Source organism: Arthrobacter sp. C2 (assembly GCA_024207135.1).
Lineage (GTDB): Bacteria > Actinomycetota > Actinomycetes > Actinomycetales > Micrococcaceae > Paeniglutamicibacter.
The window spans coordinates 1,426,581-1,484,251 of record CP042428.1 but is presented as its reverse complement, the minus strand read 5'-3'; the positions used below and the strand labels follow the sequence as shown (position 1 = coordinate 1,484,251).

47 protein-coding genes and 2 tRNA genes (2 of these 49 cut by a window edge) are annotated in these 57,671 nt (G+C 68.4%); 26 read left to right on the top strand and 23 right to left on the bottom strand.

Features of this window, described 5'->3' with window-relative positions; all coding sequences use genetic code 11:
• Positions 1-928, top strand: partial view of a sodium:solute symporter family protein gene (locus FPY90_RS06875; RefSeq protein WP_498684668.1) — the 3' portion only. Its footprint begins 755 nt before the window's first position; the window shows 928 of its 1,683 coding nt (coding positions 756-1,683); its start codon lies beyond the left edge, outside the window; the stop codon is at positions 926-928.
• Positions 929-951: 23 nt separating this feature from the next.
• A complete protein-coding gene (locus FPY90_RS06870) occupies positions 952-1,083 on the top strand; it encodes a putative transporter small subunit (RefSeq protein WP_220093978.1) in 132 nt (43 codons plus the stop codon).
• Positions 1,084-1,233: 150 nt separating this feature from the next.
• On the opposite strand, the gene FPY90_RS06865 is transcribed toward FPY90_RS06870, so the two are convergent.
• The 6 genes from FPY90_RS06865 to FPY90_RS06840 form a co-directional block, all read right to left on the bottom strand.
• Positions 1,234-2,205, bottom strand: coding sequence for a hypothetical protein (locus FPY90_RS06865; protein ID WP_498684664.1), 972 nt, complete (start codon positions 2,203-2,205; stop codon positions 1,234-1,236).
• A gap of 40 nt (positions 2,206-2,245) precedes the next feature.
• On the bottom strand, positions 2,246-2,632 hold the full coding sequence (locus FPY90_RS06860) for a DUF6318 family protein (RefSeq protein ID WP_498684663.1): 387 nt from the start codon (positions 2,630-2,632) through the stop codon (positions 2,246-2,248).
• 332 nt (positions 2,633-2,964) lie between these two features.
• Positions 2,965-3,132, bottom strand: coding sequence for a hypothetical protein (locus tag FPY90_RS06855; RefSeq protein WP_175475365.1), 168 nt, complete (start codon positions 3,130-3,132; stop codon positions 2,965-2,967).
• 139 nt (positions 3,133-3,271) lie between these two features.
• A complete protein-coding gene (locus tag FPY90_RS06850; protein ID WP_498685528.1) occupies positions 3,272-4,129 on the bottom strand; it encodes a DNA-methyltransferase in 858 nt (285 codons plus the stop codon).
• 103 nt (positions 4,130-4,232) lie between these two features.
• Positions 4,233-5,927 (bottom strand): DEAD/DEAH box helicase, encoded by a 1,695-nt coding sequence (locus FPY90_RS06845; RefSeq protein ID WP_071213084.1) that lies wholly within the window; start codon positions 5,925-5,927, stop codon positions 4,233-4,235.
• Positions 5,928-6,218: 291 nt separating this feature from the next.
• Complete coding sequence (locus tag FPY90_RS06840; RefSeq protein ID WP_498684660.1) at positions 6,219-7,670, bottom strand: RNB domain-containing ribonuclease; 1,452 nt, start codon at positions 7,668-7,670, stop codon at positions 6,219-6,221.
• Between the two features lie 76 nt (positions 7,671-7,746).
• Here FPY90_RS06840 and FPY90_RS06835 point away from each other — a divergent pair, with 76 nt between their 5' ends.
• Both FPY90_RS06835 and FPY90_RS06830 read left to right on the top strand, forming a co-directional pair.
• Positions 7,747-8,427: a ferritin-like fold-containing protein gene (locus FPY90_RS06835; protein WP_498684657.1), complete on the top strand. Its 681-nt coding sequence runs from the start codon at positions 7,747-7,749 to the stop codon at positions 8,425-8,427.
• A 58-nt stretch (positions 8,428-8,485) separates the two neighbouring features.
• Complete coding sequence (locus FPY90_RS06830; RefSeq protein ID WP_498684656.1) at positions 8,486-9,202, top strand: 4a-hydroxytetrahydrobiopterin dehydratase; 717 nt, start codon at positions 8,486-8,488, stop codon at positions 9,200-9,202.
• A gap of 72 nt (positions 9,203-9,274) precedes the next feature.
• On the opposite strand, the gene FPY90_RS06825 is transcribed toward FPY90_RS06830, so the two are convergent.
• Both FPY90_RS06825 and FPY90_RS06820 read right to left on the bottom strand, forming a co-directional pair.
• Positions 9,275-9,496, bottom strand: a complete 222-nt coding sequence (locus tag FPY90_RS06825) for a DUF3107 domain-containing protein (protein WP_071213255.1) — start codon at positions 9,494-9,496, stop codon at positions 9,275-9,277.
• 71 nt (positions 9,497-9,567) lie between these two features.
• A complete protein-coding gene (locus FPY90_RS06820; RefSeq protein WP_498684654.1) occupies positions 9,568-10,221 on the bottom strand; it encodes a TetR/AcrR family transcriptional regulator in 654 nt (217 codons plus the stop codon).
• A 93-nt stretch (positions 10,222-10,314) separates the two neighbouring features.
• Here FPY90_RS06820 and moeB point away from each other — a divergent pair, with 93 nt between their 5' ends.
• Together moeB and FPY90_RS06810 are read left to right on the top strand one after the other, a co-directional pair.
• A complete protein-coding gene (moeB, locus tag FPY90_RS06815) occupies positions 10,315-11,538 on the top strand; it encodes a molybdopterin-synthase adenylyltransferase MoeB (RefSeq protein WP_498684652.1) in 1,224 nt (407 codons plus the stop codon).
• 156 nt (positions 11,539-11,694) lie between these two features.
• On the top strand, positions 11,695-12,765 hold the full coding sequence (locus FPY90_RS06810; RefSeq protein WP_498684650.1) for an SH3 domain-containing protein: 1,071 nt from the start codon (positions 11,695-11,697) through the stop codon (positions 12,763-12,765).
• A 133-nt stretch (positions 12,766-12,898) separates the two neighbouring features.
• Here the strand turns inward: FPY90_RS06810 and FPY90_RS06805 are convergent, their stop codons facing one another.
• The gene (locus tag FPY90_RS06805) at positions 12,899-14,257 is read right to left on the bottom strand and encodes a glutamyl-tRNA reductase (RefSeq protein WP_071213256.1); all 1,359 of its coding nucleotides are present in this window, start codon (positions 14,255-14,257) and stop codon (positions 12,899-12,901) included.
• A 134-nt stretch (positions 14,258-14,391) separates the two neighbouring features.
• On the opposite strand from FPY90_RS06805, the gene hemE reads away from it, so the two are divergent.
• The 9 genes from hemE to FPY90_RS06760 all read left to right on the top strand — a co-directional run bounded on the left by hemE (position 14,392) and on the right by FPY90_RS06760 (position 25,653).
• Positions 14,392-15,462 (top strand): uroporphyrinogen decarboxylase, encoded by a 1,071-nt coding sequence (gene hemE / locus FPY90_RS06800; protein WP_071213091.1) that lies wholly within the window; start codon positions 14,392-14,394, stop codon positions 15,460-15,462.
• Between the two features lie 127 nt (positions 15,463-15,589).
• Entirely contained in the window at positions 15,590-17,452 is a 1,863-nt protein-coding gene (locus tag FPY90_RS06795) for a protoporphyrinogen/coproporphyrinogen oxidase (protein ID WP_498684646.1), read from the top strand.
• Positions 17,453-17,581: 129 nt separating this feature from the next.
• Entirely contained in the window at positions 17,582-18,295 is a 714-nt protein-coding gene (gene hemQ, locus FPY90_RS06790) for a hydrogen peroxide-dependent heme synthase (RefSeq protein WP_498684644.1), read from the top strand.
• Positions 18,292-19,497, top strand: coding sequence for a ferrochelatase (locus FPY90_RS06785; RefSeq protein WP_071213093.1), 1,206 nt, complete (start codon positions 18,292-18,294; stop codon positions 19,495-19,497). Before hemQ ends, FPY90_RS06785 begins: the two co-directional genes overlap by 4 nt.
• Entirely contained in the window at positions 19,494-20,468 is a 975-nt protein-coding gene (hemC, locus tag FPY90_RS06780) for a hydroxymethylbilane synthase (RefSeq protein WP_071213094.1), read from the top strand. The genes FPY90_RS06785 and hemC overlap by 4 nt, the downstream gene beginning before the upstream one ends.
• A gap of 5 nt (positions 20,469-20,473) precedes the next feature.
• Positions 20,474-21,409, top strand: a complete 936-nt coding sequence (locus tag FPY90_RS06775) for a uroporphyrinogen-III synthase (RefSeq protein WP_071213095.1) — start codon at positions 20,474-20,476, stop codon at positions 21,407-21,409.
• Between the two features lie 40 nt (positions 21,410-21,449).
• Positions 21,450-22,433 (top strand): porphobilinogen synthase, encoded by a 984-nt coding sequence (gene hemB / locus FPY90_RS06770; protein WP_498684642.1) that lies wholly within the window; start codon positions 21,450-21,452, stop codon positions 22,431-22,433.
• A complete protein-coding gene (hemL, locus tag FPY90_RS06765) occupies positions 22,433-23,746 on the top strand; it encodes a glutamate-1-semialdehyde 2,1-aminomutase (protein WP_071213097.1) in 1,314 nt (437 codons plus the stop codon). Before hemB ends, hemL begins: the two co-directional genes overlap by 1 nt.
• A gap of 380 nt (positions 23,747-24,126) precedes the next feature.
• On the top strand, positions 24,127-25,653 hold the full coding sequence (locus FPY90_RS06760) for an amino acid permease (RefSeq protein WP_071213098.1): 1,527 nt from the start codon (positions 24,127-24,129) through the stop codon (positions 25,651-25,653).
• Between the two features lie 453 nt (positions 25,654-26,106).
• Here FPY90_RS06760 and FPY90_RS06755 read toward each other — a convergent pair whose 3' ends face one another.
• From FPY90_RS06755 to FPY90_RS06730, 6 genes are all read right to left on the bottom strand, one after another.
• Entirely contained in the window at positions 26,107-27,924 is a 1,818-nt protein-coding gene (locus FPY90_RS06755; protein WP_071213099.1) for an HNH endonuclease signature motif containing protein, read from the bottom strand.
• Positions 27,925-28,098: 174 nt separating this feature from the next.
• Positions 28,099-28,950 (bottom strand): MetQ/NlpA family ABC transporter substrate-binding protein, encoded by an 852-nt coding sequence (locus tag FPY90_RS06750; RefSeq protein ID WP_071213100.1) that lies wholly within the window; start codon positions 28,948-28,950, stop codon positions 28,099-28,101.
• Between the two features lie 181 nt (positions 28,951-29,131).
• Positions 29,132-29,986 carry a MetQ/NlpA family ABC transporter substrate-binding protein gene (locus FPY90_RS06745; protein ID WP_071213101.1) on the bottom strand — a complete coding sequence of 285 codons (855 nt, stop codon included), beginning with the start codon at positions 29,984-29,986 and terminating at the stop codon, positions 29,132-29,134.
• Positions 29,987-30,108: 122 nt separating this feature from the next.
• Positions 30,109-30,789 (bottom strand): methionine ABC transporter permease, encoded by a 681-nt coding sequence (locus FPY90_RS06740; RefSeq protein ID WP_071213102.1) that lies wholly within the window; start codon positions 30,787-30,789, stop codon positions 30,109-30,111.
• Between the two features lie 3 nt (positions 30,790-30,792).
• Complete coding sequence (locus FPY90_RS06735; RefSeq protein ID WP_071213103.1) at positions 30,793-31,785, bottom strand: methionine ABC transporter ATP-binding protein; 993 nt, start codon at positions 31,783-31,785, stop codon at positions 30,793-30,795.
• A 413-nt stretch (positions 31,786-32,198) separates the two neighbouring features.
• A complete protein-coding gene (locus FPY90_RS06730) occupies positions 32,199-32,879 on the bottom strand; it encodes a 3'-5' exonuclease (RefSeq protein ID WP_498684637.1) in 681 nt (226 codons plus the stop codon).
• A gap of 119 nt (positions 32,880-32,998) precedes the next feature.
• Between FPY90_RS06730 and FPY90_RS06725 the strand changes: the two genes are divergently transcribed.
• Genes FPY90_RS06725 through FPY90_RS06715 form a run of 3 tightly spaced genes read left to right on the top strand, consistent with a single transcriptional unit; the run spans position 32,999 to position 40,373 of the window.
• Positions 32,999-33,442: an MGMT family protein gene (locus FPY90_RS06725; protein ID WP_286135238.1), complete on the top strand. Its 444-nt coding sequence runs from the start codon at positions 32,999-33,001 to the stop codon at positions 33,440-33,442.
• 8 nt (positions 33,443-33,450) lie between these two features.
• The gene (locus FPY90_RS06720; RefSeq protein WP_498684636.1) at positions 33,451-36,828 is read left to right on the top strand and encodes an ATP-dependent helicase; all 3,378 of its coding nucleotides are present in this window, start codon (positions 33,451-33,453) and stop codon (positions 36,826-36,828) included.
• Positions 36,825-40,373, top strand: coding sequence for an ATP-dependent helicase (locus FPY90_RS06715; RefSeq protein WP_498684634.1), 3,549 nt, complete (start codon positions 36,825-36,827; stop codon positions 40,371-40,373). The genes FPY90_RS06720 and FPY90_RS06715 overlap by 4 nt, the downstream gene beginning before the upstream one ends.
• A gap of 110 nt (positions 40,374-40,483) precedes the next feature.
• Here the strand turns inward: FPY90_RS06715 and FPY90_RS06710 are convergent, their stop codons facing one another.
• A complete protein-coding gene (locus FPY90_RS06710; RefSeq protein WP_071213108.1) occupies positions 40,484-41,956 on the bottom strand; it encodes a macrolide 2'-phosphotransferase in 1,473 nt (490 codons plus the stop codon).
• 237 nt (positions 41,957-42,193) lie between these two features.
• Between FPY90_RS06710 and nudC the strand changes: the two genes are divergently transcribed.
• The gene (gene nudC / locus FPY90_RS06705; RefSeq protein ID WP_498684633.1) at positions 42,194-43,159 is read left to right on the top strand and encodes an NAD(+) diphosphatase; all 966 of its coding nucleotides are present in this window, start codon (positions 42,194-42,196) and stop codon (positions 43,157-43,159) included.
• 3 nt (positions 43,160-43,162) lie between these two features.
• Positions 43,163-45,310: an ATP-dependent DNA helicase UvrD2 gene (locus FPY90_RS06700; protein WP_498684631.1), complete on the top strand. Its 2,148-nt coding sequence runs from the start codon at positions 43,163-43,165 to the stop codon at positions 45,308-45,310.
• Between the two features lie 98 nt (positions 45,311-45,408).
• On the opposite strand, the gene FPY90_RS06695 is transcribed toward FPY90_RS06700, so the two are convergent.
• On the bottom strand, positions 45,409-46,458 hold the full coding sequence (locus FPY90_RS06695) for a ThiF family adenylyltransferase (protein ID WP_498684629.1): 1,050 nt from the start codon (positions 46,456-46,458) through the stop codon (positions 45,409-45,411).
• 201 nt (positions 46,459-46,659) lie between these two features.
• Between FPY90_RS06695 and FPY90_RS06690 the strand changes: the two genes are divergently transcribed.
• A complete protein-coding gene (locus FPY90_RS06690; RefSeq protein ID WP_498684627.1) occupies positions 46,660-47,367 on the top strand; it encodes a M48 metallopeptidase family protein in 708 nt (235 codons plus the stop codon).
• A 109-nt stretch (positions 47,368-47,476) separates the two neighbouring features.
• Here FPY90_RS06690 and FPY90_RS06685 read toward each other — a convergent pair whose 3' ends face one another.
• On the bottom strand, positions 47,477-48,973 hold the full coding sequence (locus FPY90_RS06685; RefSeq protein WP_498684626.1) for a zinc-dependent metalloprotease: 1,497 nt from the start codon (positions 48,971-48,973) through the stop codon (positions 47,477-47,479).
• A 210-nt stretch (positions 48,974-49,183) separates the two neighbouring features.
• Here FPY90_RS06685 and FPY90_RS06680 point away from each other — a divergent pair, with 210 nt between their 5' ends.
• The 3 genes from FPY90_RS06680 (at position 49,184) to FPY90_RS06670 (ending at position 53,738) form a co-directional block, all read left to right on the top strand.
• Complete coding sequence (locus tag FPY90_RS06680; RefSeq protein WP_498684624.1) at positions 49,184-50,353, top strand: YlbL family protein; 1,170 nt, start codon at positions 49,184-49,186, stop codon at positions 50,351-50,353.
• A 281-nt stretch (positions 50,354-50,634) separates the two neighbouring features.
• Positions 50,635-53,556 (top strand): UPF0182 family membrane protein, encoded by a 2,922-nt coding sequence (locus FPY90_RS06675; protein WP_498684622.1) that lies wholly within the window; start codon positions 50,635-50,637, stop codon positions 53,554-53,556.
• Between the two features lie 108 nt (positions 53,557-53,664).
• A tRNA-Met gene (locus tag FPY90_RS06670) sits at positions 53,665-53,738 on the top strand.
• On the opposite strand, the gene FPY90_RS06665 is transcribed toward FPY90_RS06670, so the two are convergent.
• Positions 53,712-53,939 (bottom strand): hypothetical protein, encoded by a 228-nt coding sequence (locus FPY90_RS06665; protein ID WP_498684619.1) that lies wholly within the window; start codon positions 53,937-53,939, stop codon positions 53,712-53,714. The two genes, FPY90_RS06670 and FPY90_RS06665, sit on opposite strands and share 27 nt — an antisense overlap.
• Before the next feature lie 49 nt (positions 53,940-53,988).
• Here FPY90_RS06665 and FPY90_RS06660 point away from each other — a divergent pair.
• Positions 53,989-54,062, top strand: a tRNA-Met gene (locus tag FPY90_RS06660).
• A gap of 467 nt (positions 54,063-54,529) precedes the next feature.
• Complete coding sequence (locus FPY90_RS06655; protein ID WP_498684618.1) at positions 54,530-55,864, top strand: YrdB family protein; 1,335 nt, start codon at positions 54,530-54,532, stop codon at positions 55,862-55,864.
• A 73-nt stretch (positions 55,865-55,937) separates the two neighbouring features.
• Here the strand turns inward: FPY90_RS06655 and FPY90_RS06650 are convergent, their stop codons facing one another.
• The 4 genes in view from FPY90_RS06650 to hisN are tightly spaced (at most 22 nt apart) and all read right to left on the bottom strand, a layout consistent with a single transcriptional unit that may run on beyond the window.
• Positions 55,938-56,378, bottom strand: coding sequence for a fluoride efflux transporter FluC (locus tag FPY90_RS06650; protein ID WP_498684616.1), 441 nt, complete (start codon positions 56,376-56,378; stop codon positions 55,938-55,940).
• Entirely contained in the window at positions 56,375-56,935 is a 561-nt protein-coding gene (locus FPY90_RS06645; RefSeq protein WP_498684615.1) for a fluoride efflux transporter FluC, read from the bottom strand. Before FPY90_RS06645 ends, FPY90_RS06650 begins: the two co-directional genes overlap by 4 nt.
• Before the next feature lie 22 nt (positions 56,936-56,957).
• Entirely contained in the window at positions 56,958-57,599 is a 642-nt protein-coding gene (locus FPY90_RS06640; protein ID WP_071213117.1) for a metal-dependent transcriptional regulator, read from the bottom strand.
• On the bottom strand, positions 57,599-57,671 hold the 3' portion of the coding sequence (gene hisN / locus FPY90_RS06635) for a histidinol-phosphatase (protein WP_071213118.1). The gene runs 728 nt beyond the window's last position; the window shows 73 of its 801 coding nt (coding positions 729-801); the start codon falls outside the window, past its right edge; its stop codon occupies positions 57,599-57,601. Before hisN ends, FPY90_RS06640 begins: the two co-directional genes overlap by 1 nt.

Here is a 57,671-nt window from a genome sequence, read left to right as displayed (position 1 = left end):
CGCCATCGGCAACCAGACGATTGCCCAGCGGCTCTTTGCCGTGCGTGAGGACCTCATCAAGCCGACCTTCATTACGGCGACCATTGGCTATGGCGCCACGGTGATCGGATTCGGCATGCTCGGCGTCATCGCCCTGTATGCGGGTATCACCCCGATGGACGGCGACACGAACAACCTGATTCCGCAGTTGGCTGTCACTTACCTCGGCCCGGTCCTGCTCTGCGTCTTCTTCATCATGATTCTTGGGTCGTTGTCGTCCACGGCGGACTCGGACCTGGCAGCGCTCTCTTCCATCGCCATGACGGACCTCTACGGCCAGACAGTTGGCAAGAAGAACGTCAAGCCGAAAACCATGTTGCTGGTTGGGCGCATCACCATGATCCTTGCCACCGCTGCGGGTCTCTTCTTCGCCAGCGGCCAGATGAACATCCTGGACCTGTTGGTATTCGTAGGTGCACTCTGGGGAGCGTTGGTTTTCCCGGTCATCGCAAGCTTTTACTGGAAGAAGGTCACCAACAAGGCCTTCACCATCTCAACCCTGGCGGCGCTGGCGTTGTTCGTGCCGGTGCGCTTTGAATGGATCTCGATGTCGGGATTCACCGGATATGCCGTGGACGTTCTCGGAATCGTCGGTGTCGGCGTCGTCCTTGGTCTGATGACCTTTGGCTTCTTCGGATTGAAGGTAGCCCGCATCGTGGGCGTCGTGGCCATTGCCGTCGCTGCTCCGTTCGCAATGGGTGCACTGCATGAGTATGCAGTGCTCAGCGGATCGCTGGTGGCCTATTCAGTCTCGACGATCATCTGTTACGCGATGTCGGTGCGTTCGAAGCAGAACTTCGACTTCAGCACGATCAAGGATCACGTTGGTGACTTCGACCCCATCGAGACGATCAAGCGCGACACCGACCCCGTAGCCAACCGCAAGTAGAGAAAAGGAAGCAGGAGACAACAATGGAAATCTTTTGGTTGACCGTATACGTCCTGATCTGGCCAGTCGTCGTTGCCGGAACCCTCTTCGTGATCACTCGGGCGTTCTTCCGTGAATGGAAGCAGGCCCGCGCCGAGGGCCGCAGCTTGGTCTAGGCGCTCGTCAGTTGGTCCGTAGAGACCACACCTCGACGAGGATTGCTGAAGCCCCGGTATTCTGCCTGTATTGGTAGAACACCGGGGCTTCTTCAATATCGTTTTCGCTTTGTGCGGGCGCCGTGGAATCGGAGGACCGTGTTCATCGGACTACTCCTGGAAGATCGATTTGCAGCCTGGAGCATCATTGTTTTGGTTGCAGTTCTCGGCCACCAAGATCTTTTTGGTCCTCCACACACTCATGGTGATCGGATCACTCGGCACGTTGGCCACACCCGGGATCGGGATCCAGGGCCCATTCTCTGTCGAATATTCTCCCCGGAACCGGGTGCTCAGCCCTACCTTGAAATCACCAGTTTCCTGGTAGACATGGCTCGTGGTGGTTGCTTCGTCAAAGCCACGGTTGATCACACTCTGACCCGGGAAACTCAGACGCTGTGCTGTTCCATCGCCGTAGTTCCAACCGTATGACGTCGGTATTGCCCGAATCCGCACGTGTTGGTCGAAGAGGGTCACTTCGAAGTTCTGTCTTCTCGACTCCGCATACATATGGGCATGCCCGTTACGAAGAGAAAAACCCTCTGGCTGACTGATGATGGCCGATGCGAGGATGGGCAAGCGACGGAATCGTTCGGGAGTTATCTTTGCGATGTCTTGCTCGGCTCCAGGGACTTCCAATTTTGGTTCAACACTGCAGTACGAGCTCGTTCCAACCAGTTGTCCCTTACGTGGTCCGTTTATTGCATAAATCAATCGAACGACGGGATAACTTCCATCTGAACATGGGGGATCAGGATTGGCATCGCATCCAAGCTTCTCCATCAAAGCTGGCTCACATTGACGTAAGTATTCGACCTGGTACTTTAATTTCGGTCCGTACCGGACCTGCTTTGACTTTGAATTGTCTTTGTAAAAAGTTCCGCGTGGCTTATGTACCTTGCCGTCACAGCCTTCCTCATGTGTGTGTCCGCTGTCTCCGCCGAAGGACAGTGAAGAATCACAGGCCGGCCTTGCAACCGAATCCTGAGTAAGGGCCGTTGCGGGTGCTTGCACTGTAAGCGGGGTGGAAAATATCAGGATCATTGCTGAAATGAGGATCAACGCCGAATATAGCCTTTTCATTGAGACTATCTTCCATCTGGATCAACGAACTGGACGTCCACTACCGACCATCCTTGTTGAACGCCAAGTTAAACATTCCGGCTTTAGGCTTGGTTATGGGATCGATCGTACTTTGCAATTTCCCATCAGGAAGATAGACCCGCGTTTCTTCGCGAACGAAGCTGAATGTAGAAACGGCGTTCCCTTTCGCGTTCTTGGCAAGAGTTACAGTCAAGTCGGTCTTGCCTCCAACGTGCCAACCCCCATGTCCTCTATTTCCGTCTGCAGGATCGATGATTTGCGTGGCACATAAATAGCAAGAGCGTTGCGTGACAGCCTTGAGTGGCTTCGTGTCGTACGTCAGGACCGTATAGTCGACAAGCTCGAAGTAGTACTTGGTAAAGGCAGCTATGCCTTCTTCTGAGTTTTTCTTCGCGGCTTCCGGCATCTGGGGGACCGGCCAATTCTTGGCTGGCCCCTTGGAACTGGCAGGTACCGGTGTGGGCGTGGGCTTCGCGGTGGGGCTGGGTGACGATGTCGGGGGCGAACTGCTTGCAGTTGCGGTTGGTGTCGGTGACGTGCCAGTGGACTCGACTGGGGCGGCGTTACCGCCGCATCCTGCCGTTGCCAGGAGGAGCGCACCCGAACTCAAGACAACGATGACTTTTCTGGTTTTCGCAAACATGCCAACGGCCTACGATTCGGTTGGAGTCAATTAGCAGACATCCTAACCCCGTTGCCAAATGATTGGGAGGGGTTGTCCACAGGCCCGGCCGGCCGTCAGGGCTCCTGCTGTTGCTGGTTCATGGTCAGCAGGCTCTGTGCGATGGACAACGTGGACAACGCCTGCACGGACTCCCAGGAGCCGGGCTTGAGCTTGGTCGCCACCTGGAGAGCTTGTTCGGCAAGCATTGCCGCAAGCTGGGCACGCGAATCAATCTCGGTCATGGTGATCACTCCTGAAACGACTGAACCCCAAGTCGCCTCGGGGAATCGAGACAACTTGGGGTTCAGTGTAGCGGCAGATCCAGTGGGTGGACATGGCGTTCACCCGACCGCCGACCAGATGCAGCTTGCGCGCAGGTGCTCAGTCTTCAAACATGCTCAGGACCGTGGCCTTCGGGATGCGCTTGGTCATCACGGCAATCGACTGCGGGTTCTCGTCCACGCAGACAAACCGGCGGCCCAGCGCCTGGGATACGGCCCCGGTGGTGCCGGAGCCGGCGAAGAAGTCAAGGACCCAGTCGCCCTCTCGCGAGCTGGCGTTGATGATCCGGCGCAGGATGCCCTCGGGCTTCTGCGTCGGGTACCCGGTCTTTTCCTTGCCCGTGGGAGAGACGATGGTGTGCCACCAGACATCGGTGGGCAATTTACCGCGCTCGCGCTTTTCGGCGGTGACCAAACCGGGGGCCATGTACGGCTCGCGGTCCACCTCGGCATTGTCGAAGTGGTAGGTCTTCGCGTTCTTCACGTACACCAGGATGTTGTCGTGCTTGGCCGGCCAGCGGGACTTGGCGCGCGCCCCGTAGTCGTAGGCCCAGATGATCTCGTTGAGGAACGATTCTCGGCCGAAGATCGCATCGAGCATCACCTTGGCATAGTGCACCTCGCGGTAGTCGAGGTGCACGTACAAGGTGCCGTCGTCGGCCAACAGCCGCCAGGCCTCGCGCAGGCGCGGTTCCAGGAACGACCAGTAGTCGTCGAAGGCGTCGTCGTAGCTGTGCAGGTCCCCGCGCAGGGTGGAGTAGCTCCGGCCCTGGAAGCCGACCCGGTCGCCCTCGCCGGCGGCCGCGCGGACCGCGGTGGTGACCTGGCGCTTTTGCGTCCGCCCGGTGTTGAACGGGGGGTCGACGTAGATCAGGGTGAATGTTTCGTCCGGAAGAGTCGGCAGGAACGCCGCATTTTCCGCATGGACGATCAGGTTGGGCCCGGTGGGGTCCCACATGCGGGCCGCCATGGCCTCGGCGGGCCCATCGGTTTCCGGCAAGGGATCGGCGATGGGCCCGTCAGGAATGCTGGTCAACGTCATCTAGTGGCTGGGCGTCAATCTACTCGGCGTCGTTGTTGGTCACGACTTCGCCGTCGCGGCGGCGGGTGCGGCTGCGGGTGCGGTTGCGGGCCGGGCGATCGGCGGCGGCAGCGGACTGCTCACCGGCATCGGCGGCATCGGCGGCGACGGCCGTTTCGCGGTGGCGTTCGCCCTCGCGTGCCGGACGGTCCGAACGGCCGCGCGAATGGCCGTGGCGTCCGCCGCGCTCACCGCTGTTGCTGCGTTCCGAACGGTCAGAGCGCTCCGTGCGTTCGCCGCGTCGCCCGCCCTCGGAGGAACGGCCGCCGGAACGCGGGGCGTTCTTCTTGCCGGTCTCGCCCAGGTCCTCGAGCTTCTCTCCGGCTAGGCCCTCGAGCTTGCGCGCGTGGCGCGGCAGGCGGCCCTTGGTGCCGGCGGGGATGTTCAGGTCCGCATAGAGGTGCGGGGAGGAGGAGTAGGTTTCCACCGGGTCGGTGACGTTCAGGCCCAGGGCCTTGTTGATCAAACCCCAGCGCGGAACGTCTTCCCAGTCCACGAAGGTCACGGCGGTGCCCTTGTTGCCGGCGCGGCCGGTGCGGCCCACGCGGTGCAAGTAGGTCTTCTCGTCTTCAGGGCACTGCAGGTTGATCACGTGGGTGACGTCGTCAACGTCGATGCCGCGGGCAGCGACGTCGGTGGCGACCAACACGTCGACCTTGTTGTTGCGGAAGGCGCGCAAGGCCTGCTCGCGGGCGCCCTGGCCCAGGTCGCCGTGCATGGCGCCGGCGGCGAAACCGCGATCGATCAGCTCGTCGGTCAGCTTGGCTGCCGAGCGCTTGGTCTTGGTGAAGATGATGGTCCGGCCGCGGCCTTCGGCCTGCAGGATGCGGGCGACGACCTCGTCCTTGTCCAGCTGGTGGGCGCGGTAGACGACCTGGCGGATGTCCTTCTTGGTGATGGAGTCGTCGTCCGGGTCCGCGGCGCGGATGTGCGTCGGCTTGGTCATGTAGCGGCGGGCCATCGCGATGACCGGGCCGGGCATGGTGGCCGAGAAGAGCATGGTCTGGCGGATCGCGGGGGTCGCGGCCAGCAGGGTCTCGACGTCGGGCAGGAAGCCCAGGTCAAGCATCTCGTCGGCCTCGTCGAGGATCACGATGCGCACGTTCTTGAGGTTCAGGTGGCGCTGGCGGTGCAGGTCGATCAGGCGCCCGGGGGTGCCGACCACGATCTCGACGCCGTTGTTCAGCTGCTCGATCTGCGGTTCGTAGGCACGTCCGCCGTAGATCGTGGCGATGCGGGCGTTGCGCTTGGTGGCTGCCTTGGCGATGTCGGTGGCGACCTGGACCGCGAGTTCGCGGGTCGGGGCGACGATCAGGGCCTGCGGGGCGCCGGGGACCGGGAGCTTGTCGTAGCCCTCGTCGTCCGGGCCGATCACGCGCTGCAGCGCGGGGATGCCGAAGCCGAAGGTCTTGCCGGTGCCGGTCTTGGCCTGGCCGATGATGTCGTGCCCGCCCAGCGCGACCGGGAGGGTCATCGACTGGATCGGGAAGGGGTGGATGATCCCGGCGTCCGTCAGGGACTCGACGATGTCGGCGCGCACGCCGAAGTCGGCGAAGGTCAGCTGCGGGATTTCGTGCGGGGTTTCATCGGTGGACAGGGTTTCTTCGATGTCCACTGCCTCAGACGCCGAATCGGCGGTGAGCTGGTGTTCTGTATTCAACACAGGGGGTCTCATTCGTTTAGGCACCTTGGGAAAGGGGTGCTCGACGACCGTTCCCGTGACTTCCGGGAAGGAGGGGTCGGAGGTCCACCACAATCGAGGTGCTTCCAGCGGAGCCGATCGCAGGCTTAGCTAGCGGTCAAGTGGATCTGACCACGTGGGGCGCGGAAGTCGCTGGGTAATCCCGCATGAATTCTTTTCAAGGTACGCGACCGGGCATCCTTGTATACCGTTCAAGCATATCGTGCACCGGGTCAAATCGCGGTATTTGCCGACCGGGCCTCGCCGCCGGGCCCGGAGCAGACGCTAGGCGCCCACGATGCGGAAGAGCACCTTGCGGCTGGCCGGGTCCGCATGCACCAGTTCCACCTCAACCTGCACCCCGGCCTGCGAGCTGCCCTCGAACGGAGCCATGACGGCGGGGGATTCCAGCTGGAGGGTCCCCAGCGAGCGGTGGTTGCCGTTGGAGGATTCCCCGGAAGCGGTCAGGGTCACCGCACGGAAGCGTTCGCCCACGCGGTGGGCCAGCGAGGCGGCCTCCACGGTGTCGATGGCCGCGCGTTCGATCTTGTTCACGACGCGGTTGGAGTCGTTCATCAATTCCGGCAGCGTCGGCAGCGCCTCGCGCAGTCCCCGGGGAACTTCCTGGCCGGTGACCGCGTAGGAGCAGACCAGCAGCGCGAAGCGGTCCACCAGCCGGCGCAACGGGGCCGTGGTGTGTGCGTAGGGCGCGGCGATGGCGGCCTGGACGGTGTCCCGGGGCAGTTCGCCGTCGATCGCGGTGTAGGTGGCGCCGCGAAACAGGCTGGTGGCCTGGTGCATCAGGGCAAGCTGCCGCGGGTCGGCCAGGTCCAGCGAGCGCAGGAACTCGCCATAGGGCTGGGTCGGCTCCCACACGGCGCCCAGCGCCTTGGCCTGGAGCCGGAAGATGTCGATGTCCTTCTGGGCCGGGGCGGGCATGGTGCGCAGCAGCCCGACCCTCGCCTCGAGCATGATGCGGGCCGCCTCCATCCCGGTCATGAGGGAGACCTGCGCGTTCCAGTCCTCCACCGGCAGCGGGGCGTCGGAGACGATCTTGTAGGTGCCGTCGATGCATTCGACCTCCTGGGAGGGGATGCGCAGCGAGGCCCCGCCGCGGGCCCGTTCCAGTTCGATGCGCTTGAGCCCGACCTCGCGCAGCAATTGCAGCATTTCGCTGGCCGTGCCCGCGTCGAGGGACTCCTGGACGCCGACGTAGCTGAGCTTCTCCCGGCTGCGGACGATGGCCCGCTGCAGGCCGGTGCCGGTGACCGCGCCTTGGCCATCGAGGGTGAAGGTCCACAGGTAGGCGCTGCGGTCCCGGTTCGGCAACAGCGAACCGGCGTCCTCGCTGATGGATTCGGGGTGCAGCGAGATCCGCCGGTGCGGCAGGTACACGGTCTGCCCGCGCAGCCTGGTCTCCGCGTCGAGGGTGCCGCCGAGGGCCACGAAGCCGGGCACGTCGGCGATCGCATAGTGCACCAGGTAGCCGTCGTCGCTGCGCGACAGGTGCAGGGCCTGGTCCAGGTCGGTGGAGCTGGCCGGGTCGATGGTGACCAGCTCGATGTCTCGCTTGTCGATGGCCGGCAGCTCGAAGTCCGCGATCGCGCGCTCGGCCTCCTCCAGCACCTCGGCCGGGAATTCGGAACGAACCTCGAACTCCGTTTCCAGGGCCTTGAGGGCCTGGGCCAGTGCGGTGCTCCGGGCCTCGGGGGTCAATGCGATGTATTGGTGGCTCACAACGCCAGCATAACCACCCGGCCGCCGCCATGGCATCGACGTGCCGAGCGTGTTGGGCCCCGAGTACGCTGAACCCATGACCAAAACACCCTTGACCTATGGCTCGGCGGCCGCAGCCGACGACGCGGAGCTGGCCCTGATGGGGCTGATCGCCTACCAGGAACTGACGGCCTTCGAGCACCTGTCCTCCGACGCGCGGCTGTCGCCGACCCTGGTGGACCGCGAAACCCTGGGCCGCTTCGCCGTGAAGGAGTTCGGGCACTTCGAGATGGTGCGCGAGCGCATTGCCGAGCGAGGACTGGACCCGCAGGAGGTCATCGAGCCGTTCATGGCCTCGCTGGACGAGATGCATCGGCGGACCAAGCCGGGGGACTGGTACGAGTCGCTGACCAAGGCGTATGTGATCGACGGGGTCGCCGCCGACTTCTACGCGCTGATTGCCTCCGGGCTGGAAGCGGAGGTGCGGACCCTGGTGCACGAGGTCAAGACGTCCGAGGCGAACACCGAGTGGTTGCGCGAGCGGCTGCAACTGGCCATCACCGACCATCCCGAGCGGGCCTCGCGCCTGGCGCTCTGGGGCCGGCGGCTGCTGGGCGAGGCGCTGACCCAGGCCAGGGAGATCGGCGAGAAGTACGACTACTGGGGTGCCCTGCAGCTTCAGGGCCCCGATGGCCGCGGCCAGGAAATGACGCGGCTCTTTGCCCGGCTGGTGGAGAACCACTCGCGGCGCATGCGCCAGCTGGGGATGACCGCCTGAGCCTGCCCGCTTGGGCCTGCCCCGTGCCGCCCGCCCGCGCCGGGGCACACACCGACCAATGACAGCACCACAAGAAACGAGAACCACCACCATGGGCCTTGACAAGGACTCACCCACCCGCCTCCTGACCGACTACGAGATCGCCAGGGCGCTGAAGGAACTGCCGTCGTGGAGGAAGCGGGAAGGAGCGCTGGTCTGCGCCTGGGCGTTCCCGGACACCCGGGAAGCCGTCGACTTCCTCGCACTGGTGGCGGAGGCCGCCGAGCACCAGGGCCACCACCCGGATGTCGATTGGCGGGCGAGCACCATCTTCCTGCGGACCACCTCCCACGACGTGGGCGACGAAGTCACCCTGCGCGACGTGGCCCTGGCGTCGCTGCTTGAATTCGCCGCCTCCGACTCGGGCGCCGTCGCGGTGCCCGACCGCCACCAGGACGTCGCCCTGGGCATCGAGACGCAGGATCCGGCCAGGTTGGAGGACTTCTGGACCGGTGCCATGGGCTACCGCAGGGGACGCGACGGGTTCCTGGTGGATCCCGAGGGCCGCAACCCGCGGATCCGCTTCGAGGACACCGCAACGCCACGTGCCAACCGCATCCACGTCGAGAAGTTCATTTCCCATTCCGGGCTGGAAGCGCTCCAGGAAGCACTTCAGCCGCACGCAGGCGCCGGGGACCGGACCCACGCGCCGGCCCTGAGCATCTACACGGACGCCGACGGCAACCGCGTGGGCCTGAACACCGAGCTGAGCGACGAACCGCCGGCGTTCCAGTAGCCCCGGCGGAGGCTTAAACAGGTGGGGAGGAACGGTTTACCGTTCCTCCCCACCTGCCTGGCGACCCGGTGCCTAGTGGGCGAAGCCCACGCGGCGTGCTTCCTCGACACCGATTTCGACATACGCGATGCCCGCGACGGGCACCAGCATGAGGCGGCCCTTGGAGTCGGTGAGGCGGAGTTCCCCGCCTGCTGCCAGCGCGTCGGAAACGCGCTTGGCCAACTCCTCGGCGTCCTCGGCGGACTCGATCACGATCTCGCGGGCAACATTCTGAATTCCAATGCGAACGTCCATGGTGGCCTTCCTGGTTTGTTGCATGTGCCGGAGCCCGGTGGCGCCGACCAACATCTAGTGTCGAATTTACGTCAGGATTCCTTGGGGAAACGACCGATTCCGCGCCAAGCTAAACGCGAGACCAGCTCGCTGGCCTCTTCCATGGGCACCTCGTCGGCCATATCCACCCAGTAGCGGGCCGAGACCTGGGCCATCCCGGCCATGGCCCGGCCCATCAGCAGGGCCTGGGCCGGGGGAAGCCTGGTGTCCTCGGCAACCACGTCGGCGATGCGCCCGGCGAACTTCGCGTTGAACGCCTCGATGCGCCCGCCGATCAACTCGTCGTTGAGGAGGTCGGATTCGAAGATCAGCCGAAACGCCTGCGAATCCCGCGAGATGTACTCGTAGTAGGCGCGAATCGTGGCACCCACCCGCAACTTGTTGTCGGTGGTGGAATTGATGGCCTGCTGCAGCAGCGCGCTGAACTCGTCCATGTGCGCATCGAGCAGCGCCACATACAGCTCCCGCTTGCCCGGGAAGTGCTGGTACAGCACCGGCTTGGACACCTCGGCAACCTCGGCGATCTCATCCATCGAGGCCCCGTGGTACCCGTGGGCCACAAAGACCTGATGGGCCGCGTTGAGCAGCTGGCGGCGACGGGCCTCGCGCGGCATCCGTTGGGTCCGTCCGCCGCGGCTTGGGGGAGTGGTCACATCGGCCCTTTCGCGAAAGCTCGCCGCCCGCATCGAATACGGGCGACATTCCGCACAAGTCTACTCTTGGGTAACGACGGATGCCGGACCGGCGCCAACGCGCCGCGCAAGCATTATGGTGAATACATGAACCATCGCAACGACCCCACCACCCGGTTCGAGAACGCCACCGCCGGCCGGCTCCCGGCCCTCGTGCCGCCCGGGGACGAACTGCTGCCGGAGGAATTGCTGCGCTACTCGCGCCAGATCATCATCCCGGAGATCGGGATGACGGGGCAGCGCCGGCTGAAGAATGCCCGGGTGCTGGTCATCGGCGCCGGCGGGCTCGGCGCCCCCGCGCTGCTCTATCTGGCCGCGGCCGGGGTGGGAACCCTGGGCATCATCGACGACGACGAGGTTGACCTGGGCAACCTGCAGCGCCAGGTCATCCACTCCACCCTCACCGTGGGGATGCCGAAGACCGAATCCGCCGCCGCGCGCATCAAGGAACTGAACCCGCTGGTCACCGTGCGGGTGCACAACCACCGGCTGGATGCCTCCAACGCCGTGGAGCTCTTCGGCCAGTACGACCTGGTCCTGGACGGGACCGACAACTTCGCCACCCGCTACCTGGTCAACGATGCGGCCGCGCTCGCCGGCATCCCGTACGTCTGGGGCTCGATCCTGCGCTTCGACGGCCAGGTGTCGGTGTTCTGGGACGCCCACGGCCCGAACTACCGCGACCTGTATCCGACCCCGCCGCCGGCGGGCACGGTTCCCTCCTGCGCCGAGGGCGGGGTCTTCGGGGTGCTGTGCTCGCAGATCGGCTCGGTGATGGTGGCCGAGGCCATCAAGCTGGTCACCGGGGTCGGCCGCTCGCTGTTGGGGCGCCTGTTGATCCTGGACTCGCTGGACATGACCTGGCGGGAGGTGTCGCTGCTGCCGGATCCCGATGTCCCGCCGATCACCGGTCTGCTGGAAAGCTACGACGACTTCTGCTCGGCCCCCGTGCTGGATGCCCAGGGGCTGGCGCAGATGGCCGCGCACAGCATCGACGCCAGGGAGCTGGCGCGCCTGCTCGAGCTGCGCACCGAGGGGAAGAAAGACTTCCTGCTGGTCGATGTCAGGGAGCCGGGCGAGGCCGAAATCGCCTCGATCCCCGGGGCGATCCTCGCCCCGCGCGGGGCGATCCTGGGCGGGGAAATCGAGCTGCCCCGGGACCGGGAGATCATCCTGCACTGCAAGTCGGGGGGCCGTTCCGGGGAGGTGCTGCGCTACCTGCTGGAACGGGACTATGCGCAGGTGCGTCATGTCGCGGGCGGAATCCTGGACTGGATCAGCGATGTGGATCCGCGCATGCCCGCCTACTGACGCCTGGGACCAGCTTGTCAGCGGTGGATTCTCCGGTTTCCGGGGCGATGCGGCCGTGGCGCGGCGGCCCCGGTGCGCCCGGGGGTTCCACTACCCTGTGAGTGTTCACACTGAAGTGTTGCTCGCTGGGGAGGGCACTGATGTTTAAGGCACCGCATGAAAGCATTCCTGTTTGCGCTCGTTGGCGCACTGGCCCTCACCCAGGGCCTGCTGTCCGCACCGTCGGCAGGCGAGGGGCCGGGTTCGGCCGCCATCCTCGCGATGCCCCTGGCGGATCCTGCCGCCGCTTTGTCGAAGGCGCCGGCGATGCAGGCCGAATCATCCGCCCGGCCGATCGTGTTGGCCGGGTCCGGCACCGTCGGCGCGTCAAGGCCGCACTACGTCGCCACCGCCACCATCAAGCCGCGCAGCGGCAAGGGCGCAGGGGCCCGGTTGGGGTCGGCCAGCAAGGGATACACGGTGTGGGGCACCGGCAAGACCTCGAAGGGCTACACCCAGATCACGTTCCTGGGCCGCACCGGCTGGGTCAGGTCCAACCAGCTCAAGCGCCTGGTCGTGGCCAAGTACACCGCCAGGCAGTCGACCGTCCTGCGTTCGAAGGCCAACGGTGGCAAGAAGCTGGCGACCATCGGGCGGGACTACACCCTCGGCACCGTGGACAACGCCCGGAACAAGCCGCGTTCCTGGGTCCGGGTCCAGTACAAGGGAAAGACCGGCTGGGTTGCGCTGAAGCACGTGAAGAAGGTTTCACTGGGCACGGCCGTGGGCCCGGGCGCCCGGACGTACTCGGACGCGGCATGGGGCGCTGCGGTGTCCAAGCACATCGCCAGGCACTGCCCGCGGATCACCGTGCGGGTGAGCCACCGCAAGGACGAGTACTACGCGCAGTCCAGTCCACTGCGCATCACGCTGAGCCGGGTGGGCCACCCGGACCCGGGCGCGGCACCGCTCAAGGCCGTGGCCCTGCACGAATGCGCGCACATCATGCAGTTCAAGGCGTATCCCCGGGGTTTCTCGACGCTGGTGCGCCATGCGGAGAAGATCAATCCGCGCCGCGACGGATACGGGATCGAGCACCTGGCCGATTGCATGTCCGATTCCATGGGCGCCAAGCGCAGCGGACGCCTGGCCGACGGGAGCACCTACTACACCGGGTACCACGGCAAGTGCAGCAGCGAGCAGAAGCGGGCGGCTGCCCAGCTGGTCGCCGGCAAGCGTCCGGCCTGACCGGCACCGGCACGCCGTGGACGCCAGGCCGTGGACGGCAAGGGGCACCGCGGGAAGAAGTTTCCCGCGGTGCCCTTTGCGTGGTGGCTCGTGCCCGGCCCGACCGGTGTGGCGGGCATGGTGGGGGAGGTGGCTATCCGGCCTGCTGGACGGGGGCGGACTCGGCGAGGTTCCCGGCGTCGGAGCCCTGGACGCCGGTCACCGGGCAGGTGCCCGGTTTCTTCATCGAGGGCGCCATGGGCACCTCGACCTCAAGCCCGTACAGCGTCTCCAGGGCGTCGATGTAGTCCCCGGCGCGCCCGGCCGCGGCCAGCTCGCGGGCACGGACCGTGGGCACGTGCAGCAGCTGGCGCATCATCCGGCGCATCGCGAATTCGACTTCCTCGGCCGCGGCGGTGCAGCCGTGCTGGGCGCGGACCTTTTCGACCTCGGCCTCCAGGACCTTTTGGGTGTGCCGGCGCAGGGCCACGATGGCGGCATCGGCGGCACGTTCGCGCTGTTCGGCGGCAAAGGCCTCGGCCGCGTCGACCACGATCCCGCGGGCCTGGCGCAGCGACTGCGCCTGCTCCTCGGGGGCGGCCATGCGCACCGATTCCAGGTTGATCAGCTCCACGTTTTCCAGCGAGCCGAGCTCCGGGTCGAAGTCGTGGGTCAGGGCCAGGTCGATGGCGATCAGCGGGCGCGAGCCGCGGTCGAGGGTCGCGATGTCGGAGGCCATCAGGCGGTGGTCGGAACCGCTGCACCCGATGATGACATCGGCGGCCTCGAGGGCGGCCTCGAGCGTGGACTCGTCCAGCGCGGTGCCGCCGCGGGTGGCGACGAACGCCTCGGACCGTCCCGAGGCGGAGAACACCGACACGTTGTGGGCGGCGCGCTCGCGCAAAAGCGACATGGTGGCCCCGGCGTAGGCGCCGGTGCCGAAGATGACGATGTTCTTGGAGCCCCAGTCGGGCTCGCGGCTCAGGTCGGTGGCCAAATCCAGCGCCACGGAGACGACCGAGAGGCCGCGCGATCCCAGCGAGGTCCGCGAACCGACGTCCTTGGCGGTGCGCGAGGCTGCCTGGAAGAGCCGGACCAGGGAACCGGTGGCGGTTCCGGCGGCCTGCGCCTCGTTCAGGGCGCGGCGCACCTGGCCGGCGATCTCGCGCTCCCCGATGACGGCGGAATCCAGTCCGGCGCCGACGGAAAAGAGGTGCTCGATGACTTCGGTCTCGGTCTTGGAGACCAGCGCGGTGGAGATGGTGGCCTCGGAAAGCCCGGTGCTGGCGGCGATCTGGGTGATCACCTCCGAGCGCGCGGCAGGTACGTCCTCGGATTGCGGCACTTCGCAATAGATTTCGTAGCGGTTGCAGGTGGCCAGGGTGATGGCGCCGGCAACAGGGCTGGCCGAAGCGAGCACGACGGAAGCGACCTGGGAGGCGTCGGCACTGATCTTTGCCACGGTCTCGAGGTCGATGTCTGAATGAGAGGCAACGAGAGATAGTAAAACCACAGTGCCTCCCATGATAGCGCTTCTACTGGTTGTAGAGCATCGGGTGTGACCAGGTCGCCAAATACCAGGCAGCGTACGTTCGCTGGGGGCGTGTGGATTACGGTTCGGGCGGATATGTTGGCAGAATCAATAACATGACGTTGAGCCAGAACCACCCGCTGATGGACGGTCGTACCGCCAATTCCCCGTTGATTACCGCTTACCGCGGCCAGAAGCCAAGCCGCAGACCCGTGTGGTTCATGCGCCAGGCAGGCCGTTCGCTGCCCGAATACCGCAAGCTGCGCGAGGGCACCGAGATGCTCGAATCCTGCCTGCGCCCGGAGATGGCCTCGGAAATCACCTTGCAGCCGGTGCGCCGGCACGACGTGGATGCCGGGATCTTCTTCTCCGACATCGTGATCCCGCTGAAGCTCGCGGGCATCGAGGTCGACATCGTCCCGGGCGTCGGCCCGGTGCTGGGCACCCCGGTGCGCACCGCCGCCGACGTGCGGGCGCTGCCGAAGATGACCGACGCCTCGCTGGACCCGATCCGCGAGGCGGTCGCGATGACCGTCGAGCAGCTGGGCAACACCCCGCTGATCGGATTCGCCGGTGCCCCGTTCACCGTCGCCGCCTACATGGTCGAGGGGCGCCCGTCCCGCGACCACATGGGCCCGCGCACCATGATGCATGCCGAGCCGGGTGTCTGGGAGGAACTGGCCAACTGGGCCGCCGACGCCTCCGGTGCGTTCCTGCGCGCCCAGATCGAGGCCGGCGCCTCCGCCGGACAGCTCTTCGACTCCTGGGCCGGATCGCTGTCGCTGGCCGACTACACCAACCATGTCGCCCCGGCCTCGGCCCGCGCCCTGGATGTCGTGCGCGACACCGGCGTCCCGCTGGTCCACTTCGGCACCGGCACCGGCGAACTGCTCGGCGCCATGCGCAATGTCGGCGTCGATGTCATGGGCGTGGACTACCGCCTGCCGCTGGACGAGGCCAACCGCCGCCTCGGCGGGGACATCCCGTTGCAGGGCAACATCGACCCGGCGCTGCTGTCGGCCCCGTGGGAGGTCCTCGAGGCCCACGTGCGCGAGGTGCTTGCCGCGGGCGACACCGCCGTCTCGCACGTGGCGAACCTGGGCCACGGCGTGCCGCCGGAAACCAACCCGGAAACCCTCACGCGTGTGGTCGAACTCATTCACTCGATCCCCGTGGCCGGGCGTTAAGCTAGAAGAAGCAACACCGGGTGCAGGACACGGTGCGCCGGCCGCACGGCCCAGCGCCGCGCGGCCGCCGCGCATCGTGTCCGGCGCCTTCGAAGATACACATTCGTTTCCCTGAAAAGAGTTGATGGTGCCAAACGTCGAAGAGCAGCCACGCCGCGGCTCGGCCAATGAAGCCGGAACGGCCCGGCGCGCTGCGGGCGCCGCGGCGGACCTCGACGACGGGACATCGGCCGGCGCACCGGGCACCGGGAACGCGCCGGTGGCCGACACGCCCCCGGCCGCCGACGCCGACGGCACCGCGGAGGCGGCAACGCCCGGCACGGCAACACCGGCCGCAGCTGTCGCCGCTGCCGCAGAAAAGGCTCCGGCCAAGGCCCGGCGCACCCCGGTCGCCTCCAACGCCGCGGCCCACGCCATGCGCCTGCTGGCCCGGGCCCGCGGCACCGAGGCCGCGACGCCTGCCCCGGCGGTGCCCGAGGGCCCGCTTGCGGTGGTCATCGGCGGCGGCATCTCCGGGCTCGTGGCCGCCCGCGAGCTGGCCACCAGCGGACACCGCGTCCAGGTCCACGAGGCCTCCGCGGCCTTCGGCGGCTGCGTGGGCGTCCACGAGGTTGCCGGGCTCCGGCTGGATGCCGGCGCAGAATCCTTCGCCACCCGCTCCACCGCCGTCGCCGACCTCCTGGGGGAGCTGGGCCTGGGCGATGACATCGTCACCCCGGAACCCGGGGGAGCCTGGCTGTACCTGAAGCGCGGCAGCGAGAACACCGCGCAGCCACTGCCGGCCACCGGCATCCTGGGCATCCCCGGTGACCCGTGGGCCGAAGAGGTGCGCAGCGCCGTGGGGCGAGCCGGTGCCCTGCGCGCCGCTGCCGACCTGATCACCCCGGTGTCGAAGAAGATCACCGAGGGGACGATGTCCCTCGGCGCGCTGGTCCGTTCCCGGATGGGCTCGGCCGTGCTGGAAAACCTGGTGACCCCCGTGGTCTCGGGCGTGCACTCGGCCGATCCCGACACCCTCGACGTCGACGCCATCGCCCCCGGGCTGCGCGCCGCGGTGCTCAAGCACGGCTCGCTGGCCCGCGCCGTGGCGGCCATGCGCGCCGCGGCCCCGGCCGGATCCGCGGTCGCCTCGGTGGTCGGGGGCATGAACCGGCTCACCGCCGCCCTGCTGGAAGACCTGAAATCCGCGGGCGTCGAATTGCATGCCAACAGCCGGGTCGAGGCGCTCACGGCAACGGGGGATCCCGCCGGATTCCGCGTGCTGCTGGCCGCCCCGGCAGCAGCCGACGCCGCAGCGCCCGCCCGCCCCGGCAAGGCCGAGAAGCACGAAAAGCAGGAGAAGCACGAGAAGGCGGCCAAGGCCGAGACCCCGGCCGCGCCCCGCGAGGTGTTGGCCGAGCGCGTCGTGGTTGCCACCGGCGGGCCGGTCGCCGTCGACCTGCTGGCCGGCGTCGATACGGCCTTCGCCGTCCACCGCCCCGCACCCGGTGCCGGTATTTCCCTGGTCACCCTGGTCATCGACAAGCCGGAGCTCGACGACGCCCCGCGCGGTACCGGCCTGCTGGTCGCCCCCACCGCGGACAACGTCGGGGCCAAGGCACTGACCCACGCGACGGCCAAGTGGCAGTGGCTGGGCGACGAATCGGGCCCCGGGTCGCACGTGCTGCGCCTGTCCTACGGCCGGCTCAACGACGTGGCTTCCGCGCTGGTGAACGCCGACGACGCCTCGCTGCGCAACGCCGCGCTGGCCGACGCCTCGGTGCTGCTGGGCATGGAAATCACCGCCGGGGACGTGCTGGGCTTCGACGTCGTGCGCTATTCCGGCGCGCTGCCCTTCGCCACCACCGGGCACGCGGCGCGCGTGGCGGCGATCCGCGAGATCGCCTCCGCGCACCCGGGCCTCGAGCTGGTCGGCGCCTGGCTGGCGGGCACCGGGCTGGCCTCCGTCGTCAACGACACCCGCAAGCGGCTGCGCATCACCGCCAGCTGACCCCCGGCCTTCCCGCCCGGCGCCGCCCCGGCGTGCCGGACGGGTGCGGCACCACAGACTTTCGCAACACGTACGAGAACCACTTCGCCGGAAGGCGAAGTACCGCAAAGAAAGCAGGAGAACCAACCCATGAGTGCAGTGGAATCCAATTCACCCGTCATCCGCGACCGCGAAGCGGCGGGTGCCGACGCGACCATGTACTACACCCTGTGGACCGTCTTCAAGCGCGACTCGGACCTGGACCGGTCCGAGGGCGTCGAGGCGTTCGACGCACTGGTTGCCGAGCTGGCCGCCGAGGGCGTGACCCTGCGCGGCACCTACGACGTCTCCGCCATGCGCGAGGACGCCGACGTGATGACCTGGGTGCACGGCCCGACCGCCGAGTCCCTGCAGGCCGCGGTGCGCAAGATCCGCCGCTCCTACCTCTTCGCCGAGACCTCCATCGTCTACTCGACCATGGCCGTGCACCGCGAGGCCGAGTTCTCCAAGGACCACTCGCCGGCCTTCGCCCGCGGCGTGGCCCCCGAGGCCTGGATGACCGTCTACCCGTTTGTCCGCTCCACCGACTGGTACCTGCTGGATCCGAAGGAACGCGGCAAGATGCTGCGCGACCACGGCATCCTGGGCCGGGACTTCCCGTCCGTGTTGGCCAACACCGTGGCGGCCTTCGCCTTCGGGGACTACGAATGGCAGATCTGCCTCGAGGCCCCGGACATGATCGATTTGGTCGACATGATGCGCCACCTGCGCTACACCGAGGCCCGCAACCACGTGCGCGAGGAAATCCCGTTCTACACCGGCCGCCGCATCTCCACCGCCGAGGTCGCCGAGGTCCTGCGATGAGCCAGGAATTCGACCCGCGCACCGGGTACGACGAAAACGGGGTCATGGCGCCCAAGGCGTACGACGCGATCCTGCTGGCCTCCTTCGGCGGACCGGAGGGACAGGACGACGTGATCCCGTTCCTGCGCAACGTCACGAAGGGTCGCGGCATCCCCGACGAGCGCCTCGAGGAGGTCGCCACCCACTACCGCGCCAACGGCGGGGTGTCCCCGATCAACGCACAGAACCGCGCGCTGAAGGCGGCCCTCGAGGCCGAGCTGGCCGCCCGCGACATCAACGTGCCGGTCTACTGGGGCAACCGCAACTGGGCCCCGTACGTCGCCGAAACGATTGAACAGATCCACGCCGAGGGCCACCGCAGGGTGCTGATGCTCTCCACCAGCGCCTATTCCGGCTACTCCTCCTGCCGGCAATACCGCGAGGACCTGGGCGTCGCGCTGCGCGAAACCGGCCTGGAGGGCAAGCTCGAGGTTGACAAGGTGCGCCAGTACTTTGACACCCCCGGGTTCGTCACTCCGTTCATGGGCGGGCTGCGCGATTCGCTGGCCGAGGTCCGGGCGCAGCTGGCCACGGCCGGAAACCCGGAGGGCGAGATCAAGATCGTCTTCGTGACGCACTCGATCCCGACCTCCGACGCGCAGGCCGCCGGCCCGCGCGACCTCGTGGCCACGCTGGACACCGACCTGTACTCGGCCCAGCACCTGGCCGTCGCCGACGCGATCCTGGCCGGGGTGCCCGAGGCCGCCGGGCTGGAGCACTCCCTGGTCTTCCAGTCCCGCTCCGGCGCCCCGCACGTGCCGTGGCTGGAACCGGACATCAACGACGCGCTCACCGAGTACCAGGCAGCCGGCGTCGCCGGGGTCGTGGTGATGCCCATCGGCTTCGTCTCGGACCACATGGAGGTCCTCTGGGACCTGGACACCGAGGCGAGGGAAACCTGCGCCGAACTCGGCCTTGCCTTCCACCGCGCCCCGACACCCGGCACCCATGCGGACTTCGTCTCCGGCATGGTCGACCTGGTGGCCGAGCGCCTGGCCGGGTCCGACGGTGCCGCGCTGAAGCCTGGCCGCGCCTCGGTCGCCGAGCTCGGTCCCTGGTTCGATGTCTGCCGCCCCAACTGCTGCGCCAAGGTGATGCGCGACGGCACCACCAAGCCGACCATCGCCGCGGTCGACTCCGAGGTCGGGGTGCCGGCACCATGAGCGCCTCCCGCTTCACCATCGGCACCCGCGGCTCCGCGCTGGCCACCACGCAGACCGGGCATGTCGCCGCGCAGCTGCACGAGATCGCCCAGGTCCCCTACGACACCGTGCTGGTGAAGACCGAGGGGGACGTGACCACCGGTCCGCTCTCGCAGCTTGGCGGCACCGGCGTGTTTGCCGCCGCCTTGCGCCAGGCACTGTACGAGGGCACCTGCGACATGGCGGTGCACTCGCTCAAGGACCTGCCGACCACGCAGCCCGACGGCCTGGTCATCGCCGCCACCCCGGAGCGCGCGGACGTGCGCGATGCGCTGTGCGCCCGCGACGGGCTTTTCCTGGCCGAGCTGCCCGAGGGCGCCACGGTGGGCACCGGTTCCCCGCGGCGCGCCGCGCAGCTGCTGGCCTTCCGCCCGGACCTTCGGATCGTGGACATCCGCGGCAACGTCGGCACCCGGCTGGGCCGGGTCAAGGGCTCGCCGGCGCAGAAGGACGACGGGGGAGTGGGGCGCACCGCCCAGGGCGACCTGGACGCGGTGATCCTGGCCGCCGCCGGGCTGGAGCGCCTGGGCCTGGAATCCCACATCACCGAGTACCTGGACCCGGAGATCATGCTCCCGGCTCCCGGCCAGGGGTCCCTGGCCGTGGAGGTGCGGACCGGCGGCACCGGACACGCATCGGTGGACGCGGCGCTGGAAACCATGGACGATTCGGACACGCGCCTGGCGGTCACCGCCGAACGCGCGCTGCTGGCCCGCCTTGAGGCCGGCTGCGCCGCGCCGATCGGCGCGCTGGCCACCGTCCGCGGGGACGAATTGGTGCTCGACTCGGTGGCCTGCAAGGTCGACGGGTCCGACACCATGCGCCGCTCCGCCACCACCCGCGAGCTTACGCTCGACGGCGCCGCGGCCCTGGGCGTCGCGCTGGCCGAGCAATTGCTGCGCGAGGGCGCAGCCGAGCTGGCGGGATTGTAGGAACCATGTCGAATCCCGGGGTGTTGGCGGGGCGCACCGCCCTGCTGCTGCGCAGTGCCGACCGTGCCGCGGCGACCGTGGAGGTCCTTGCGGCACGCGGCGCACGCACGGCGGTGTGCCGGCTCATCGACTTCGAGCTGCCCGCCGACACCGCGGAACTCGATGCGCACCTGCGCCGGATGCTGTCCGGGCACTACGACTGGTGCGTGTTCACCTCCGTCAACACGCTCACCGCGCTGGGCGCCCGGGCCGCGGCGCTGGGCGTGGAATTGCGCATCCCCTCCGGCACCCGGGTCGCGGTGGTCGGCGAGGCTACCGCGCGGGCCGTCCAGGCTCTGGGCGCGCGAATCGATTTCATGCCCGCCACCGACCACTCGGCCCGCGGCATGCTCGCGGACTGGCCGGATTTGCGCACCTCGGCCGCCCGGGTGTTCGCCCCGCAGGCGGACATCGCCTCGGCCACGCTGCGCGACGGGTTCGCGGCCCACGGCTGGGATGCGGACATCGTCGTTGCCTACAACACCGTCACCGCCCCGGCGGATCCGGCACGCGCGCTGCTTGGATCGCCGGCCTCCACCCCGGTGGACCTGCCGGAGGGCGGGTACCTGCTCGCGGTCCCCGAACTCCCCGGGGCCCTGGCCGGGATGGATACGGTCATGTTCTCCTCGCCGAGCACCGTCGACACGTTCCTGGTCCTGTTTCCGGACCTGGCCGCGCGCCTGACTGGGGGTCAGGAGTTGATCGCCATCGGGGACAGCACCGCCAAGCGGCTGCGCGAGCACGGGTTGGAACCGACGGGCATCGCCGCCCTGCCCACCCCCGAGGGGCTCGCCGATGCCTGGGAATCCGCCGTTGCAGCCTCCCGCCACGCAAACTCCACCCTTGCAGCTTCCTCCCGGGCAGCTTCCGCCCGTCGAGCCTCCACCGATCCAGCCACCTAAGACTTAGCTACCACCACACCAGCTTCACAAGGAGCGAAGAATGTCATTCCCCGCCCGCAGGCCCCGCCGCCTGCGCACCACCCCCGCCATGCGCCGGCTCACCGCCGAACTGGTGCTGGCCCCGCAGCAACTGATCCTGCCCGCCTTCGTGCGCGAAGGGATCACCGAGCCGAACCCGATCACCTCGATGCCCGGGGTCGTGCAGCACACCATGGACAGCCTCAAGGCCGCGGCCTCCGAGGCCGTCGAACTGGGACTGGGCGGCATCATGCTCTTCGGCATCCCCGAGACCCGCGACGCGGTCGGCAGCGCCGGGCTGGACCCGGCAGGCATCCTGAACCTGGGCATCGAGGCGGTGCGCGCCGAGGTCGGCGACGAACTGGTCATCATGTCCGATGTCTGCCTGGACGAATTCACCGACCACGGCCACTGCGGCGTGCTGGACGCGGCGGGCCGCGTGGACAACGACGCCACCCTGGAGATCTACGGCAAGCTGGCCGTGGCCCAGGCCAATGCCGGCGCGCACATCGTCGCCCCCTCGGGCATGATGGACGGCCAGGTCGCGGTCATCCGCCAGGCCCTGGACGAGGCGGGGCACCAGGACGTGTCCATCCTGGCCTACGCCGCCAAGTACGCCAGTGCCTTCTACGGCCCGTTCCGCGAGGCCGTGGACTCTCAGCTGACCGGGGACCGCCGCAGCTACCAGATGGATGCGGCCAACCGCCGCGAGGCCATGATCGAGGTCGAGCTCGACCTGGCCGAGGGCGCCGACATGGTCATGGTCAAGCCGGCCATGAGCTACCTGGACGTGCTGGCCGACGTCGCGGCGATGTCCCCGGTTCCGGTGTCCGCCTACCAGATCTCCGGCGAGTACGCGATGATCGAGGCCGCCGCCGCCAACGGCTGGATCGACCGCCGCGCCGCAATCCTCGAATCCGTGCTGGGCATCCGCCGTGCCGGCGCAGACACCGTGTTGACCTACTGGGCCAGTGAAATCGCCCAGTGGCTGAAAGAAGGAAAGTAATGACCAGCTCCGCTGAACTCTTCGCCACCGCCCAGCAGCTCATGCCCGGCGGGGTGAACTCCCCGGTGCGCGCCTTCGGCTCGGTCGGCGGGGTGCCCCCGTTCATGGTCGGCGCCAAGGGGGCGTATTTGACCGACGCCGACGGGAACTCCTACGTCGACCTGGTCTGCTCCTGGGGCCCGGCGCTGCTGGGCCACGCGCACCCGGCCATCCAGGATGCGGTGCACGCGGCGGTCGACCGCGGGCTGTCCTTCGGTGCCTCCACGCCCGACGAGGGCAAGCTGGCCCGCCTGGTGATGGACCGCTTTGGCGGGGTCGAGCGCATGCGCATGGTCTCCACCGGCACCGAGGCGACGATGACCGCGGTGCGCCTGGCCCGCGGCTACACCGGCCGCGACCTGATCGTGAAGTTCGCCGGCTGCTACCACGGCCACCTCGACGGCCTGCTGGCCGCCGCCGGTTCCGGCCTGGCCACCCTGGCCCTGCCCGGCTCCGCCGGAGTCACCGCGGCCACCGCCGCCGAGACCCTGGTGCTGCCGTACAACGACCGCGAGGCCATCACCGCGGCCTTCGCCGAGCACGGCGCGAACATCGCCGCGGTCATCACCGAATCCGCCCCCTGCAACATGGGAGTCGTGACCCCGGACGAGGGCTTCAACAAGTTCCTGGCCGAGACCACCACCGCCAACGGCGCGCTGCTGATCCTCGACGAGGTGCTCACCGGCTTCCGCGCCTCGGATGCCGGCTACTGGGGACTGAGCGGCCGCACCGAGGGCTGGACCCCGGACCTGTACACCTTCGGCAAGGTCATCGGCGGCGGCTTGCCCACCGCCGCGCTGGGCGGACGCGCCGAGGTCATGGACTACCTGGCCCCGCTGGGCCCGGTCTACCAGGCCGGCACGCTCTCGGGCAACCCGGTGGCCATGGCGGCGGGCATCGCCCAACTGACCCACGCCACGCCCGAGGTCTACGCGCACATCGATGCGAAGTCCCTCGAGCTGCAGGCTGCCCTCACCGGGGCGCTTGCCGCCGCGGGCGTCGACCACTCGATCCAGAGAGCGGGCAACCTGTTCTCGGTCGCCTTCGGCACCTCGGAGCACGGCGTGCACAACTACGCGCAGGCCCAGGCCCAAGAGGCCTACCGCTACGCGCCGTTCTTCCACTCGATGCTCGAGTCGGGAATCTACCTGCCGCCGAGTGTCTTCGAGGCCTGGTTCCTCTCGTCGGCCCACGACGACGAGGCCATGAACAAGATCTTCGACGCGCTCCCGGCCGCGGCCCGTGCGGCAGCTTCGGCTGTTCCCGCCGTCTAGCCCGACAGGGGCGTAAAAGCCCCCGGAAGCCGCCGCGTCAATCGCTTGATGCGGAGCTTTCCGGGGGCTTTTTCATGTTTTTGGGCGGCTCACAGCGCCCGGGAGATGAAATTTGGTGAGCTCTAGACCACTTTTCGTTTCGGCGCATTTGTCGGACCGAGGCCCGTGGGGGAAAGTCGCGTCGATGCGGATGGGCCATGAGAAATGCGGTAAAAGGACACGTCAGATACTGATTGGTCAACATGCCGGGGTGTGGGGGAAGGTGCAAGGATTCCCGGCGCCGGGGTGCATCAGGGAGCAAGCGGTCCACAGGGGCGTATGGGCAACGCGGCTAGGCTTGTCCGGTTAGTTTTCGCGTTTCATTGCCGCCGAGGAAATCAGTGAGCCTTTTTCGTACCAAACCCGTGGAGAGTTTCCTGGCTGACGCCGCGGAACCCGGCCGCCAGCTCAAGCGGACCCTGAACACCTGGGATCTGATGATCATGGGTGTGGCAGTGTCGGTGGGCGCCGGCATCTTCTCCGTGGGCGCGCGGGCCGCAGCAAACTTCTCCGGACCGGCAGTCACGCTCTCCTTTGTGATCGCAGCGCTTACCTGTGCCATGGCCATCATGTGTTACGCGGAATTTGCGACCGCGATCCCCGTCGCAGGCTCGGCGTATGTGTTTTCCTATGCCACCATGGGCGAGTTCATTGCATGGATCATCGGGTGGAACCTGATCCTCGAACTTTTCACTGCAGCCGCGGTGATCGCCAAGTATTGGGGTATCTACCTCACCGAAGTTTTCCAGCTCGTGGGAGTACACCTCTCACCCACCATTGACCTAGGCATCGTCACCATGAGCTGGGGACCATTGCTGATCGTCGCGCTGTTCACGCTGCTGCTCGTCATGGGCACCAAGCTGTCAGCCACGGTCGGGAATGTGTTCACCATTATCAAGATCGCCGTCGTGCTCTTCGTCATCGTCGCCGGCCTGTTCTACATCAAGGCGGAGAACTTCACTCCGTTCATCCCCGAGGCGGTTCCGGCCACGGGGGATGGCACCTCCGAGGTGCTCAAGCAGTCGCTCTTCGCCTTTGCCACCGGCGCCGCACCGGCCCAATACGGAATGATGGGCGTGCTTGCCGGCGCCGCACTGGTCTTCTTTGCGTTCGTCGGCTTCGACGTCGTGGCCACCAGCGCCGAAGAAGTCAAGAACCCGAACAAGACGCTGCCCCGCGGCATCTTCGCCGGACTTGCCCTGACCACGCTGCTCTACGTCGGTGTTTCGTTCGCGCTGACCGGAATGGTCTCCTACAAGGAGCTGGCGGCCGTGGAGACACCGACGCTGGCTACCGCGTTCTCGCTGGTGGGCAACGAAGGGGCAGCCTCGGTCATTGCCGTCGGCTCACTGATCGGCCTGACCACGGTGGTCATGGTGCTGCTCATGGGGCTCTCACGGGTCGTGCTCGCCATCAGCCGCGACGGGCTGCTGCCCTACTCGCTCTCCAAGACCAGCGCCAAGCGCGGCACACCGGTGCGCATCACCGTCATCTGCGGTTCGCTGGTCGCCCTGGTGGCCGGCTTCACCCGCGTGGATGTGCTCGAGGAGATGATCAACATCGGCACGCTGTCGGCCTTCGTGATGGTCAGCCTGGGCATCATCGTGCTGCGCCGCAAGCGCCCGGACCTCAAGCCCGCCTTCCGGGTTCCGTTCGGCCCGGTCATCCCGATCGTTTCGGCGTTGCTGTGCACCTACCTGATGGTCAACCTTGCCGTGGAGACGTGGATCTACTTTGTCGTGTGGTTGGTGCTCGGCGTGCTGATCTACTTCGGCTACGGACGGCGCCACTCGCGCCTGAACCAGAAGTACGCGGACCAAGTGGCAGCGATGGAAAAGACCGCAGAGCCGCAGCCCGCCACACAGTAGTTCCCGTTGGCGGTTGGCTGCTTTGGCAGCCGGCAGCAGCTGCTGGTCAAAGCGCCGGTGCCACCAGGATCCCCGAGATCCAGGCGTGGCGCCGGCGCTTTGCTTACCTGCCGCGATCGCGGGATGCACAGGACGTCCTGCAGGCAGCAGATGGAAGCGCCGGCGGAAATGCTTCGGGCCAACCCGACCAGCTGGTTGCCGGGACGGGCCACGGCCACGGTGCGGGAACCCCGGATCGAGGCTAGGAGAGTCGCGGGGGAGTCGGTGTAGGCGCTCCACCCCACCGCGTCGTGGAGCCCGGTCAAATCGGTGGTCTCGACCTGTCGGGTGAGTGATTACCGATGTTCTCCAGGCCCGCAGTTCCATCACACCGGGCAGACGGCGGTGGAGAGGCGAGCGGGCGTGCCGTGAGCCGGTCAGCGGACAACGGTGTCCTGCTGTGGTTGAAGACGATCAGGCGGCTGCGGCTTCCGGATGGAAGACCCAGTTCCGCCTGGGCAATCGGAGCGGATCCCGCGATGCGGGCAGCACCACGTGGGGGATCTGGTCGATGACCACGATGTCGAAATGCCCCGCGTGGTAGGCGGTGTGGCATGAAATACACAGCAAGATCCCGTTGGACACGTTTGTTTCCCCGCCCTCGGAAAACGCCTTGATGTGGTGCACCTCGGTCCGGTGGACCGGCATCGAGCAGCCGGGGTTCGCACAGCCGCGGTCGCGGGCGCCGATGGCCCGCTTCTGCGCCTTGGTGAAGTAGCGGACCTTACGGCCCAGATCCAGCGGCTGGCTTTTGCCGCTCATGACCAGCGGCAGGATGCCGGCGTTGCAGGCCAGCCGACGTGCCGTTGCCGCGGAAATGAGGTCGCCGTCCTCGGTGAAGCCGGGTTGGTCGGTGATCCCGGCCAACGCCTCGTAGGTGATCGTCACCAGGATCTCGATACGGGAGCTCAGCGGCATCCAGACATCCTCCGGAGTGTGCGGGTCGATGTACCTGGTGATCGCATCGAAGATCAATTGGTAGAGCCGACGAGCACGCAGTCGCGCGTTGGTTTCCTTCGCGGTTTCCCCCGGTCGGGGTGCTTCCTCGGGTGAGAGCGCCACCGGACGGCCCACGTCGTTGAAGCCGGCACGTGGGCGCTGGTCGACGGGCGTGTCCGGGTTTGCGGCCCATTCGGGAATCGGGAGGAAGCCCTGGTCGAGGCTGCCGGCCGGAACGCCCGAAGCGATGGCGTGGAGGCCGTTTGGGGCTCCCGCCGGGTCGTTGGCGCTGTCCGCGGCATCCTGCGGCGGACAAGTGCCGTCGGGGGTATCCGTCGGCAGGCCGGGACCTGCGGGGAAGGGCAGCCGGCCGGAAGCGGTGCGCGGGTTGTTCAAATCATCGGCCAGGCGCTTGAGGAACGCGTGGCCCACGGCATCGGTGGTCAGCTCCCAGACGTAGCCGGTGGGCCGTTTGCACTTGAATTGCACGCTCAGGTTCTGCAGCATTGCCGCTTCCTCGCGCTCAAGAACGCTGCGGTCAAGGTCGGCGGCAGCCTGCTTGATCAATTTGTCCACGGTCTTTTGTCCGGCGGTGGCCAGGATGCCGGCGACCAAGGCCTCGAGCTTGGTGCGCACGTTGGCGGGATCGGGCTGGGCCTCGATGGAGGTCTCCAGCGCGGCGAGCTTGGCCGCGGCACTGGCAACGGTGCGCGGGTCCGCGGTGCCGGACTGAAGGATCCTGCCCAGCTGCGGGTATCGGGCCGGTGCCTGCTGCCCGTCGGCGTCAAGGTGCGGCAGCAGCCGGTCGTGAGATTTCACGCGGTGCTCGGCCTGGAAGTAGTCGAGATTGAACTGGGACTCGAGGAACTCGGGGGTGCCCTTGTGCAGGGGCTTGCGGTCGGCGGCACTCACCGCATCGGCAGGAAGCTGCGTGTTGCCGCGGGCGAAGGCCTCGGGGGCGGCCAGGACCTGGTTGAGCCCGGCCAGCGCGCCGTCGGTCAGCGTATTGACCTCGGTCCTGTCGCACGAGCCCGCGGCGACGATTTGCGCGTGGCTGCCGGCGTGGGCGAAGTGCTCGGAAAGCCGTGCAAAGGCCGCGGCGCGGACCGGGGAATCTGCGATGGACCGATCCACGGCATCAACGGTGTGGCGCAGCAGCAATTCGAGGGCAGCGAGGGTCCGCAGCGGGTCGATGGGCATGCCGGCATCCGGGGTTGGGCCGGTGGTCCCGGTTTCCAATGCCCCGTTGAGCGCGGCCAGGGCCGCGTCGATGATGCCGGTGGAGGTGGTCATGCCTTCCATGATGCATCGTGGGCACGGGGAGTGGAGTGGCCGCGGCGGAATTGTGGATAAGTCCGGGGAAACGAAAATGCGCCGTCCGCCCGATGCCGGTGGCAGGGGAGGGACGGCGCATTCGTGGTTCGGCGCGTGGCGCGTGTGGCTTGGCGCCCGGGTGAACCGTGGGGACTAGAAGGCCGGAAGTACGCTGCCGTCGGTCCAGGTGCTCTTGATGTATTCGCGGACCTCGTCGGAGTGCAGCAGCTCGTCGAGCTTGGCGATGCCGTCGGTCTTCTCGCCCTCGCGCCAGGTCAGGAAGTTGGCGTTGGGGTTGTTGACCGCGTCTTCCTGGGCGATGATCTCGTCGGTGTTCAGCTTGGCAGCCACGATGTAGTTGCCGTTGACGATCGCAAGTCCGATCTTCGGGTCTTCCTGGTAGAACTTGGGAACCTGCTCCGAGTTCACTTCCTGGAACTTCAGCTTCTTGGGGTTCTTGGCGGCGTCGTCCTGAATCGTCAGGGCCGAATCGTCATCGGCCAGGCCGCTGAGCAGGCCTGCGGTTTCCAGTACGCGCAGGCCGCGCAGCTGGTTCACCGGGTCGTTGTTCAGCAACACGGTGGCGCCTTCGGTCACCGAGGCGACGTCCTTGAACTGCTTGGAGAACGCGGTCAGCGGCTCGACGTGGACGCCTGCGCCGTGCTCGAACTTATAGCCCTTGGTCTTCACCTGGTCTGCCAGGTAGGCCTCGGTCTGGAAGAAGTTTGCATCCAGGGTCTTGTCGGCAAGCGCGATGTTCGGGGTCTGGTAGTCCTCGATCTCGGTGATGTCCAGGTCGATGCCGGCCTTTGCAGCCAGGTTGGCATCGATGTACTCGAGGATCTGGGCGTGCGGGATCGGGCTCGCACCAACCTTGACAACGATCGGTGCGGCGCTGTCGCCGCTCTGCGATGCGCTGGGGGCAGCGGCGGTGCCGCCGCCGCAGGCCGTCAGCGCGAACAGGGTGGCAACGCCGGTGAGGGCAAGTGCGAGTTTCTTACGCATAGCGATGCGTTTCCTTTTCATCAAGACCCGGTGTGGATGGACACCGGGTAACCAACGCAGCGAAGCGGCTACCAGCTGCGCGTCGACGAGGGTGAGCCGTCGAAAACCATCGGGGATTACGGGGGGTGGTACGTGGTTTTGCCCAAGCGGGCGGTGCTTGGTGCGAGGTGGCGCGGAACGCCTAGAAGGCCGGGATGACGTCGCCCTCCGGCCACGTGGTCTCGATGTAGTCGCGAACCTCATCGGAGTGCAACAGCTCATCGAGCTTGGTCACGCCCTCGGTCTTCTCGCCTGCACGCCAGGCCAGGATGTTGGCATTCGGGTTGTCCTTGACGGGCTCAACCGCGAGGGCTTCGTCCTTGTTCAGCTTGGCCTGGACGATGTAGTTGCCGTTGACGATGGCGAGGCCGATGTTCGGGTCTTCCTGGTAGAACTTGGGGACCTGCTCCGCGTTGACCTCCTGGAACTTCAGTCCCTTGGGGTTCTTCGCGGCATCGGACTCAACGCTGAGCGCGGAGTCGCCGTCGACGATTCCGGAGAGCAACCCTGCTCCCTCAAGCACACGCAGGCCGCGCACCTGGTTGGACGGATCGTTCATGAGCACCACCGTTGCACCGTCCTCGACGGCGGAAGCCTCCGCATACTTCTTGGAGAATGCGGTGAGCGGTTCAAGCAGGATTCCGGTGCCGTGCTCCAGCTCGTAGCCCTTCGATGCGACCTGCTCGTCGAAGAACGGGACGTGCTGGAAGAAGTTGGCGTCGATCGACTTGTCGCTGAGGGCAAGGTTCGGGGTCTGGTAGTCGTCGATCTCTGTGATGTCCAGGTCGATGCCGGCCTTCGCGGCCAGGTTCTCATCGATGTACTCGAGGATCCGGGCATGCGGGACCGGGCTGGCGCCGACCTTGACCACGGTCAAGCCGGAAGCATTGCCGGTTTCCGCGGTGCTGGCGGCCGGTGCGCCGGCATTGCCGCCACAGGCGGTCAGGGCGAACAGGGTGGCGACGCCGGTGAGGGCAAGTGCGAGTTTCCTGCGCATGAGCTGCGTTCCTTTTCGTTGGTGCCGGCGTGCTGCCGGCGATCTCACGCAGCTAGCGGCTACTGGCTGCGCCCCGACGGACCGGGCCGTCGGAATGCTGTGGGCGGATCGTGCGCCGGGGGCTAGCGGTGATCCACCACGCGGGCGATGCGATCGCCAATGACCTGGACCAGCTGGACCATGACCACCATGATCACGATGGTGACCACCATGATCGCCGGTTCGTAGCGCTGGAAGCCGTAGTTGTAGGCCAAGCGTCCCAGCCCGCCACCGCCGACCAGGCCGGCCATCGCCGAGTACCCGATCAGGGTCACCAGCGTCGTGGTGCCCGCCGCAACAATGCCGGGCATGGCTTCGGGAACCAGGACCTTGCGGATGACCTGCATCTTGGTCGATCCCATGACCAGGGCCGCATCGATCTTCCCGCCGGAGACCTCGCGCAGCGCGGTTTCCACCAGGCGGGCGAAGAACGGGATGGTGCCGATGGTCAGCGAGACCGAGGCGGCCACCGGACCCAGTGAAACGCCGACAATGAGCTTGGCAAACGGGATCAGCGAAACCATCAGGATGGCAAACGGGATCGACCGGGTGATGTTGACGATGATTCCGGAGAGCACCACGTTGAGCGGCTTGTTGGGGGTCAGCCCGTCCTGCGAGGTGTTCAGCAGCAGGATCCCCAGCGGCAGGCCGATGATCACGGTGAAGACACCGGCGATGGCCACCATCTGCATGGTTTCGATGAACGCCGGCCACATGGCCTTGGTGATGCCGGGGTTGGTGACAAGATCGTTGAAGAAGTCCATGGACTACTTGGCCTCCTTGGGCGTCACGGCAACACCGTTGGCGAGCAGGTGGTTGGTGATGGCGGTGATGTCCGAGCCCTCGGGCAGCTGGATGCGCAGGTGCGCAAACTGGTGTGCCCCGAGGTTCTCGACGGAACCGGCAAGCACGTTCACGTCCACGTTGAAGGTGCGGGCAATCGAGGAGATCACCGGCTCGGTGGCCTGGGAACCGGAGTAGAGCAGATCCAGCACGACGCCGGCGGGAAGATCCGCCGGAAGCTTGCCGGGCATCGGCAGCAGCGCCTGGGAGAGGCGCCTGGCCGGGTCGGCGACGACCGTGGCGATGGCACCGTGTTCGACGATCCGTCCGGCTTCGAGCAGCGAGACCGAATCGCAGGCCTGCTTCACGACGTTCATTTCGTGGGTGATGATCAGCACCGTGAGGTTCAGCCGGTCACGCACGGACTTGATGAGCGCAAGGATCTCGTCGGTGGTCTTGGGATCCAGCGCGCTGGTGGGTTCGTCGCACAGCAGCACGTCGGGATCCGAGGACAGGGCGCGGGCGATGCCGACGCGCTGGCGCTGCCCTCCGGAAAGCTGGGCCGGGTACGCGTCGGCGAACTGGGTCAGTCCAACCAGTTCCAGCAGGGCATTGACCTTTTCGGCGATCTTGGCCTTGGGGGTGCCGATGAGTTCCAGCGGGAAGGCCACGTTCTGCGCGGTGGTGCGCGAATCCATCAGGTTGGCATGCTGGAAGACCATGCCGATGCGCCGGCGTGCGGTGCGCAGGTCGGAGTCGGAGACATTGGCCAGTTCCTGGTTGTTCACGGCAACGGACCCGGAGGTCGGGCGGTCAAGCAAGGTCAGGCAACGGACAAGTGTTGACTTGCCGGCGCCGGAGTGGCCGATGATGCCGTGGATTTGGCCGGCATCGACGTGCAAGGAGACTCCATCCAGGGCGACGACGGTGCGGTCGCCCTGCTGGTAGACCTTGCGCAGGTCAGTGACTGTGATCAAAAGGGGGATGTCCTTAGCAATCAAAAAGTAAAGGGGGTACCTGACATTGAATCACTGTCGAACGATTGCAGCGCAATCGTGGCCGTTTCCCGACTTTCTTCGCAACGGCTCTCGACGGCGCCGGGTTTGGCTGCCGTTTTCTTGGGGGAGCGGAGGTTTTTTCGAATAATTCGCTGGCGCGGCTGGCGCAAAAAGGGGCTTGGGGTTACCGATGCGTAGGGTGAGCTGGCTCACCCGGAGCCGTTGGTGGGGAAATATTGCTTCATGTTGCGCGGACGCCGCCGGGATTGGCGCCGCGAAGTGCCGGTCGGGGTGCCCCGGCGGCAAGGGACCCGCAGGCCCGGGCTTCGCCCCGGAAACGTCGAAGGGATCCCGAGTCGGGATCCCTTCGACATATTGCGTGAGGTGCCTGGCTAGGACTTGACCGGCCACTGGCCGTCGACGACGGCGTCGGGGTTCTTGCGGCGGAAGTACTCCTGGAGGCTTGCTGCCTGCTCCGCCGCCCACTTGATCTGCTGCGCGTGCAGTGCGGCGGGGTCGGCCTGCAGCTGGGGGTATTTCGCGGCCTGCGCATCGGCAATCCCGATGGTGGCGGCGGCATCGGCCTCCGAGGTGTGGGCGTTGAGCAGCGGAACGCCGTAGAACTCGCTCATCACCGAGAGGTTGCGCTTGCCGCGACGGTACTTGTCGACCTGCTTGTCCAGGACGTAGGGGTCGATGACCGGGGCCGGGACGATCGGGGCCAGGCCGTGGCGCTTGGCTTCGCGGTCGAGCACCGTGAAGTCGTAGGCGGCGTTGAAGGCCATGACGGGCATGGTGAGGAACAGGTCGGCCAGGAACGCCGAGATTTCGGCAACTGCGGTGGCCGCATCCATGCCGTCGGCCTGCGCCTTGGCGGTGGAAATGCCGTGGATGGCCGAGGCCTCTTCCGGGATGGCCACGCCGGGGTTGACGAGCCATTCCCTGGTCTGCAGGATTTCGGAGCGCCCGTTGACCACCAGGATGGAGGCGGTGACGATGCGTGCATCGAGCGGGTCGCGGCCGGTGGTTTCGAGATCGAATGCGGCGCGGGGGAGAGTATGCCAGGAAGTCATGGCCTCAACGCTACCGGGAACCTGAGACACTTTGGCGATCCGCAGCGCGCTTGTGGATGAACAGCGGGCCCGACCCCCGATAATGGGTGTGGATGGGCACGGCACGTGAGGAGACAACCTTGGACCAGTCAGCACGGACAACGGTTCCGGATGCGGGGGGAGCCATGGATCTCCCGGGAACGGCCGGAGCTGCGGCCGAGGCGGGACTGGAGTACGACGAAGCGGTGTTTGCGGTGGTCGCCATGATTCCCGCCGGCAAGGTCCTCTCCTACGGCGACATCGCCGAACTCCTGGGGTCCGGTGGCCCGCGACAGGTGGGCAAGGTGATGGGCCGCGGGGGATCGGAGGTCACCTGGTGGCGGGTCATCCGCTCCGACGGGACCCTGCCGGCCGCCTTGCAACCGGTCGCGGCCGGGCACTGGGCGCGGGAAGCGACCCCGTGCACCGAGGCCCGGGTGCGGATGAAACGTGCACGCTGGGTGCCCACCGAGGCAGACCATGCGCGCATCGACCGGGTGGCCGAAGCGCTCCCGGTTCCAAAACGTCGCCCCCGAATGATCTGATGGAGCACATGGACACCCTCGCATCCGCCCCGGAGACCGTGGCAACCGCCCCGGCCGATTCCCTGGCCGCCGACCCGGACCAGCAAGAACTCCTGGAGCTGGCACCCGGCCATGGACCGGTGCTGGTCCTGGGCGGACCGGGCACCGGGAAGACCACCACGCTGTTGCGGGTGCTCACGCACCGGCTGGATGCCGGGCTTGACCCGCAGCATGTGCTGGTGCTTTCCCCCACGCGTTCCGCCGCGGCCACGTTGCGCGACGACCTGTCCGCCGGCACCGAGAAGACGTTTTCCGAACCCGCCGTGCGCACCTGGTCGGCCTACGCCTTCGACCTGATCCGCAGGGCCCGGCTCGACGGGCTGCTGCCGGCGCTGCAGCGGCCGCCCCGACTGCTCTCGGGTCCGGAGCAGGACACCCTGATCGGGCACCTGCTCGAGGGCCACGCCCTGGGCATCACTCCCGGGCCGGAGTGGCCCGAGTCCCTTGGGGAGGCCATCGGCACCCGCGGCTTCCGCAAGGAACTGCGTGAACTCTTCGACCGGATCTCCGAGCACGGGCTGGAGGCCGGTGCGCTGCAGGACCTGGGGGAGTCGCTGCGCCGTCCCGAATGGGTGGCAGCGGCGCAGTTCTACCAGGAATACCGGGACCTTTTGGACCTGGGCAGCGCCGAGGCGTTCGACCCGGCGGGGCTCCTGGCCGCCGCCGCGCACATCCTCGAGGACAACCCGGAGTTCCTGGAAGCCGAACACGAGCGCCTGCACCTGGTGATGGTCGATGACCTGCAGGAGGCGAACCCCGCGCAGCACCACCTGCTCTCGCTGCTGGCCCGGGGCCGGGACCTGGTGGCCTTCGCCGTCCCGGACAACGTGGTGCAGGGTTTCCGCGGTGCCCGCCCCGACATGCTCGGCGAGTTCGAGGCACGGCTGGGCACCGGGAACGCGCCCGCGCGCATCCTGGAACTGCGCACTTCCTACCGGTTGAACCCTGAGTTGGCCGAGGCCTGGGGCAAGGTCGCCAGGCGCATCCCGGTTGCCGCCGGAGGCGCCGGACGGAAGCTGGAGTTCCCCGATGCACCGGCCACCGCCGAGGTGCCGGAGACGGCCGCGGACGAGGGAACCGAAACCGGGGGGCAGGTCTCCGGGAACGACGAACCCGGTGCCCCGGAACCTGGCTGCCTGGAGGTGCTGCTGGTCGATTCGCCGATCCACGAGGAACGCCTGGTGGCCCAGCGCCTGCTCGAGGAACACCTGATCAACCACCGTCCGCTGGAGTCCATGGCGGTGATCTTGCGCAACGGGTCCCAGGTCCGGTCCATGGCCAAGTACCTGGCCGGGGCCGGGATCGCGGTGAACACCCCGCCGGCCGAAACCCCGCTGCGCGAGGAACCCGCAGTGCGCCCGCTGCTGGATCTGATGTCCCTGGCGTTGGCGCCCGGGGCGCCGGCGGACCCTTTGCTGCTGCAGGAACTGCTGATGTCCCGCTACGCCAACGCCTCGGCACTGGACGTGCGCCGGCTGCGCCAGGGCTTGCGCCGCCACGAGGTCGCCCAGGGCGGGAACCGCTCCAGCGCCGAGCTGCTGGCCGGGATGCTCGACGAGCTGGAACTGCTGGAAACCATGGGGCGGGAGGCCGCCGGCGCCCGCAGGCTGGCCCGCATGTACCGCGCGCTGCGCGAGGAGCTGGCCGGCAGCAACGTGAACGCCGAAACAGCGTTGTGGGCCCTGTGGGCCGCAAGCGGCATGGGGGAGAAGTGGAGCGCCGCCGCGCTGGCCGGCGGCATCCTGGGCACCCGCGCGGATCACGACCTGGATGCGATGCTGGCGATCTTCCAGTCCGCCGAACGCTTCGTGGACCAGCTGCCCGGCTCCTCCGTCGCCCAGTTCGTCGAGCACGTGTTGGGCCAGGAACTGCCCATGGACACCCTGGCCAGCCGCGGCGGGTCCGCTGCCTCCGTCCAGGTGCTCACCACCGCGGCGGCCGCCGGGCGCGAATGGGACCTGGTGCTGGTGCCCGGGATGCAGGAAGGGATCTGGCCCAACACCAAGCTGCGCGGCGAGCTGCTCGGCGGCGGTGCGCTCAGCGACGTCATCGAGCACGGCCCGCAGATCCTGCCGGTGCGCAACATCGCCTCGCTGATCCGCGAGACCCGTGCCGACGAGCTGCGCACCTTCGCCAACGCGATCTCCCGCGCCCGGGAGAAGGTCATCGCCATCGCCGTGGCCTCCGAGGACACGGCGCCTTCCTCCTTCCTGGACCTCGTGGACCCCGTCGGCGCGGTCCAGGGACGCGCGGCGGCCTTCGTACCCCGGCCCCGGACGCTCGGCGCGCTGGTGGCCGAGCTGCGCCAGGCGGCCGAGGCCACGGCATTGGATACGGCCCGCGAGCCGCTGCACCGCGACGCCACCGCGGTGCTCGGCGCCCTGGTTGCCGCGCCGCACCCGATCCGCGGGGCGCACCCGGCTAGCTGGTGGGGTCTTGCCGAGTCCACCTCCCACGGGCCGGTGGTCCCGCCGGGGGAACCGGTGAAGGTCTCCCCGTCGAAGGTCGAGTCCGTGATGAACTCCCCGCTGAACTGGTTTGTCCAGGCCGCCGGGGGAGAGGCGGCCACCGACTTCGCCCGCTCCCTGGGCACCCTGGTCCACTCCATCGCCGAGGAACACCCCGAGGCCAGCGGCGCGGAGTACCAGCGGGTGCTTGACGAGCGCTGGGGCGAGCTGGAAATGCCGCAGAACTGGGAGGGTGCCCGGGACCGCGAGCGGGCCGAATCGATGCTGAAGAAACTGGCGCAGTACAACGTGATGATGAGCACCGAAAAGCGGCGCCTGATCGGCCGGGAAATCCCCTTCGAGGTTCTGATCCACCCACCCGGGTCCGTGGACGTGCCGGGACCCGGGGACGTGCCCGGAGCCGACGGGCCACAGCCGCCGGCCGATCCGCGGGCTCCGCGTGCCGCCTTGCTGCGGGGCGTCGTGGACCGGGTGGAGGCCGACGCGGCGGGGAACCCGTGGGTCGTTGACCTGAAGACCGGCAAGTCCCAGCCCAGCGGCAAGGACGTCGAACACCACCCGCAGCTGGGCGCCTACCAGGCCGCGATCATCAACGGGGCGCTGGCCGGGAAGACCGCCGAGGAGCTCACCACGGTGCCCGCCGGTGCGTCGCTGGTGCAGCTGGGCACCAGCACCAAGACCCCGCGCGAGCAGGCGCAACCGGCCATCACCGAGACGGACTGGGCCACACCGATGGTGCTGGCCGCCGCCCAGTTGATGGGCGACGCGGACTTCCTCTCGCGCCACGACCCGGCCCGCGGCGGGCGCAGCGGCAGCAACTGCCGGCTGCCGGGGATTTGTCCACTATGTTCCGAAGGAAGGCAGGTCACCGAGCCATGAACCGCACCCAAGAAGCCAGCCAGGCGGAGGCCGTGTCCGCACCGAGCCTCGGCGGCACGGAGCCGCCGCGGGTGTATTCGCCGGAGGAGCTGGCGGAGATCCTGGGCCAGCACCAGCCGACCCCGGAGCAGTCGGCGATCATTTCCTCGCCGCTGGAGCCGCTGCTGGTGATCGCCGGAGCCGGGTCGGGCAAGACCGCCACGATGGCCGACCGGGTCATCTGGCTGGTCGCCAACAAGCAGGTGCGCCCCGAGGAGATCCTCGGGGTGACCTTCACGCGCAAGGCCGCCGGGGAACTGGCCCAGCGCATCCGCGGGCAGTTGGAAAAGCTGGCCCGCTCCGGGCTGCTGGAACTCGAGGACGAAGGCCTGCTGGATCCCTCGGTGTCCACCTACCACTCCTACGCCAACACGCTGGTGAAGGAGCACGGGCTGCGCATCGGCGTGGAATCGGACACCGCGCTGCTGGGCACCGCCCAGGCCTGGCAGGTCGCCGCCGCGGTCGTCGAGGGTTACGCCGGGGACTACGAGCACCTGGCCTCCTCCAAGAACACGCTCATCGACGCCGTGGTCACCTTCGCCGGGGAATGCGCCGAGCACCTGGTGGACCCGGTGTATGCCAAGGAATGGATCGATACGCTGGTGGGTCGGCTCGAGGCGCTGCCCTACCGGATAGACAAGCAGGCAGCGCCCTCGATCGATGCCCGCAAGCTGCTGGACAGGCTGCGCACCCGCGCCACCATCGCCGAACTGGCCGTGGACTACGCGCGGGCCAAGGCCGCCCGCGGCGCCCTGGACTACGGGGACCTGGTGGCGCTGGCCGCGCGCATCGCCCGGGAAATCCCGGAGGCGGCGCACAGCGAACGGGCGAAGTTCAAGGTGGTGCTGCTCGACGAGTTCCAGGACACCTCGCACGCCCAGATGGTGCTGTTTTCCTGCATCTTCGGCGACGGGCACGCGCTGACCGCCGTCGGGGACCCCAACCAGTCCATCTACGGATTCCGCGGGGCCAGCGCCGGGCAGCTCTTCCGCTTCCCGACCGAGTTCCCGGCGCGCCTCGACGGCACCAGCGGCCCGGGTTCCGGGGACGAGGGAGAGAGCGAGGACCCCGGGCGGTTGCGCCCGGCCTCGGTGGCCTACCTGTCCACGGCCTGGCGCAACTCGGTCAACGTGCTTTCGGCGGCCAACGCGGTCTCCGCGAAGCTGAACTCGGTCGCACCCTCGGGCATCTCGGTGCCCTCGCTCAAGCCCAGCGCCTTCGCCGGGACCGGAACGGTGGAGCTGGCCCGCTACGCCACCGGCTCCCAGGAGGCCGCGGCCCTGGCTTCCCGCTTCGCCGCCGAACGCCGCTCCTTTGCCGCCGCGCACGGACGGAACCCGTCGATGGCGGTGCTCTGCCGCACCCGCTCGGCGCTGATGCCCATCGCCCGCGGCCTGGAGGACGCCGGCATCCCGTACGAAATCCTGGGCCTGGGCGGGCTGCTGGGCATGCCCGAGGTCGCCGACATCGTCGCCACGCTCAACGTGCTGGTGGATCCGAACCGCTCCGACCACCTGGTGCGGCTGCTGGCCGGGGCACGCTGGCGCATCGGCCCGGCGGACCTGATGGCCTTCGCCGACTGGTCGCGCTTCCTGGCCCGCCGCCGCGAATTCGCGCTCAAGGACGGCGTGGCCGAAAACCTCGACGCCCCCGAAAGCGCCGAGGAAGTCACCCGCGGCGAGGCCCGGGCCGAGCTCAACGACGCCGCGAGCCTCATCGAGGCGCTGGACTACCTGCCGCACCCCGACTGGGTCTCCGGCGACGGGCGCTCACTGGGGGCCGAGGCGCTGGGCCGGCTGCGGAAGTTGCGCGACGAGCTGCGCTACCTGCGCGGCTTCATCGACGACGACCTGGAGACGCTGCTGCGCGAGACCGAACGCGCGATGGGCCTGGACATCGAGGTGGCCGCCAAGCCCGGGGTGGGCATCCACGAGGCGCGCCGCCACCTGGACGCCTTCGCCGACATCGCCCAGGACTACGCGTCCACCTCCACCCGGGTCGACCTGGCCGGGTTCCTGACCTGGCTGGAGGCCGCGGCCGAGAAGGAGGGCGGACTGGCGATCGTGCCCGGGGAGCCGAACCCGGATGCGGTGCAGCTGCTGACCATCCACGCCTCCAAGGGCCTGGAATGGGACGTGGTGGCGGTGACCGGGATGAACGAGGGCATCTTCCCCAGCGCCAGCGATTCGCGCTGGACCAGCGGGGACGCGGCGCTGCCGTGGCCGCTGCGCGGGGACAAGCACGATTTGCCGCAGTGGGACACCGACCAGGAATCGCTCTTCGACGTGGTCAAGGCCGAGGCGATGTTCAAGTCCGAGGTGCTCGCGCACGCCGAGCTGGAGGAACGCCGGCTGGCCTATGTCGCGCTGACCCGCGCCAAGTCGCTGCTGATTTGTTCGGCGACCGCCTGGACCGGCACGCGCACCAAGCTGACCGAGCCCTCCAGCTTCCTGCTGGACATGCGCCCGCTGTCCGAGGGGCCGGCACCGTCGGCGACGACCACCCTGTGGGTGGCCGACGAGGACGCGCCGGAGGCCAACCCGTTCCGCGAGGCGCCGCTGGAGGCCCGCTGGCCGTACGACCCGCTCGAAGGCCCGGTCGTCTCCGGCGGCGGGGTGGTCCGTCCCCGCCCGGCCGGACGCCGTGCCAAGCTGGAGGCCTCGGCGGCGGCGGTGCTCGAAGCCGCCGCGCGGGCCAGGGAAGAATCCCGCGATGGTTCAGGCGAGGATTCCAGCGACGGGCACCGGGAACCGGCGTCCGTCGGCCAGGGGCCCGAGGCGCAGGAACCCTGGTCGACCCCGACCGGCAAGGCCTGGTTCCACGAAGCGGAGCTGCTGCTGGCCCGCCAGGCCCAGAAAGCCGCCGAGGAGCGGACCACCGCGATCCCGAAGCACGTGCGTGCCTCGGTCTTCGTGGACCTGGCCACCGATGCCGCCTCGGTGCTGGCCGAGCTGCGCCGCCCGGTCCCGCGCCGCCCGGGCACCGCCGCCCGCCGCGGCACCGCCTTCCACGCCTGGCTGGAGGAGTACTTCGATTCCACCGGGATGCTGGAACTGGGCGACTACCTGGAGGCCGCCGACGCGTACATCGACGACGCGCTGGACCTGGAGGACATGAAGGCCGCGTTCCTCGACTCCGAATGGGCCAACCGGCAGCCGGCGTTCGTGGAGGCCGCGATCGAGACCCGGATCGGCCCGGTGTCGGTGCGCGGGCGCATCGATGCGATCTTCAAGGAGCCCGACGGAGCCTGGCTGCTGGTTGACTGGAAGACCGGGAGGGTGCCGCGCGGGGAGGAACTGCGGATCAAGGCCCTGCAGCTGGCGGTGTACCGGCTGGGCTGGGCGCGCCTGCGTGGCATCGACGTATCCCAGGTCCGCGCGGCGTTCTACTACGTGGGATCCGGCACCACCATCCGGCCGCACGACCTGGCCGACGAGGCGGAACTGGAGGAACTGATCACCGCGTCCATGGCCCAACTGGGACGGGTGCCGGCGATCGAGGGCTAAGCCCGGCACACGCCTGAGGGCCAGTCGCGGCGCCTTGCCGCGTGTGAAGCCGAAGCCGAAGTTGAAGCCACGTGCGGTCCGGCGCCATCGAGGCGCCGGGCTGCTGCCGCCTACTGCTTTTCGAGCTTCTGGACCGGGATTGCGGAGGTCTCTGGTTCCGCTGCCGCGGCCGAACGTCCGGATGCCGGGGCATCGTCCGTGGGCGTTCCCGCCGTGTCCTTGTCTGGGTGTTCTTGGTTGCCGGCTTCGTCGCTGCCCTTGTTGTCCGAATGATCCGCGTCAACAGGCGTCTTCGGGCCATCGGAGTTCGCGGACCCGGGTGCAGAAGCCTCGGCTGCCGAAACCGCGGATCCCGTGGCCGCGGCGGCAACGGGTGCCGGCACCGGTTTCTTGGATGCCACCGGGGCGCTGGCCGGATGCATCGGGGCTGCGGTCGGGACCGGCGGGGATGCTGGAGGGGCCGGCGCGGCACTCACGGGGGAGGGCAGGATCCGCATGGCAGAGGTTTCCGGCTCAGCGTGTTTCCCTGCCGGTTCATTGTCCTCGGCGGTGTCCCCGGCGTCGTCGGCGGCATCAATCCCGATGACGGTGACGCGTTCGTTGGAGGGAACAGGTTCCGGCGGCGCGTCCGCGGGCTCGGGCTTGGCCGCCCGCGGGGGCTCCACCACGGAGATCGGCTGGCCGCCGTACTCGGCGATGTCGTGGTCGAGCTCCTCGAGCATGACCTTGGCCTCGGCGATGCGCTCGGCGTCGCCCCCGGCAATGGCCTTGACCAGCCACTGGGCCAGGGCGAACTCGGCGGCCAGCGCGGCACGGCGCATGATGTGCGGATCGGCCCGGTCCCCGCGCACCGCGACATAGCTTTCGAAGGCGGCCTCGGCGAAGGACTGCTCGTGCACCGCCGCCAGCCAGGCGAAGTCGTCGGCCGGGTCCCCGACCTGCAGGTCCGTCCAGCCGGTGACCGCCACGACCTTGGCGTCCTGGACCAGGAGCTGGTCCTCGTGCAGGTCCCCGTGGATGACGGTGGCGTTGAAGCGCCACAGCGCCACGTCCTCCAGCGCGTGTTCCCAGCGCCGCAGCAGCCGCGAGGGGATCATGCCGGTGGTGGCCGCGGCGTCCAGCTCGTTGAGCCGGCGCTGGCGCACCTGCTCGGCGGTGTAGGAGGGCAGATCCGCGCGGTCGATGGCGGAGGCCGGCATCGAGTGGATCGCGGCCATCACGGCGCCCAGGTCCCGGGCGCAGCGCGAACCCTGCCCCACGAGGTCCTCCAGGGAGAACTGCTTGCCGGGCAGGTGGTTGTAGACGAAGGTGCGCAGCGGGCCCTGCCGCACGGTTCCGGCAACGGAGGGCAGCTGGAAGGGCAGCGAGGCGCGGATGCCGGCGGAGAAGGCACGCAGCGCGGCCAGTTCCGATTCCAGGCGCATCGACGCTTCCTCGTGGCGGGGGGAGCGCACGCGCCAGCGGTTCTTGGCGGCGTCGACGATGAGCACCGAGTCGAAATCATTGCCGTCGTCCGGCAACGAGGCCACGCCCGTGGGCGCCAAGCCGGGGACCGCAGCGGTGGCGATGGCAGCGAGTTCCATGGGAGAGCGTTTCACATCCTCCACCGTAGACCGCAAGGGCTGTTCGAGTCCTGCCGTGCGGCGGCGAGTCGCGTGTTTTGCGTCCAATCCCCGCCCGCCGCCGGCTATCGCGCACCCCGGGGCCGGGCCGGGTGGCTGCGCCGGCCACCGGCCCGTCCGCCGCGGAGGGTGCGCCGATAGCCACAACCGGCGCCCCGAAGTATGCGTTGTGGCGGTCGGGTCAGTACGGTTGATGCTATGAGCGATACCGTGCAGCAACCCGTGACCAGCCACCCCGAGCTAGGGGCCCTGCCCCTGGCCCGCACCGCCATCGACCGCGGCTGCGAACGGCGCACCCAAGCCGGCTGGCTCGATGCGCTGCGCGCGGACCCCAGGACCCGGCACCTTGTGATGATCGGCGGCCGCGCCCGGGTGCTCGACGGCGAACTGGTGCTGCTGGAGGGCACGCAGGTCCCGGCCGGCGGGACAGAGATCTACCTGGGCTCCGACGGCAGCACCGAAATCGTGCTGCATTCCTTCCCCGAGGCCCCGGCCGCGGACGACGGTGCGGCCGGCACCGCCGCCACCCACCCGGAGCAGTGGCTGGGCCTGCGCGATGTCGCCGCCGGGCTGGGCGCGCGCGATGCCGGGCTGTTCGTCGAGGCAGTGGCCATCGCCAACTGGAACCACTCGATGAACTTCTGCCCGGGCTGCGGCGGGAAACTTCAGTTGCGGGACTCCGGCTGGGTCAAGCACTGCGCCGCGGAGGACCTCGAGCACTTCCCGCGCACCGACCCGGCCGTCATCGTGGCCATCACCGACGAGGACGACCGGCTGCTGCTGGGCGCCAACAAGGCCTGGGGCGGCACCCGCTTCTCCACCCTGGCCGGGTTCGTCGAGCCCGGCGAATCCCTCGAATCCGCGGTCATCCGCGAGGTCGCCGAGGAATCCGGGGTCATCGTGCAGAACCCCCGCTACATGGGCTCCCAGCCCTGGCCCTTCCCGCGCTCGCTGATGCTCGGGTTCACCGCCACCGCCACGGGCACCGAGCTGGTGCCCGACGGGGTGGAGATCATCGACCTGCGCTGGTTCACCCGCGAGGAGCTGGCCGCCGAGGTCCGCTCCGGGGCCATCGGGGTGCCCTCGGGCACCTCGATCGCCAGCGCATTGATCGAACACTGGTTCGGCGGCGTGCTGCCCGAACCCGAACGCCTGGAAAACTAGGACATGGACGAAGCAACCGGAACCAGCGCCCTGGAGGACCGGATCCTGGGCGGGCTGGACGATGAACAGCGCATGGTCGCCACGACGCTGCGCGGCCCGCTGTGCGTGCTGGCCGGGGCCGGCACCGGCAAGACCCGCGCCATCACCCACCGCATCGCCTACGGCGTGCACACCGGGGTGTACAAGCCCTCCTCGATGCTCGCGGTGACCTTCACCGCCCGGGCCGCGGCGGAAATGCGCTCCCGGCTGCGCGAACTGGGCGCCGGGGCCGTGCAGACCCGCACCTTCCACGCCGCCGCGCTGCGCCAGCTGCAGTACTTCTGGCCGCAGGCCATCGGCGGGAACCTGCCGAACATCGTCGACTACAAGGCGCCGCTGATCACCGAGGCGGCACGCCGGCTGCGCACCAACGCGGACCGCGCCACCGTGCGCGACCTGGCCAGCGAGATCGAATGGGCGAAGGTCTCGATGCTGACCCCCGAGTCCTACGTCGCCGCCGCCGCGGCCGCCGACCGCGGGGAACCCGGCGGGCTGGACCCGACCACCGTCGCGCGGATCTTCCAGTCCTACGAGGACGTGAAGACCGATCGGCAGTTCATCGACTTCGAGGACGTGTTGCTGCTGACCGTGGCGATCCTGGAGGACGACGAGCGGGTCGCGGCCTCGGTGCGCGGCCAGTACCGGCACTTCGTGGTCGACGAGTATCAGGACGTTTCCCCGCTGCAGCAACGCCTGCTGGATCTGTGGCTCGGCGGGCGCGACGAGTTGTGCGTGGTGGGGGATGCCTCGCAGACCATCTATTCCTTCACCGGTGCCACCCCGCGGCACCTCTTGGACTTCACCGCGCGCTACGAGCACGCCCCGGTGGTCAAGCTGGTGCGCGACTACCGTTCCACCCCGCAGGTGGTGCACCTGGCCAACCGGGTGCTGGCCGCCCGCCGCCCCGAGGCCGGGGTGCCGGACCGCGACCATCCCTGGCCCACGCCGCTGGAACTGATCGCGCAGCGGGAAAACGGCCCGGAGCCGAGCTTCTTCGAGGCGAAGGACGACGAGGCCGAGGCCGCGGAGATCGCGCAGCGGATCAAGAAGCTGATCGCGGCCGGCACCCCCGCGGCGGAAATCGCGATCCTGTACCGGACCAATGGGCAGTCCGCCGCCTATGAGCAGGCCCTGGCCTCCGCCGGGGTCGGCTACCTGCTGCGCGGCGGGGAACGCTTCTTCGCCCGGCGCGAGGTCCGCGACGCGATGCTGCAATTGCGCTCCGCCGCCCGCCACGCCACCACCGAGGCCGACGGCGACTCGGTCCCGAAGCTGACCCGCGACATCCTGGTCTCCCTGGGCTACAGCGCCACGGCCCCGGCCGCCTCCGGCGCGGTGCGCGAGAAATGGGAGTCGCTCTCCGCCCTGGTGGCGCTCGCCGACGAGATGGCCGAGGCACGGGCCGGGGCCGAGACCCCGTTCACCCTGGGGCTCTTCGTCGCCGAGTTGGAGGAGCGCGCCGCCAGCCAGCACGCACCGACGCTGCAGGGCGTCACGCTGGCCTCGCTGCACGCGGCCAAGGGCCTGGAGTGGGACGCGGTGTTCCTGGTCGGGCTCTCCGAGGGGCTGATGCCGATCTCCTTCGCCGACGACCAGGCCGGCTACGACGAGGAACGCCGGCTGCTCTACGTGGGCATCACCCGCGCCCGCATGCACCTGGGGCTGTCCTGGTCGCTGGCGCGCACCCCCGGGGGACGGGCCAACCGGCGGCCCTCGCGCTTCCTGGACGGGCTGCGCCCGGCGGGAACCTCATCGACGGCCGCGGCCCCGCGGGCCGTCCGGCGGCGGGCCCCGGCCGGTCCGCCGATGTGCCGGGTCTGTGGCACGCTGCTGACCAGTGCCACCGAGCGGAAGCTGGGCCGCTGCGGGAACTGCCCCGCCGGCTACGACGAGGCCGTGTTCGAATCCCTGCGCGCCTGGCGGCTGTCGGTCGCCCAGGCCAACTCGCTGCCGGCCTTCGTGATCTTCACCGATGCGACGCTGATGGCGATCGCCGAGGCGAAGCCCTCCGGGCTCTCGGACCTGGGCCGGGTCTCGGGGGTCGGCAAGGGCAAGCTGGAGCGCTACGGCGAGGCGGTGCTGGCGATCCTGGGCGGGGAAACCCTGGACTGACCGGCGTCGCGACCCGCCGGGATTCCCGGAATCGTCCGACCTTCGGGGCCGGGCTCCGGCGCAACGCGGGATTCCGGACGGTGCGCCGGAGCGGGGCTTCAGGCGGCCAGCGAGTCCAGGCAGTTGCAGCGCGGACGCACCTTGGCCGGAACCATGGTGGTGGACCCGGTGGGCAGGTCGCACACGAGCATCGAGCCGGCGGCGGCGGGGATGTTGATGCGGTCCAGCACCATCAGCACCTGCATCGCGGCCGTCCCCGCGGCGACGGCGGCCAGCGACGCCTCCGGGCGCAGCCCCGGGACCCGCGCGCCGACCCCGGCGTCGGCGAGCAACCGCAGCGTCGGGTCGCACTGTTCCCACACGCAGCGTTCGCACATGGTCAGCCCCGGAAGGCACAGCGGGCCGAGGTTCATCCCCGAATCGGTGAACAGCACCGGCAGCATCGCGGCATCCGTGGGCAGCGATTCCAGCGGCGGGAGCATCCCGCCGGAGAGCACCACCGCCATGTCCAGCGGCGGGGCATCGGGGCTTCGGTGCCCGGTCTCGGCCACCACCAGGTGCGGGTACAGGGACGCCAGCGCCCGGGCCGTGGCGCGGGCCCGCGGGGTGCCGACGCTGCCGATGCCGGTGGTCCCGGCGCCCAGGTCCCCGGCATCCATCGACGCCGCATCGCTGAGCATCAGCGAACCGACGCCCGCTGCGGCCAGGATGTGCGCCAACAGCTGGCCCATCCTCCCGCATCCCTGCAACGCGACCCGGGCACCGGCCCGGCGTGCGAGCACTTCGGCCGCGTCCATCTGGTAGGCCGCGCTCCACTGCCGCACATCGGGCACCAGCCGCGCCCCGAGCCCGTGGCCGGATCCCGGCCGGGCGCCGGGCGGCAGCTGGGCCGGGGTATCCAGCAGCACCGGGGCCAGCATCTCCAGGATCTCGCTGCGCCGGGCGGCATCGGGCCCCTGCTCCGTCGGCTGGCCTTTCGCGTGGCCCTCCGTGGGTACCGCGGGGCCTTGCTCCTCGGTGCCCAGGGAGAGCACGAACCGTTTTTCGGCCGCGCTCAGCCCGGTTATCCACCGGGCGCGCTGCCCGGTGCCGATTTGCACCACGCCCTCCATTAGGCTGAGTACCTGCAAGCCCGGGTTGATCCTCATGATGTTGCTCCTTCGGGAACGGCGGCCCCGGCGCGAATCCTCGTGGCCGGTGCCCTGCATGAACCCATCGTGGCACCGGGCCGCGAACGCCGCCGCGGTTATCCACACCCCGGAGCGGGAAAGCGGCGCGGAGGCGGCACCGGGGCAAGGTCCGCGGACGGCAAGAAAACGGCAGCACAGGCGCGGCGGAAAGGACAAAGCATGCGCACCCAACCATCCACCATCGAATACGTGGACGAGACGGGCACCCCCATCCGCGTGGTGCGCTCGTCCCGGCGCAAGAAGACGATCTCCGGGGCGTGGAAGCAGGACACCATGGTCGTCTCCGTGCCCGCGGGCCTCACCGAGCACGCCGAGCGCATGCTGGTGGCGGACATGGTCAAGAAGGTCATGCGCAAGGTCGTCCGGGGCGCCGGGGCGGACCCCGATGCCCTGCTGCTGGCCCGGGCGCACGCCATGGATGCGGAGCTCTTCGGACGCCTGGCCGCACCGGCCTCGGTGCGTTGGGTCTCGAACCAGAACTCGCGCTGGGGTTCGGCCAGCCTCCAGACCCGGCGGATCCGGCTCTCGGACCGGCTCCGGTCGATGCCGCAGTGGGTTCAGGACTACGTGCTGGCCCACGAACTGGCCCACCTGGTGGAGCCGCGCGACGGCCACGGCCCGCGGTTCAAGGCCGCCTTGTCCCGCTACCCGCGGGTGCACGATGCCACCATCTTCCTGTCCGGGGCCAGCCACGGCTTCCACGCGGCCAAGACTGCCGCGGCGCAACCGGCACGTACGTTGGATGCGGAAGACGACTTCGACGACTTCGGGGACCTCGACGAGCTCGGTGGCCCCGGAGCCCGGGACGGTTTTGGCGGCGGTGTCCACGGCGGGGAAGCGGGAGATCCGTACCGGTTGTTCGGCTGAGCCGCCGGCCGGGCGGATCCACCGGGAATCGCGAAGGGGTGCCGGCGCGCAATGCGCCGGCACCCCTTGTCCAAGACCCTCCACGACCGGCGGAACGCCCGCCGGTGGACTACTTGTCGGTGGAGCTGTCCGTGGGATTGCCCGCTTCGGGACCCTTGTCGGTTCCGTCTCCGTCGGTTCCGCCGGTTCCATCGGCTTCCCCGGTGCCGTCGTCATCGCCGCTGCCCGCCGCGGGCTCGTCGAACCCTCCGTCGAGCAGCTTGCTCAGCGCGGCGTCGATGTCATCCATGCTGGCCTCGGCCAGCTGGCGGCGCGAGGTGAACCCGGTCGGGTCCATCAGGTCCTCTTCGGTCGGCAGCAGGTCGGGGTGCGCCCACACGGCGTCGCGCCCCTCCTGCCCGCGCTCGGTCAACAGGTGCGCCCAGAGGGCCGCCGCCTCGCGCAGGCGCCGCGGACGCAATTCCAGTCCCACCAGCGAGGCGAACGCGTTCTCCGCCGGTCCGCCGGTGGCCCGGCGGCGGCGGATGGTTTCGCGCAGCCGGGTTGCCTGGGGCAGGTTCACCGCGGCCGCGGCGACGACCTCGTCGACCCAGCCCTCGATCAGCGCCAGCACCAGCTCGAGCTTGGCCAGCGCGGTTTCCTGTGCCGCGGTGCGCTGGGGCATGAACAGCCCCTCGCCCATCAAGGACTGGAAGGACTCGGGATTGCTCGGGTCGATGTCCCGCACGGCTTCCTCGATGCGCGACATGTCGATGTGGATGCCGCGGGCGTAGGCCTCCACCGAGGAGATCACCGAGGAGCGCAGCCACGGCACGCGGTTGAACAACCGGGCGTGGGCGCATTCGCGCAGCGCGGCAAAAAGCAGGATCTCTTGCTCGGGAACCTCAAGGCCCTCGCCGAACGCGGCGAGGTTGGTCGGCACCAGCGCGGGGGTGGACCCGGCCAGCGGAAGCCCGATGTCGGTGGCGCCCAGCACGTCCTTGGCCAGGCCGCCGACGGCCGTGCCCAGCTGCATGCCGAACATGGTGCCGCCCAGGGACTGGAGCATGCCCTGTGCCCCGCCCATCATCGGCCGCATCTGCTCGGGGATCTGCTCGGAGAGCGCGGAGGTGATGGCCTTGCCGACGGACTCGGCGACCGGCGTGGTCAGCGACTTCCACACCGGCATGGTCTTTTCGACCCACTCGGCGCGGGAGAAGGCGCGGCATTCGCTGCCGTCGGCCTCGAACACCGTGGCGGCATCGAGCCACATCTCGGCCAGCCGGGCCGCGGAGGCCACGGCGGCGGCGCGGGAAGCGGAAACCGAGGGGTCGTCCTTGGCTATGGCCTGGCGTGCCGCATCGGTGGCCATCTTCCAGTTCACCGGGCCGGAGCCGCCCTGGGCCATGGCGGACATCATGGCCTGGGCCTGCGCCATCATCTGCGCCATGGCTTCGGGGTTGTTGGACAGGCCCATGGCCTCGCCCAGGCCCTCGGGGAGGTTTTTCGGGTCGAATCCGCCAGCACCGCCAAAGAGCGAGCCGAACATCTCGGAGAACGGATCCTTCGGGTTCTCGTCGTCGTTGCCGGAGTCGTCGGGTCGGTTTGATGGGGGATTCTCAGCCATGGTTCAACGGTACCCCCGGGCCCGGGGATCGGCCCAAGCTCCGGGTTGCCAGTTCGCTGTGGGCACATCGGAACCCGCTGTGAAGCAGCGCCTCGCATCCGTGCCGCACACGACCGCCGCGGCCCGGGCTTGTAGGCTTGAGGCTGCTCGTGGCGCGCGGCGCACGCCTCGCCCCGCGGGGCGCAGAGACCAGCAATGAAAGAGGGAATCGTGCCAGCAGCGCATGAAGAAGCCGGGGACCGGGCCGGCCTGAACGCCGCGGGGACCGAAGGAACGCAGGGCCCGGACGGCGCCGACCACGGCCCGCTGCTGCACCGCTGGCCCGCACCGGACCCCGGGACGGCGCGGATGCGGCGCAACCGCGCGGTCGCCGGCTGGATCACGATGGTGCTGATCGCGGCCGCGACGCTGCTGCCGACCCACTTCGTGGTCGAATCCGCCGGCCCGGCGCTGAACACCATCGGGTCCGTCAACGGGACCAAGCTCCTGAGCATCAGCGGAGAGCAGACCTACCCGACCTCCGGCGAGCTGGACATGACCACGGTGTACGTCCAGGGCGGGGGCCAGGCTCGGCTGCCGTTCTTCAACGTGCTCTGGGGCTGGATCGACCCGACCCAGGACGTGGTCCCCGAGGAGACGGTGCTGCCGCGGGGCACCACCACCACCGAACAGAGCGAACAGAACACCGTGATGATGGACGACTCGCAGCAGCTGTCCACCGCCGCGGCCCTGCACGAGCTGGACATCCCCTTCTCCAGCCACCTGGGCGTCGTGGGATTCGCGACCCAGCAGAATTCCGGCGTGCTGAAGATCTCCGACCGGCTCGAAACCATCAACGGGCACAAGATCACCGACCTGGATGCGCTCAAGAAGCAGCTCGATGCCGCCGGCGCGAAGCCCAGCGTCCTGGGGATCCTGCGCGACGGGAAGCGGGCCGAGGTCACGGTGTCCACCACCGAGGGGGCCGGGGGCCAGCGCCAGCTCGGGATCCTGCTCTCGGGCAGCTTCGACTTCCCGCTGCAGGCCAAGTTCGGGCTGGAGAACGTCGGCGGGCCCAGCGCCGGGATGATGTTCGCCCTGGCCATCGTCGATACGCTCACCCCGGGCGAGATGACCGGGGGCAAGCACTTTGCCGGGACCGGGGCCATCACGGCCGACGGCAAGGTCGAGCCGATCGGCGGCATCGCGCAGAAGCTCGTCGGCGCCCGCGACCAGGGCGCATCGTACTTCCTGGCCCCGGCGGAGAACTGCCCCGACGTGGTCGGCAGGATCCCCGACGGGCTCGACGTCATCAAGGTGGCCACGCTCTCCGAGGCACGCGCGGCGGTCGAAGGGATCGGCGCGGGCAAGGACCCGGCGTCCTTCCCCGGCTGCGGCTAGCGCCGGCGGTTCCCCTTGCGGGGAGCGGGAGCCCAAGCGGGGACCGGGTCACAATCGGCTCACATTTGTGCGACATCATCCTTTAGGGTGCCCCGCCGGGCGGCCATGCAAGGCAGAATAGAGAACAAAGACACACTTCCGGTGCGCTTTCTGCGCGCCAATCGTTCCAACGGTAGAGGTATAAATTGAGTTTTGGCACCGGCAGCCCCTTCGGAGGGCCCCCACGGGGTCCCGAAGGACGTCCCGACCCGCAGCCGCACCAGCGACGACCATCCCCACTGATGCCCACGATCATCGTGATCGGCATCCTGGTCGCCATTTTCGTCTTCGTCTCCAGCGTCTACGCGGATGTGCTGTGGTTCAACCAGCTCGGCTTTGAACGCGTGTTCTGGACCGAGTACCTGTCCAAGGCAGCGATCTTCGTGGTCGCCTTCCTGCTCATGGGCGCGGCAACCTGGCTCTCCCTGCGCCTGGCCTACCGTTCGCGGCCGGTCTACGCCCCGGACGGGCAGCGCCAGGACAACATGTCCAAGTACCAGTCGCAGCTCGAACCGATGCGCCGCCTGCTGATGATCGGCGTGCCGGTGGTGATCGGCATCTTTGCCGCCACCGCGGTCACCTCGCAGTGGAAGGAAGTGCTGCTCTTCTTCAACCAGGTCGACTTCGGTGAGACCGACCCGCAGTTCGGCATGGACCTGTCCTTCTACATGTTCTCGCTGCCGTTCATCGGCCTGCTGACCGGCTACCTGATCTCCGTGGTGCTCATCGCCGGGATCGCCGGCCTGCTGACCCACTACCTCTACGGCGGCATCCGCATCGAGGAGCGCGGCGGCGTTGTCATCGGCAAGCCCGCCCGCATCCACATCGCGGTCTTCGCCGTGGCCTTCCTGCTGCTGCAGGCCGTGAACTTCTGGGTCGACCGCTACTCCACGCTGCTCTCGCAAAACGGCCGCGTGGCCGGCGCCCTGTACACCGACGTGCACGCTGTCATCCCGACCAAGACGATCCTGGCGATCGCCGCCGTGCTGGTCGCGGTGACCTTCATCGTCGGGGCCATCATGGGCCGCTGGCGCCTGCCGATCATCGGCACCGCGATGCTGCTGGTGACGGTCATCGTCGCCGGGGGCATCTACCCGTTCATCGTGCAGCAGTACCAGGTCGTCCCGTCGGAAAAGACGCTGGAACGCGAATTCATCCAGAAGAACATCGAGATGACGCGCAAGGCCTACGGCCTGGATTCGGTCGAGGAGACGCCGTACGACGTCCAGCTGAACCCGCAGAAGAACGCGTTGTCCAAGGACTCGGCAACGACCACCAACATCCGCCTGCTGGACCCGAACCTGGTCTCGGCCGCGTTCGACCAGCTGCAGCAGTTCCGCACGTACTACAAGTTCACCAAGACGCTGAACGTGGACCGCTACGAGATCGACGGCAAGACCGAAGACACCGTCATCGGCGTGCGCGAGCTCAACGTCGACCCGGGTGACACCTGGGTCAACCAGCACATCACCTACACCCACGGCTACGGCCTGGTTGCCGCCTACGGCAACCGCGTGGCAGCCGGCGGGCGCCCGGACTTCATGCTGTCCGGCATCCCGACCCAGGGCGTGCTGGGCAACGACGACACCTACGAACCGCGGATCTACTTCGGCGAAACCTCGCCCGACTACTCGATCGTCGGCGGCCCCGAGGGCTGGGAGCCGCGCGAGCTCGACCGCCCGGCCTCCGGTGCGGGCAGCGAAGACACCCGCAACACCTTCGATGGCGACGGAGGGCCCTCGGTGGGCAACTTCTTCAACCGCCTGGTGTACTCGCTGAAGTTCGCCTCCACCGACCTGTTGCTCTCGGATGCGATCAACTCCGAGTCGCAGATCCTCTACGACCGCAACCCCAAGGACCGCGTCAAGAAGGTCGCGCCCTACCTGACCGTGGACTCCAACGCCTACCCGGCGATCGTCGATGGACGCGTGCAGTGGATCGTCGATGCCTACACGACCTCGAAGAACTACCCGTACTCCAAGCAGCAGGCACTGGACTCGGCGGTCACCGACTCGCTGACCGGCGGCACCCGCGCGGTGGCCGCGACGGGGCAGATCAACTACATCCGCAACTCGGTCAAGGCAACCGTGGACGCGTACGACGGTTCGGTCACGCTCTACGCATGGGAACCCGAGGAACCGCTGCTGCAGGCCTGGCAGAAGGTCTTCCCGACGAACATCAAGTCCTACAAGGACATGTCCGCCGAGCTGATGAGCCACGTGCGCTACCCCGAGGACCTGTTCAAGGTCCAGCGCGAACTGCTGGCCACGTACCACGTGACCGATCCCGGCGGATTCTACGACTCCAACGATGCCTGGTCGGTCCCCTCCGACCCGACGCAGTCCAACGCGAGCGTCAAGCAGCCCCCGTACTACCTGTCGCTGAAGATGCCGAAGCAGGAGAAGGAAGCCTTCTCGCTGACCTCGACGTTCATCCCGCAGACCGCCCCGGGCGGCCAGCAGCGCAACGTGCTGTTCGGCTTCCTGGCGGCCGAGGCCGATGCCGGCAACAAGGCCGGCGTCAAGGGCGAGGGCTATGGCAAGCTCCGCCTGCTGGCCATCCCGCGTGAGCTCTCCGTGCCCGGCCCCGGCCAGGCACAGCAGAACTTCGACTCCAACGCCACGGTCTCGCAGGCGTTGAACCTGCTGCGCCAGGGCGCCTCGGAAGTGAAGAACGGCAACCTGCTCTCGCTGCCCGTGGGCGGCGGCATCCTCTATGTCCAGCCGGTCTACGTGCAGTCCTCCGGACAGACCTCGTACCCGACCCTGCGCAAGGTGCTCGTTGCCTTCGGCGACAAGGTCGGATTCGCGGACACGCTCGCCGAGGCCCTGGACCAGGTGTTCCAGGGGACCAGCGGCGCGGTCACCAGCGAAACCGGGACCGGAACCGGAGACGGCGGCGAGGAGCCCGGAACACCTCCGGCCACGCAGACCGCCGAGCAGCAGCTCACCGATGCCCTGGGCGACGCCAACGCGGCAATCAAGGCCGGACAGGCCGCACTGGCCGAGGGCGACTTCGCCAAGTACGGCGCGGAGCAGACCAAGCTGCAGGATGCACTGGAACGCGCCACCGAGGCACAGGACGAATTGACGGGCGCCCCGGCTCCCACCGAGACTCCTGCGCCATCGGAAACCCCGGCACCGTCCGAGTCCCCGGCGCCGTAAGGCACCGGTCGCGGAGCAATCCGGTGTCGCCCTGCCGGGCATGTGAGCAGGGCGACACCGCCAGGATTTGCTTCGGCGAAGCCCCGTGCGCGATGATTGATATATCGCCGCGGGGTGGAGCAGTTCGGTAGCTCGCCGGGCTCATAACCCGGAGGTCACAGGTTCAAATCCTGTCCCCGCCACGAAAGAAAGACCCTGACCAGGGAAACCTGGTCGGGGTCTTTCCTTGTCTGCTGCCAAGCACTGCGGGGCTCCGCCGGGATGGTGGGGAGCGTCACCTTGGTAAATTTCGCTGAAGCCGCTTTTCGATGCAGCAATCCAATGTAGTTGGCGTCCCTCTCGTTGGCATTGGCCGGGAAATCGCGAAAATCCGACGAAACCACGGGTCGATTAGGTATGACGTGGGGACGCTGGTACTGTTGTATCTACTGACGCGGGGTGGAGCAGTTCGGTAGCTCGCCGGGCTCATAACCCGGAGGTCACAGGTTCAAATCCTGTCCCCGCCACAAAGAAATGATCCGCGGTCCTGTTACAGGGCCGCGGATCATTTGTCTTAATCGCACACAGCCAACCTGGGTGTGGGGCCTGCGGCCTATAGGACACGATCGGGCATGCGTACGGCATGCCACGAGGCGCTGGACGATGCAGCCGAGGTCGGTCTCCGGTGCTCTGCGCCGGGCCCCTTGAAATACGGTGAAATGCCAACTGACCTGATATTTTGCAGTACAACCGGGCGATCGTCATAGACTTGAACGGTAAGTTGTCGGCTTGGCATATGTCGAGCATTGTCGAGTCCATACGAGGTAAAGCCAACATGCCGAAGCAGCCAGCATCGAAAAAAGGTGTTCCGGCGAAGAATGCCGTTCCAGCCGACGCCGTGCGCCCAACGCCTGCCAAGGCCGCAGCTGCGGCAAACGCACCCGCGGCCGGGAAGACACCGCCGGCTGCCGGCACCACCAAGCCTGCTTCTGCTGTGAACACCGCACCAGCGTCGGCGAACTCGACGAACGGAACGCCCCGGACGCCCGCGGTGCAGACGAATTCAAAGCCAAGCCCGGCAACCTTCGGCAAGCCTGCAGGCTTTGTGGCGAAGCCCCCGAAGCCGGGAACCCCCGTTGCCGACACGCCCAAGCCGGAAAATGCGGCCCAGGCGACGAAGCCAGGCAACAAGAACCAGGTCCCCGCACCGCAGGCCGCACGGACGCCGGCTTCGAAGACCGGCCCGATGCCCAAGCCCGGACCGATTGCTCCCGCCCGGACGGAGAAGGGCAACCAGGCTCCGGCTCCCGCTCCGACGGCAAACGTGCCCCCGGCAAAGAGTGCCCCGAGCCCCAAGCCCCCCGCTCCGGAGCAGGCTCCCAAGGCCGCTGCACCCGGCCCGGTTGCTTCCCCTGCGCCGGGCAAGCCCGGCGCCCCGGCAACCAGTCAGGCCGTGCCCCCGGCAGCCGGTCCCGCAGCGGGCAAGAAGCAAGCTGACACGGCACGGACGGGGGCCTTCGACAGCTCGGTGAAGAAACCGGCAGCCCGCGAGGAACCCGCAAAAAGCCCGTTCCAGGCCAGTGCATCGTCCGCGACGGAAGCGGCATCGCGCCCGGCGGCGGCCACGCAACCTGCCAAGGCCTCCAAGGTCAAGCCGGACCCGTTGGAATCCGGGGCCGCCGCGCCGGAACCTGCAAGCACGGCAGCCTCCGACTCAGCAACCCCTGCACCCGGCCCGGCCCGGACACCGGATGCACCCGCGGCCGAACCGGATGGCGCTGCCGCAACCGTGGCCGCACCCGATGCCGCGGGACCGCCCCGGAACCGGGAAGCCACGGCAACGGACAGCGAGATCCCGCAAACCGAGATCCCGCAAACCGAGACCCCGGTTGCCGAGGAACCCGCGGCGGCGCCTTCCCCAGCGGCTGGAACGCCCCGGGGCGGCGCCTCCCGTGGCATCGTGGTTGCACTGCTGGTCGTGTCCTTCATCCTCGAAGTTGCACTGCTCGGTGCGCTTGGAATTTGGGGCCTGGTGGTACTGCCGCTGAGCACCGCGATGTCGCTGATTGTCACCGTCGTGCCGTTGCTGGTCTTCTGGGCTGTTTTCATGTCGCCCAAGGCGAGCCTGCGCTTGCCCCAGCCCTACCATGCGATCTTGGCGCACTTGCTGTTTGCCACCGGTGCGGGGTTGCTGGCCATTGCCGGACAACCGGTCCTGGCGGTGTGCATGGGAGTGCTGACCGCCATCAGCCTGGCGCTGACCGTTGCCGTCCGTGGCCAGAACGTGGCCGGCGGCAAGAAGGCCACCGGGCGGCGCGCCGCACGCTAGGAGGCCGCCCAGCGGTGCCGCATCCGGTGCCCGCCCTCCGTGGGAATGGCCGGCCCCTGCGGGTACGTGCTGGCTAGGGCAGCAGGGATGCCAGCAAGCCGCCGAGAAGCCCGGCAGCCAGTCCGGCACCAAGGGTCAGCCCGGTGTAGGACGCCGCCATCGCCCGGGCTCCGGAGCGCCACAGGGACACGGCCGCCACGATGAAGGTGCTCATGGTGCTCAGCCCCCCGCACACGCCCAGAACCAAGGCCAGGATCAGCAGCCCCGGCCAGGAGTCCAGGTGATCCGGGTGCCAGGCGATTCCGTGGCCCGCGGCCCACGCCGCGCCCCCGCCGACCAGCAGGCAAGCCAGGGTGTTTGCCAGCAGGATGCCCAGCGGAAAGATCCGGGTTCCCGCGGCGGTGCGTCGGTGCTGCGCGGCGGAGAGCACGACATCCAGCAGGTAGCGCAGCAACGCGCCGAACGCCCCGGCCACGGCAATGAGCAGGAAGCCGGCGGGGCCAAGTGCGTTCATGTGGGCCCTCCCGCGTCCGGGGTCCCGGGGTGCCGAGAGCCGGCCGCTGGCGCCGGACCCGCCGGTGCTCCGCGGTCCAGCACCCGTTCAACGACGGCCATGGCCGCCCAGGCCGCCGCCACGCACAGCACCAGCGAGACCGCCAGATCCAGCACGGCGGCACCCGCCCCCGCGCCGAGGGCGAAGAGGATCAGGGCGGAGAACGTCGTGAAGGCGCCCAGGAAGCCGGTTCCGACGCCGGCGCGCAGCCAGCCTGGCCCGCGACGGGTCACCTGCCAGTAGCTGGTCAGCGCGCCCAGGGCGGCGGTGCCTGCGACATTGATGGCCAGGGTGGTGGCCGGGAAGCCGGGGCCGTCGGGGAACCACAGGCCCAGGCCGACCCGCAGGCCGGCACCGCACAGGCCTCCGACGGCGACCGCGGCCAGGTTCCGGCCGGTGATCCGCGGTGCGGGCCTTGGCGGGGTTGCCTGGGGTGCGATGGCGTTGGTCGTCGCGTCGCGGCACGGCTGCGCGCTGCCATGGGCCCCTTGCCCGCCCGGTATTTTCGGCTCGTCCATTCCCGGCGCCCGGTTCCGCTGCCTAGGCGTTGGTGGGCACGGACAGCACCCACAGCATGGTCGCGTCGATGTCGCTGATCCGCGGATGCGGCAGTTCGATGGTGGCCCCCGGCCAGATGCCAAGCTCCGTGCACAGGCGCAGGAACGCGGGGTCCTCGTCGCTGATCCGGGACACGACGGCGGCGGTGGGTGCCCCGGCGGCCTGGAAGCGGTCAAGCCGGATCGCCGGGGGCATCGCCAGGGAGCCGTCGGGTCCGGGGATCGGGTCCCCGTGCGGGTCGGCGGCCGGGTGTCCCAGGCGTGCTGCCAGGGCCTCGATGAAGCGGGTCGAAACCGTGTGCTCGAGCTGCTCGGCCTCCTCGTGCACCTCGTCCCAGGCGTAGCCCAGCTCGTTGAGCAGGAAAGTCTCGATGAGCCGGTGCCGGCGCACCACGGACAGCGCGGCCAGGCGTCCGGACTCGGTGAACGTGATGGCACCGTAGGGCGGGTGGACCAGAAGGTCCTTGCCGGCCAGCTTGGAGACCATCGAGGTCGCCGACGCCGGGGCCACGCCCAGCTGCGCGGCGATGTTCCCGGTGGTCACCGGCTCGTTCTCCCACTCGGTCAGCGCGTAAAGCGCCTTGAGGTAGTTTTCCTCGCTCGGGGTCAGCGGTGCCGGAAGCATTAGCGGCCGGCGTTCAGGATTTCCAGTGCGGCGTCGTGGACCAGGCCGTTGCTGGCCACGGCATTGCCGCCG

Bases quoted from the DNA above. Each gene is read 5' to 3' on its own strand.
- FPY90_RS06690 (WP_498684627.1), top strand. From the start codon at position 46,660: ATGCGCACCCAACCATCCACCATCGAATACGTGGACGAGACGGGCACC.
- FPY90_RS06775 (WP_071213095.1), top strand. From the start codon at position 20,474: ATGTCGAATCCCGGGGTGTTGGCGGGGCGCACCGCCCTGCTGCTGCGC.
- FPY90_RS06855 (WP_175475365.1), bottom strand. From the start codon at position 3,132: ATGACCGAGATTGATTCGCGTGCCCAGCTTGCGGCAATGCTTGCCGAA.
- FPY90_RS06820 (WP_498684654.1), bottom strand. From the start codon at position 10,221: ATGCGGGCGGCGAGCTTTCGCGAAAGGGCCGATGTGACCACTCCCCCA.
- moeB (WP_498684652.1), top strand. From the start codon at position 10,315: ATGAACCATCGCAACGACCCCACCACCCGGTTCGAGAACGCCACCGCC.
- FPY90_RS06745 (WP_071213101.1), bottom strand. From the start codon at position 29,986: ATGCGCAGGAAACTCGCACTTGCCCTCACCGGCGTCGCCACCCTGTTC.
- FPY90_RS06750 (WP_071213100.1), bottom strand. From the start codon at position 28,950: ATGCGTAAGAAACTCGCACTTGCCCTCACCGGCGTTGCCACCCTGTTC.
- FPY90_RS06785 (WP_071213093.1), top strand. From the start codon at position 18,292: ATGAGCCAGGAATTCGACCCGCGCACCGGGTACGACGAAAACGGGGTC.
- hemL (WP_071213097.1), top strand. From the start codon at position 22,433: ATGACCAGCTCCGCTGAACTCTTCGCCACCGCCCAGCAGCTCATGCCC.
- FPY90_RS06720 (WP_498684636.1), top strand. From the start codon at position 33,451: ATGGACACCCTCGCATCCGCCCCGGAGACCGTGGCAACCGCCCCGGCC.
- FPY90_RS06715 (WP_498684634.1), top strand. From the start codon at position 36,825: ATGAACCGCACCCAAGAAGCCAGCCAGGCGGAGGCCGTGTCCGCACCG.
- FPY90_RS06850 (WP_498685528.1), bottom strand. From the start codon at position 4,129: ATGTGGGACCCCACCGGGCCCAACCTGATCGTCCATGCGGAAAATGCG.
- FPY90_RS06700 (WP_498684631.1), top strand. From the start codon at position 43,163: ATGGACGAAGCAACCGGAACCAGCGCCCTGGAGGACCGGATCCTGGGC.
- FPY90_RS06695 (WP_498684629.1), bottom strand. From the start codon at position 46,458: ATGAGGATCAACCCGGGCTTGCAGGTACTCAGCCTAATGGAGGGCGTG.
- hemQ (WP_498684644.1), top strand. From the start codon at position 17,582: ATGAGTGCAGTGGAATCCAATTCACCCGTCATCCGCGACCGCGAAGCG.
- FPY90_RS06810 (WP_498684650.1), top strand. From the start codon at position 11,695: ATGAAAGCATTCCTGTTTGCGCTCGTTGGCGCACTGGCCCTCACCCAG.
- hemC (WP_071213094.1), top strand. From the start codon at position 19,494: ATGAGCGCCTCCCGCTTCACCATCGGCACCCGCGGCTCCGCGCTGGCC.
- FPY90_RS06650 (WP_498684616.1), bottom strand. From the start codon at position 56,378: ATGAACGCACTTGGCCCCGCCGGCTTCCTGCTCATTGCCGTGGCCGGG.
- FPY90_RS06685 (WP_498684626.1), bottom strand. From the start codon at position 48,973: ATGGCTGAGAATCCCCCATCAAACCGACCCGACGACTCCGGCAACGAC.
- hemB (WP_498684642.1), top strand. From the start codon at position 21,450: ATGTCATTCCCCGCCCGCAGGCCCCGCCGCCTGCGCACCACCCCCGCC.
- hemE (WP_071213091.1), top strand. From the start codon at position 14,392: ATGACGTTGAGCCAGAACCACCCGCTGATGGACGGTCGTACCGCCAAT.
- FPY90_RS06640 (WP_071213117.1), bottom strand. From the start codon at position 57,599: ATGCTTCCGGCACCGCTGACCCCGAGCGAGGAAAACTACCTCAAGGCG.
- FPY90_RS06835 (WP_498684657.1), top strand. From the start codon at position 7,747: ATGACCAAAACACCCTTGACCTATGGCTCGGCGGCCGCAGCCGACGAC.
- FPY90_RS06870 (WP_220093978.1), top strand. From the start codon at position 952: ATGGAAATCTTTTGGTTGACCGTATACGTCCTGATCTGGCCAGTCGTC.
- nudC (WP_498684633.1), top strand. From the start codon at position 42,194: ATGAGCGATACCGTGCAGCAACCCGTGACCAGCCACCCCGAGCTAGGG.
- FPY90_RS06675 (WP_498684622.1), top strand. From the start codon at position 50,635: ATGCCCACGATCATCGTGATCGGCATCCTGGTCGCCATTTTCGTCTTC.
- FPY90_RS06825 (WP_071213255.1), bottom strand. From the start codon at position 9,496: ATGGACGTTCGCATTGGAATTCAGAATGTTGCCCGCGAGATCGTGATC.
- FPY90_RS06740 (WP_071213102.1), bottom strand. From the start codon at position 30,789: ATGGACTTCTTCAACGATCTTGTCACCAACCCCGGCATCACCAAGGCC.
- FPY90_RS06845 (WP_071213084.1), bottom strand. From the start codon at position 5,927: ATGAGACCCCCTGTGTTGAATACAGAACACCAGCTCACCGCCGATTCG.
- FPY90_RS06755 (WP_071213099.1), bottom strand. From the start codon at position 27,924: ATGACCACCTCCACCGGCATCATCGACGCGGCCCTGGCCGCGCTCAAC.
- FPY90_RS06830 (WP_498684656.1), top strand. From the start codon at position 8,486: ATGACAGCACCACAAGAAACGAGAACCACCACCATGGGCCTTGACAAG.
- FPY90_RS06860 (WP_498684663.1), bottom strand. From the start codon at position 2,632: ATGCCGGAAGCCGCGAAGAAAAACTCAGAAGAAGGCATAGCTGCCTTT.
- FPY90_RS06710 (WP_071213108.1), bottom strand. From the start codon at position 41,956: ATGGAACTCGCTGCCATCGCCACCGCTGCGGTCCCCGGCTTGGCGCCC.
- FPY90_RS06865 (WP_498684664.1), bottom strand. From the start codon at position 2,205: ATGAAAAGGCTATATTCGGCGTTGATCCTCATTTCAGCAATGATCCTG.
- FPY90_RS06645 (WP_498684615.1), bottom strand. From the start codon at position 56,935: ATGGACGAGCCGAAAATACCGGGCGGGCAAGGGGCCCATGGCAGCGCG.
- FPY90_RS06730 (WP_498684637.1), bottom strand. From the start codon at position 32,879: ATGACTTCCTGGCATACTCTCCCCCGCGCCGCATTCGATCTCGAAACC.